The sequence below is a fragment of the Modestobacter sp. URMC 112 genome (assembly GCF_053502575.1).
This window is the reverse complement of sequence record NZ_CP199957.1, coordinates 2,269,223-2,325,214: the sequence shown is the minus strand read 5'-3', so window position 1 is coordinate 2,325,214 and position 55,992 is coordinate 2,269,223. Positions and strand designations below refer to the sequence as shown.

At 75.2% G+C, this 55,992-nt stretch carries 50 protein-coding genes (2 of these 50 only partly in view); 23 read left to right on the top strand and 27 right to left on the bottom strand.

Features of this window, described 5'->3' with window-relative positions:
- Together ACWIX6_RS10885 and ACWIX6_RS10880 are read left to right on the top strand one after the other, a co-directional pair.
- Positions 1-691, top strand: the 3' portion of a protein-coding gene (locus tag ACWIX6_RS10885; protein WP_448616870.1) for a hydroxyacid-oxoacid transhydrogenase. It extends 605 nt beyond the left edge of the window; 691 of the gene's 1,296 nt are visible here — the last part of the coding sequence; the start codon falls outside the window, past its left edge; the stop codon is at positions 689-691.
- Entirely contained in the window at positions 688-3,570 is a 2,883-nt protein-coding gene (locus tag ACWIX6_RS10880) for an FAD-linked oxidase C-terminal domain-containing protein (protein WP_448616869.1), read from the top strand. The genes ACWIX6_RS10885 and ACWIX6_RS10880 overlap by 4 nt, the downstream gene beginning before the upstream one ends.
- Here ACWIX6_RS10880 and kynA read toward each other — a convergent pair.
- Positions 3,540-4,409 carry a tryptophan 2,3-dioxygenase gene (kynA, locus tag ACWIX6_RS10875; protein WP_448616868.1) on the bottom strand — a complete coding sequence of 290 codons (870 nt, stop codon included), beginning with the start codon at positions 4,407-4,409 and terminating at the stop codon, positions 3,540-3,542. The genes ACWIX6_RS10880 and kynA overlap by 31 nt on opposite strands.
- A gap of 170 nt (positions 4,410-4,579) precedes the next feature.
- On the opposite strand from kynA, the gene ACWIX6_RS10870 reads away from it, so the two are divergent.
- Entirely contained in the window at positions 4,580-5,296 is a 717-nt protein-coding gene (locus tag ACWIX6_RS10870; protein ID WP_448616867.1) for a DsbA family oxidoreductase, read from the top strand.
- Positions 5,297-5,382: 86 nt separating this feature from the next.
- On the top strand, positions 5,383-6,231 hold the full coding sequence (locus tag ACWIX6_RS10865; RefSeq protein ID WP_448616866.1) for a maleate cis-trans isomerase family protein: 849 nt from the start codon (positions 5,383-5,385) through the stop codon (positions 6,229-6,231).
- Positions 6,232-6,247: 16 nt separating this feature from the next.
- On the opposite strand, the gene ACWIX6_RS10860 is transcribed toward ACWIX6_RS10865, so the two are convergent.
- The 4 genes from ACWIX6_RS10860 to ACWIX6_RS10845 form a co-directional block, all read right to left on the bottom strand.
- Positions 6,248-7,633, bottom strand: coding sequence for an SLC13 family permease (locus tag ACWIX6_RS10860; RefSeq protein WP_448616865.1), 1,386 nt, complete (start codon positions 7,631-7,633; stop codon positions 6,248-6,250).
- A gap of 39 nt (positions 7,634-7,672) precedes the next feature.
- Positions 7,673-9,628, bottom strand: coding sequence for an aconitate hydratase (locus ACWIX6_RS10855; protein WP_448616864.1), 1,956 nt, complete (start codon positions 9,626-9,628; stop codon positions 7,673-7,675).
- A gap of 52 nt (positions 9,629-9,680) precedes the next feature.
- Positions 9,681-10,877: a CaiB/BaiF CoA transferase family protein gene (locus ACWIX6_RS10850; RefSeq protein WP_448616863.1), complete on the bottom strand. Its 1,197-nt coding sequence runs from the start codon at positions 10,875-10,877 to the stop codon at positions 9,681-9,683.
- A 69-nt stretch (positions 10,878-10,946) separates the two neighbouring features.
- Complete coding sequence (locus ACWIX6_RS10845) at positions 10,947-15,596, bottom strand: HAD-IC family P-type ATPase (RefSeq protein ID WP_448616862.1); 4,650 nt, start codon at positions 15,594-15,596, stop codon at positions 10,947-10,949.
- Between the two features lie 127 nt (positions 15,597-15,723).
- On the opposite strand from ACWIX6_RS10845, the gene ACWIX6_RS10840 reads away from it, so the two are divergent.
- A complete protein-coding gene (locus ACWIX6_RS10840) occupies positions 15,724-16,485 on the top strand; it encodes an esterase/lipase family protein (protein WP_448616861.1) in 762 nt (253 codons plus the stop codon).
- A 269-nt stretch (positions 16,486-16,754) separates the two neighbouring features.
- Positions 16,755-18,350: an acyl-CoA synthetase gene (locus ACWIX6_RS10835; RefSeq protein ID WP_448616860.1), complete on the top strand. Its 1,596-nt coding sequence runs from the start codon at positions 16,755-16,757 to the stop codon at positions 18,348-18,350.
- A 39-nt stretch (positions 18,351-18,389) separates the two neighbouring features.
- Here ACWIX6_RS10835 and ACWIX6_RS10830 read toward each other — a convergent pair whose 3' ends face one another.
- Positions 18,390-18,965: a TIGR03086 family metal-binding protein gene (locus ACWIX6_RS10830; protein ID WP_448616859.1), complete on the bottom strand. Its 576-nt coding sequence runs from the start codon at positions 18,963-18,965 to the stop codon at positions 18,390-18,392.
- 37 nt (positions 18,966-19,002) lie between these two features.
- Here ACWIX6_RS10830 and ACWIX6_RS10825 point away from each other — a divergent pair, with 37 nt between their 5' ends.
- From ACWIX6_RS10825 to ACWIX6_RS10815, 3 genes are read left to right on the top strand one after another with little or no spacing between them, the layout of a single operon-like run.
- On the top strand, positions 19,003-19,848 hold the full coding sequence (locus ACWIX6_RS10825) for a helix-turn-helix domain-containing protein (protein ID WP_448616858.1): 846 nt from the start codon (positions 19,003-19,005) through the stop codon (positions 19,846-19,848).
- A gap of 59 nt (positions 19,849-19,907) precedes the next feature.
- Positions 19,908-20,285, top strand: a complete 378-nt coding sequence (locus ACWIX6_RS10820; RefSeq protein ID WP_448616857.1) for a DUF1622 domain-containing protein — start codon at positions 19,908-19,910, stop codon at positions 20,283-20,285.
- Positions 20,282-20,620 (top strand): hypothetical protein, encoded by a 339-nt coding sequence (locus ACWIX6_RS10815; RefSeq protein ID WP_448616856.1) that lies wholly within the window; start codon positions 20,282-20,284, stop codon positions 20,618-20,620. Before ACWIX6_RS10820 ends, ACWIX6_RS10815 begins: the two co-directional genes overlap by 4 nt.
- A 24-nt stretch (positions 20,621-20,644) precedes the next feature.
- Here ACWIX6_RS10815 and ACWIX6_RS10810 read toward each other — a convergent pair whose 3' ends face one another.
- The 5 genes from ACWIX6_RS10810 to ACWIX6_RS10790 all read right to left on the bottom strand — a co-directional run bounded on the left by ACWIX6_RS10810 (position 20,645) and on the right by ACWIX6_RS10790 (position 26,838).
- Positions 20,645-21,529 carry a glycerophosphodiester phosphodiesterase gene (locus tag ACWIX6_RS10810; RefSeq protein WP_448616855.1) on the bottom strand — a complete coding sequence of 295 codons (885 nt, stop codon included), beginning with the start codon at positions 21,527-21,529 and terminating at the stop codon, positions 20,645-20,647.
- 177 nt (positions 21,530-21,706) lie between these two features.
- Entirely contained in the window at positions 21,707-22,483 is a 777-nt protein-coding gene (locus tag ACWIX6_RS10805; protein WP_448616854.1) for a polyphosphate kinase 2 family protein, read from the bottom strand.
- 44 nt (positions 22,484-22,527) lie between these two features.
- Positions 22,528-24,402 (bottom strand): helix-turn-helix domain-containing protein, encoded by a 1,875-nt coding sequence (locus tag ACWIX6_RS10800; protein ID WP_448616853.1) that lies wholly within the window; start codon positions 24,400-24,402, stop codon positions 22,528-22,530.
- Positions 24,403-24,467: 65 nt separating this feature from the next.
- Complete coding sequence (locus ACWIX6_RS10795) at positions 24,468-25,223, bottom strand: 3-hydroxybutyrate dehydrogenase (protein ID WP_448616852.1); 756 nt, start codon at positions 25,221-25,223, stop codon at positions 24,468-24,470.
- Positions 25,224-25,338: 115 nt separating this feature from the next.
- Positions 25,339-26,838: a helix-turn-helix domain-containing protein gene (locus ACWIX6_RS10790; protein ID WP_448616851.1), complete on the bottom strand. Its 1,500-nt coding sequence runs from the start codon at positions 26,836-26,838 to the stop codon at positions 25,339-25,341.
- Between the two features lie 181 nt (positions 26,839-27,019).
- Between ACWIX6_RS10790 and ACWIX6_RS10785 the strand changes: the two genes are divergently transcribed.
- The 4 genes from ACWIX6_RS10785 to ACWIX6_RS10770 all read left to right on the top strand — a co-directional run bounded on the left by ACWIX6_RS10785 (position 27,020) and on the right by ACWIX6_RS10770 (position 30,487).
- A complete protein-coding gene (locus tag ACWIX6_RS10785) occupies positions 27,020-28,063 on the top strand; it encodes an amidohydrolase family protein (protein ID WP_448616850.1) in 1,044 nt (347 codons plus the stop codon).
- Positions 28,063-28,827, top strand: coding sequence for an iron-sulfur cluster assembly protein (locus ACWIX6_RS10780; protein WP_448616849.1), 765 nt, complete (start codon positions 28,063-28,065; stop codon positions 28,825-28,827). Before ACWIX6_RS10785 ends, ACWIX6_RS10780 begins: the two co-directional genes overlap by 1 nt.
- A complete protein-coding gene (locus ACWIX6_RS10775) occupies positions 28,824-29,849 on the top strand; it encodes an NAD(P)-dependent alcohol dehydrogenase (RefSeq protein WP_448616848.1) in 1,026 nt (341 codons plus the stop codon). Before ACWIX6_RS10780 ends, ACWIX6_RS10775 begins: the two co-directional genes overlap by 4 nt.
- A 131-nt stretch (positions 29,850-29,980) precedes the next feature.
- A complete protein-coding gene (locus tag ACWIX6_RS10770; protein WP_448616847.1) occupies positions 29,981-30,487 on the top strand; it encodes a SixA phosphatase family protein in 507 nt (168 codons plus the stop codon).
- Positions 30,488-30,517: 30 nt separating this feature from the next.
- Here the strand turns inward: ACWIX6_RS10770 and ACWIX6_RS10765 are convergent, their stop codons facing one another.
- The 5 genes from ACWIX6_RS10765 to ACWIX6_RS10745 form a co-directional block, all read right to left on the bottom strand.
- Positions 30,518-31,729 (bottom strand): DUF222 domain-containing protein, encoded by a 1,212-nt coding sequence (locus tag ACWIX6_RS10765; RefSeq protein ID WP_448616846.1) that lies wholly within the window; start codon positions 31,727-31,729, stop codon positions 30,518-30,520.
- A 136-nt stretch (positions 31,730-31,865) separates the two neighbouring features.
- Positions 31,866-32,954: an isocitrate/isopropylmalate dehydrogenase family protein gene (locus tag ACWIX6_RS10760; RefSeq protein ID WP_448616845.1), complete on the bottom strand. Its 1,089-nt coding sequence runs from the start codon at positions 32,952-32,954 to the stop codon at positions 31,866-31,868.
- Between the two features lie 25 nt (positions 32,955-32,979).
- Complete coding sequence (locus ACWIX6_RS10755) at positions 32,980-34,392, bottom strand: NAD-dependent succinate-semialdehyde dehydrogenase (RefSeq protein ID WP_448616844.1); 1,413 nt, start codon at positions 34,390-34,392, stop codon at positions 32,980-32,982.
- Positions 34,389-34,844, bottom strand: a complete 456-nt coding sequence (locus ACWIX6_RS10750) for a cupin domain-containing protein (RefSeq protein WP_448616843.1) — start codon at positions 34,842-34,844, stop codon at positions 34,389-34,391. The genes ACWIX6_RS10755 and ACWIX6_RS10750 overlap by 4 nt, the downstream gene beginning before the upstream one ends.
- Positions 34,841-35,158, bottom strand: a complete 318-nt coding sequence (locus ACWIX6_RS10745) for a putative quinol monooxygenase (RefSeq protein ID WP_448616842.1) — start codon at positions 35,156-35,158, stop codon at positions 34,841-34,843. Before ACWIX6_RS10745 ends, ACWIX6_RS10750 begins: the two co-directional genes overlap by 4 nt.
- Before the next feature lie 50 nt (positions 35,159-35,208).
- On the opposite strand from ACWIX6_RS10745, the gene ACWIX6_RS10740 reads away from it, so the two are divergent.
- Positions 35,209-36,291: an Ldh family oxidoreductase gene (locus ACWIX6_RS10740; protein ID WP_448616841.1), complete on the top strand. Its 1,083-nt coding sequence runs from the start codon at positions 35,209-35,211 to the stop codon at positions 36,289-36,291.
- Entirely contained in the window at positions 36,288-37,001 is a 714-nt protein-coding gene (locus ACWIX6_RS10735; protein WP_448616840.1) for a GntR family transcriptional regulator, read from the top strand. Before ACWIX6_RS10740 ends, ACWIX6_RS10735 begins: the two co-directional genes overlap by 4 nt.
- 60 nt (positions 37,002-37,061) lie before the next feature.
- Here the strand turns inward: ACWIX6_RS10735 and ACWIX6_RS10730 are convergent, their stop codons facing one another.
- From ACWIX6_RS10730 to ACWIX6_RS10720, 3 genes are all read right to left on the bottom strand, one after another.
- A complete protein-coding gene (locus tag ACWIX6_RS10730; RefSeq protein ID WP_448616839.1) occupies positions 37,062-37,454 on the bottom strand; it encodes a universal stress protein in 393 nt (130 codons plus the stop codon).
- Between the two features lie 70 nt (positions 37,455-37,524).
- Positions 37,525-38,226, bottom strand: coding sequence for a response regulator (locus tag ACWIX6_RS10725; protein ID WP_448616838.1), 702 nt, complete (start codon positions 38,224-38,226; stop codon positions 37,525-37,527).
- Positions 38,223-39,866, bottom strand: coding sequence for an ATP-binding protein (locus ACWIX6_RS10720; protein WP_448616837.1), 1,644 nt, complete (start codon positions 39,864-39,866; stop codon positions 38,223-38,225). Before ACWIX6_RS10720 ends, ACWIX6_RS10725 begins: the two co-directional genes overlap by 4 nt.
- 139 nt (positions 39,867-40,005) lie before the next feature.
- Here ACWIX6_RS10720 and ACWIX6_RS10715 point away from each other — a divergent pair, with 139 nt between their 5' ends.
- The 6 genes from ACWIX6_RS10715 (at position 40,006) to ACWIX6_RS10690 (ending at position 46,189) form a co-directional block, all read left to right on the top strand.
- Complete coding sequence (locus tag ACWIX6_RS10715) at positions 40,006-41,013, top strand: Bug family tripartite tricarboxylate transporter substrate binding protein (protein ID WP_448616836.1); 1,008 nt, start codon at positions 40,006-40,008, stop codon at positions 41,011-41,013.
- Entirely contained in the window at positions 41,010-41,525 is a 516-nt protein-coding gene (locus tag ACWIX6_RS10710; protein WP_448616835.1) for a tripartite tricarboxylate transporter TctB family protein, read from the top strand. The genes ACWIX6_RS10715 and ACWIX6_RS10710 overlap by 4 nt, the downstream gene beginning before the upstream one ends.
- Complete coding sequence (locus ACWIX6_RS10705; protein WP_448616834.1) at positions 41,525-43,126, top strand: tripartite tricarboxylate transporter permease; 1,602 nt, start codon at positions 41,525-41,527, stop codon at positions 43,124-43,126. Before ACWIX6_RS10710 ends, ACWIX6_RS10705 begins: the two co-directional genes overlap by 1 nt.
- Positions 43,127-43,270: 144 nt before the next feature.
- Complete coding sequence (locus tag ACWIX6_RS10700; RefSeq protein WP_448616833.1) at positions 43,271-44,515, top strand: MFS transporter; 1,245 nt, start codon at positions 43,271-43,273, stop codon at positions 44,513-44,515.
- On the top strand, positions 44,512-44,982 hold the full coding sequence (gene rraA / locus ACWIX6_RS10695; protein WP_448616832.1) for a ribonuclease E activity regulator RraA: 471 nt from the start codon (positions 44,512-44,514) through the stop codon (positions 44,980-44,982). Before ACWIX6_RS10700 ends, rraA begins: the two co-directional genes overlap by 4 nt.
- A gap of 40 nt (positions 44,983-45,022) precedes the next feature.
- The gene (locus tag ACWIX6_RS10690; RefSeq protein WP_448616831.1) at positions 45,023-46,189 is read left to right on the top strand and encodes an MFS transporter; all 1,167 of its coding nucleotides are present in this window, start codon (positions 45,023-45,025) and stop codon (positions 46,187-46,189) included.
- 21 nt (positions 46,190-46,210) lie between these two features.
- Here the strand turns inward: ACWIX6_RS10690 and ACWIX6_RS10685 are convergent, their stop codons facing one another.
- Both ACWIX6_RS10685 and ACWIX6_RS10680 read right to left on the bottom strand, forming a co-directional pair.
- Positions 46,211-47,047, bottom strand: coding sequence for an ABC transporter permease (locus tag ACWIX6_RS10685; protein WP_448616830.1), 837 nt, complete (start codon positions 47,045-47,047; stop codon positions 46,211-46,213).
- Positions 47,044-48,018 (bottom strand): ATP-binding cassette domain-containing protein, encoded by a 975-nt coding sequence (locus ACWIX6_RS10680; protein ID WP_448616829.1) that lies wholly within the window; start codon positions 48,016-48,018, stop codon positions 47,044-47,046. Before ACWIX6_RS10680 ends, ACWIX6_RS10685 begins: the two co-directional genes overlap by 4 nt.
- 486 nt (positions 48,019-48,504) lie before the next feature.
- On the opposite strand from ACWIX6_RS10680, the gene ACWIX6_RS10675 reads away from it, so the two are divergent.
- On the top strand, positions 48,505-49,260 hold the full coding sequence (locus ACWIX6_RS10675; RefSeq protein ID WP_448616828.1) for a CDP-alcohol phosphatidyltransferase family protein: 756 nt from the start codon (positions 48,505-48,507) through the stop codon (positions 49,258-49,260).
- A gap of 98 nt (positions 49,261-49,358) precedes the next feature.
- Here the strand turns inward: ACWIX6_RS10675 and ACWIX6_RS10670 are convergent, their stop codons facing one another.
- The 4 genes from ACWIX6_RS10670 to ACWIX6_RS10655 form a co-directional block, all read right to left on the bottom strand.
- Complete coding sequence (locus tag ACWIX6_RS10670) at positions 49,359-49,481, bottom strand: hypothetical protein (protein WP_448616827.1); 123 nt, start codon at positions 49,479-49,481, stop codon at positions 49,359-49,361.
- Between the two features lie 306 nt (positions 49,482-49,787).
- Positions 49,788-51,437 (bottom strand): alpha/beta hydrolase, encoded by a 1,650-nt coding sequence (locus tag ACWIX6_RS10665; RefSeq protein ID WP_448616826.1) that lies wholly within the window; start codon positions 51,435-51,437, stop codon positions 49,788-49,790.
- 169 nt (positions 51,438-51,606) lie between these two features.
- A complete protein-coding gene (locus ACWIX6_RS10660; RefSeq protein WP_448616825.1) occupies positions 51,607-52,338 on the bottom strand; it encodes an HpcH/HpaI aldolase family protein in 732 nt (243 codons plus the stop codon).
- 38 nt (positions 52,339-52,376) lie between these two features.
- Entirely contained in the window at positions 52,377-53,300 is a 924-nt protein-coding gene (locus tag ACWIX6_RS10655) for an ATP-grasp fold amidoligase family protein (RefSeq protein WP_448616824.1), read from the bottom strand.
- 155 nt (positions 53,301-53,455) lie between these two features.
- Between ACWIX6_RS10655 and ACWIX6_RS10650 the strand changes: the two genes are divergently transcribed.
- Positions 53,456-54,532: a hypothetical protein gene (locus ACWIX6_RS10650; protein WP_448616823.1), complete on the top strand. Its 1,077-nt coding sequence runs from the start codon at positions 53,456-53,458 to the stop codon at positions 54,530-54,532.
- 11 nt (positions 54,533-54,543) lie between these two features.
- Here ACWIX6_RS10650 and ACWIX6_RS10645 read toward each other — a convergent pair whose 3' ends face one another.
- Together ACWIX6_RS10645 and ACWIX6_RS10640 are read right to left on the bottom strand one after the other, a co-directional pair.
- Complete coding sequence (locus ACWIX6_RS10645) at positions 54,544-55,308, bottom strand: DivIVA domain-containing protein (RefSeq protein ID WP_448616822.1); 765 nt, start codon at positions 55,306-55,308, stop codon at positions 54,544-54,546.
- Positions 55,305-55,992, bottom strand: partial view of a globin domain-containing protein gene (locus ACWIX6_RS10640; protein ID WP_448616821.1) — the 3' portion only. It continues 449 nt past the right edge of the window; 688 of the gene's 1,137 nt are visible here — the last part of the coding sequence; the start codon falls outside the window, past its right edge; it ends in the stop codon at positions 55,305-55,307. Before ACWIX6_RS10640 ends, ACWIX6_RS10645 begins: the two co-directional genes overlap by 4 nt.

Below are 55,992 nucleotides of genomic sequence, written 5' to 3'. Positions count from 1 at the left end.
CGGGGTGACCGCGGCGGCGGGCATGGACATCCTCTGCCACGCCCTGGAGAGCTACACGGCGCGGCCGTTCACCAGCTACGAGCGCAAGAAGCCCGAGGAGCGGGTGCCCTACTGCGGCGCCAACCCGATCGCCGACATGTGGGCGGAGAAGTCGCTGAGCCTGCTGGCCGAGTCCTTCCGCCCCGCCGTCCGCGACGGCGACGAGGACGCCCGGGGGAAGATGGCCATGGCCGCCACCTTCGCCGGGATGGGGTTCGGCAACGCCGGGGTGCACATCCCTCACGCCAACGCCTATCCGATCGCCGGCCGGGTCAAGGACTTCCACCCCGCGGACTACCCGGCCGACCACCCGATGATCCCGCACGGCATGTCGGTGGCCCTGACCGCGCCGGAGGCGTTCCGGTTCACCTTCGACGCCTCCCCGGACCGGCACCGCCGGGCGGCCCAGCTGCTCGACCCGCGGGCCGACGAGCCCAACGACCCCGCCGCCTTCCTGCCGACCGTGCTGGCCGCGCTGATGCGCGACATCGGGATCCCCGGCGGCATCGGCCCGGTGGGCTACGACGAGGGCGACATCGGCGACCTGGTCCAGGGCACGCTCAAGCAGCAGCGGCTGCTGGCCACCGCGCCCAAGGACGTGACGGAGGACGACCTGGAGGGCATCTTCCGCCGGTCGCTGCACCTGTGGTGACGTCCGCCTCCACGGCGCTGGCCACCGACGCCGACCTGCTCGCCGCCCTCGGCGGGGCCGGGGTCGCCGACGTGGACGGCTCGGGCCTGGCCCGGGCGCTGTACTCGACCGACGCCTCGCTGTACCGGGTGCTGCCCCGGGTGGTGGTCCGGCCCCGGCACGCCGACGAGGTCGTCGCGACGCTGGCGGTGTGCCGGGAACTCGGCGTCCCGCTGACCGCCCGCGGCGCCGGGACGTCGATCGCCGGCAACGCGGTCGGCCCCGGGGTCGTCATCGACACCAGCCGGCACCTGTCCCGGGTGCGGTCGGTGGACCCGCAGACCCGGACGGCGGTGGTCGACCCCGGGGTCGTCCAGTCCGCGCTGCAGGCCGCCGCCCGGCCGCACGGGCTCCGCTTCGGGCCCGACCCGAGCACCTCCAACCGCTGCACCATCGGCGGGATGATCGGCAACAACGCCTGCGGGTCCCGGGCGCTGGGCTACGGGCGCACCTCGGACAACGTGACCGCCCTCGACGTCGTCACCGGTGCCGGCGACCGCCTGCGGCTGACCAGCGGCGCCGCGCCGGCGGCCCTCCCCCGCGAGCTGCAGGCGCTGGTCGACGCCTCTCTCTCCACCATCCGTACCGAGCTCGGCCGGTTCGGCCGGCAGGTGTCCGGCTACGCCCTGGAGCACCTGCTCCCCGAGCGCGGCGGTGACCTGGCCCGGGCGCTGGTGGGCAGCGAGGGCACCCTGGCCCTCACCCTCGGCGCCACCGTGCGGCTGGTGCCCGAGCCCGCGGTGCGGGCACTGGTCGTGCTCGGCTACCCGGGCATGCCGGAGGCGGCCGACGCGACCCCGCCGCTGCTGGAGTTCTCGCCCACCGCCGTCGAGGGCCTGGACTCCCGCATCGTCCAGCGGCTGCGGGACGTCCCCGCCGCCACCATCCCCGACCTGCCCCGCGGCCAGGGCTGGCTGATCGTCGAGCTCACCGGCGAGGACGCCGCGGAGGTGGCCGACCGGGCCCGCCGGCTGGTCGCCGGCACCGGCGCCCTGGACGCCCTGGTGGTCAGCGACCCGGCCGAGGCCGCGGCCATCTGGCGGATCCGGGAGGACGGCGCGGGGCTGGCCGGCCGCACCAGCGACGGGCGCCCGGCGCACGCCGGCTGGGAGGACGCCGCCGTCCCGGTGGAGCAGCTGGGCGGCTACCTGCGCGACTTCGAGGCCCTGCTCGCCGACCACGGGCTGCAGGGCCTGCCCTACGGGCACTTCGGCGACGGCTGCGTGCACGTCCGGATCGACTTCCCGTTCGGCCAGCAGCACGAGGACGGCGGCCGGCCGCGGTACCGCTCGTTCATCACCGACGCCGCGCAGCTGGTGGCCGGCTACGGCGGGTCGGTCTCCGGGGAGCACGGGGACGGAAGGGCCCGCGGCGAGCTGCTGCCCTACATGTACTCCCCCGCCGTCCTGTCGCTGTTCGAGCAGGTGAAGGGCCTGCTGGACCCCGACGACGTGCTGAACCCCGGGGTGCTGGTGCGGCCCGCGCCCTTCGACGCCGACGTGCGGGTGGCCGAGGTCGGTCCCCGCCGGGACCGGCTGGCGCTGGCCTACCGGCACGACGGCGGGGACCTCAACGCCGCGGTCCACCGCTGCACCGGCGTCGGCAAGTGCCGGGCCGACCTGACCGCGACCGGCGGGGTGATGTGCCCGTCCTACCCGGCCACGCTGGCGGAGAAGGACAGCACCCGGGGCCGGGCGCGGGTGCTGCAGGAGATGCTGGCCCCGGGCGGGCCGGTGCGCGACTGGCGCTCCCCCGAGGTGCACGAGGCACTTGACCTGTGCCTGTCCTGCAAGGGCTGCTCCCGCGACTGCCCGACCGGGGTGGACATGGCCGCCTACAAGTCCGAGGTGCTGTACCAGGCCCACCGCCGCCGGGTGCGGCCGCGCTCGCACTACGCGCTCGGGCAGCTGCCCCGCTGGTCCGACCTCGTCGCGCGGGCACCACGGCTGGCCAACGCCGTCCTGCGCTCGCGGGTGGGCGGCGCGCTGGCCAAGTGGGGCGCCGGCGTGGACCAGCGGCGGGACCTGCCGGCGTTCGCACGGCACACCTTCCGGGAGCTCTGGGCGACCCGCCCGGCCGCGGCCGACGACGGCCGGCCCGCGGTGGCGCTGTGGGTCGACTCGTTCACCGACCACTTCGCGCCCGAGGTGGCCGTGGCGATGGTGCAGGTGCTCGAGCGCGCCGGGCACCGGGTCGAGGTGCCGCCGGCGGACACCTGCTGCGCGCTGACCTGGATCACCACCGGCCAGCTGGACGCCGCGAAGCGGATCCTGCGCCGCACGGTGACCACGCTGGCCGGCTACGCCGACGCCGGCATGCCGATCGTGGGCGTCGAGCCCTCGTGCACCGCGGTCCTGCGCGGCGAGGCCGGGGAGCTGCTCGACGACCCGGCCACCGCCCGGGTCGCCGCGGCCACCCGGACGCTGGGCGAGCTGCTGACCGCGACGGAGGGCTGGGAGCCGCCGTCCCTGGCCGGCGTCGAGGTGGTCGCCCAGCCGCACTGCCACCACCACTCGGTGATGGGGTGGAGCACCGACGAGCGGCTGCTGCGCCGCGCCGGGGCGACGGTGACCCGGGTGGGCAGCTGCTGCGGGCTGGCCGGCAACTGGGGCGTCGAGCGCGGGCACCACGACGTCTCGGTGCGGATCGCCGAGCACTCCCTGCTGCCGGCCGTCCGGGCGGCCGGGCCGGACGCCGTCGTCCTGGCCGACGGCTTCTCCTGCCGCACCCAGCTGGACCAGCTGGAGGGTCGACCGGCGCTGCACCTGGCCCAGCTGCTCGCGCAGCGGGGTGAGGGCGGGGCGGTCCCTCAGGTGCCGATCTCGGTGCGGACGGCGTAGAGCTCCGGGAAGAACGTGAGGTCCAGCGCCCGGCGCAGGAACCCCACCCCGGACGAGCCGCCGGTGCCGGTCTTGAAGCCGATGGTGCGCTGCACGGTCAGCAGGTGCCGGAACCGCCACAGCTGGAAGGCGTCCTCGACGTCGACCAAGCTCTCGCAGGCCTCGTAGACGCCCCACGGCGTGTCCGTCGACTCGTAGACCTGCCGGAACACCGGGACCAGCGCCGGCACCAGGGTCCACGGCTGCCGGACGTCCCGGGTGAGCACCTCGGCGGGCACCGCGAACCCGCCGCGGGCCAGGAAACGGAGGAACTCGTCGTAGAGGGTCGGGGCCTCCAGCAGCTCGAGCAGCAGCCGGTGCGCGTCGGGGTCGTCGTCGAACACCGGCAGCACGGCGGCGTTCTTGTTGCCCAGGATGAACTCGACCGCCCGGTACTGGTGCGACTGGAAGCCCGACGCGTTGCCCAGCGACCCGCGGAACTGCGCGTACTCGCGCGGCGTGAGGGTGGCCAGGACCGACCACTGCTCGGTCAGCGTCCGCTGGATGTTCTTCACCCGGGCCAGGCACTTCAGCGCCGGCGCCACCTCGTCCTCGGCGAGGAACCGGCGCGCGGCCCGGAGCTCGTGCAGGACCAGCTTGAGCCAGAGCTCGCTGGTCTGGTGCTGGACGATGAACAGCAGCTCGTCGTGGTGCTCCGGGCTGCTGCGCGGGTGCTGCGCGCCGAGCAGCCGGTGCAGGTCCAGGTAGTCGCCGTAGCTCATCGCACCGCGCAGGTCGGTGCGCACGGAGCTCTCCACCGGGCGGACCGACCGGTCCGGCTCTTCCTCGGCTGCTGCCACGGCCCGGACCCTAGCCCCGACCCCTGCGTGCTCGAGCCCGAAAGAGCACGCGGGCTCGGGCCCGAAGGAGCTCGCGGGCTTGAGCCCGAAGGAGCACGCGGGCTTGAGCCCGAAAAGGCATGGAGGGGCGGGCGGGAAGAGCGGCGCGGTCCCCGGCTGTTGCGCCGGACATGAAGGTCGAAATCTGGTCCGACGTCGTCTGTCCGTGGTGCCACATCGGCAAGCGCCGCTTCGAGTCCGCCCTCGCCCGGTTCCCGCACCGGGACCAGGTGGAGGTGGAGTGGAAGAGCTTCGAGCTGGACCCGCACGCCGACTCCGCGCCCGCCGGCCGGCCCGCCGGCGCGTCCGAGTACGCCGAGCGGCTGGCCGCCAAGTACGGCACCGACCTCCCCGCCGCCCAGCAGATGATCGACACGATGACCGCGCAGGCCGCCGCCGAGGGCCTGGACTTCCGCTTCGACCGGGCCGTGCGGGCCAACACCTTCGACGCCCACCAGGTCGTCCACCTGGCCGGGCTCCGCGGCGTGCAGGACGCCGTCAAGGAGCGGCTGCTGCGCGCCTACTTCGCCGAGGGCGAGGCGGTCGGCGACCGGGAGACCCTGGTGCGGCTGGCCGCCGAGGCCGGGCTGGACGCCGGAGAGGTCCGCGAGGCCCTCGACGACCAGCGGTACGCCGGTGCGGTCCGCGCCGACGAGGCCGAGGCGGCGGCGATCGGCATCCGCGGGGTGCCGTTCTTCGTCATCGACCGCACGTACGGGGTGAACGGCGCGCAGCCGGCCGACGTCCTGCTGGAGGTGCTGGAGCGGGCGTGGCCCGACCGGTCCCCGCTGGTGTCCGTCGACGGCGGTGCCGCCGGCGCGTGCGGGCCGGACGGCTGCGCCGTCTGAGCGCGGGCGCCGTCTGAGCCGGCCGCCGGCTGGGTAGGGCGCGGAGGTGGGGACGCCCCCCACCTCCGCGCCCCTCAGGAGGAACCGTGAGCGACTCCCGGATCGGCATGATCGTGCCGAGCTCGAACCTGACCATGGAGACCGAGCTGCCGCGGATGCTGCGTGACCGCGAGCAGGTGTTCCCCGACGAGCGGTTCACCTTCCACTCCAGCCGGATGCGGATGAAGCACGTCACGCCGGAGGAGCTCCAGCGGATGAACGCGCAGACCGAGCGCGCCACGCTGGAGCTGGCCGACGCCCGCCCCGACGTCGTGGCCTCGGCCTGCCTGGTGGCCATCATGGCCCAGGGCCCGGGCTACCACTGCTCCGCGGAGGCGCAGATCAGCGGCGTGCTGCAGGGCGAGGGGCTCGACGTCCCGGTGGTGTCCAGCGCCGGCGCGCTGCTCCGCGCGCTGGAGGCGATGGGGGCCAAGCGGATCGCGATGGTGACCCCGTACATGAAGCCGCTGACCCGGCTGGTGGCCGACTACGTCGAGGACGCCGGGGTCGAGGTGTGCGACGCGCTGAGCCTGGAGGTGTCGGACAACCTGGCGGTCGCCCGGCTGGACCCGGCGGACCTGCGCGAGCACTGGCGCCGGGTCGACGTCGGCGACGCCGACGCGCTGGTGCTCTCGGCGTGCGTGCAGATGCCGTCGCTGTCGGCGATCCAGCCCGTCGAGGACGCCGCCGGCCTGCCCGTGCTGTCGGCCGCGACCGCGACGGTGTTCACCGTCCTCTCCGAGCTCGGCCTGGAGCCCCGGGTGCCGGACGCCGGGCGGCTGCTCAGCGGCGAGGTCCGGATGGCCCCCGCGCCGCGGCCCACGCCGCAGCCGGGCGGCGCGGACGGCCCCACGGCCGCGGACCTGCCCGAGGCCTACCCCGCGGCCGCCCAGTAGCGGCGGGGACCGCCCCTCACAGCCAGCCGGGGAGCACGAACACCGCCCAGGCCAGCAGCGGCCCCAGCACCACGACGACGCCGGCGTAGGCCAGCAGCTGGCGGTAGAAGCGGTCCCGGTCGATGTCCTGGGCGTTGGCCAGGACCAGGGCGCCGTTGGTGGAGAACGGGCTGACGTCCACCACCGTGGTGGCGATGGCGAGCGCCACGATGAACCCGACGGCCCCGATCCCGCCCTGCTGCAGGAAGGGGATGGCCAGCGGGATCATCACGCCGAGGATCGCGACCGACGACGCGAACGCCGAGGCGACCCCGCCGAGATAGCAGATGAGCAACGCCGCGAGCAGCGGGGCGCCGAGCCCGGCGATGCCCGCGCTGATCCACTCGATGGTGCCGGCCGCCTCCAGCACGCTGACGTAGGTGAGCACACCGGCGATGAGCAGCACCGTCGACCAGGCGATCTTGTCGACGGCCCCCTTGGTGGCTTTGGGGCTGATCAGCGCCAGGAGCACACCGATCAGGATCGACGTGAAGCCGACGTCCAACGCGAACGCGCTGGTCAGCACGGCGAAGACCAGCAGGCCGACGATGGTGGCGACCTGCTCGAACCGGACCGGCTCGCGGGTGTCCGCCTCCTCCCGGGCGCGCACCTCCGGGGCGGGGTCCTCGGGCGAGGCCGCCGCCTGGACACCGTGTCCCCTCGCCGTCGCGGTGCCCCCGCTCCCCGGCCCGCCGCTGGTGACCGGGCTGGCGGCGACGGCCTCACGGGCGGCCGACTCGTCCTCCTGGTGGTGGGTCCGGGCGGAGAGCAGCTGCCGTCCGCCCAGCACGACGAAGAGCAGCGCGCCGATGGCGGCGTTGAAGGCAAGCGGCGCCACCGTCAGCATGAGCGGGCTGTTGTCCAGGCCGCTGTCGCCGACCAGGCCGTTGACGAAGCTGCCGTAGACGCTGATCGGGGTGAAGGCGCCGCCGAGGGCGCCGTGCACCACCATCATGCCCATCAGCAGCGGGTTGATCTTGTGGCGGAAGGCGAAGCGCAGCGCGATGGGGGCGACGATCGCCACCGCGAACAGCGCACCGATGCCCACCAGCAGCGCCGTGACGGCGAACATGATCCACGGGATGGCCGGGATCCGGCCTCCGACCGCCCGGATGGCGCCGCGGATCAGCAGGTCGACCGTCCCGTTGATCTGCGCGATCCCGAACAGGTAGGTGATGCCGGCGAGGGTCAGGAACAGGCCGGCCGGGAAGCCGGCCAGGATCTCGTCGACGGACAGGCCGAGGACCAGCGTGCCGAGCAGGAACGCCGCGGCGAAGCCGAGCGCCCCCATGTTGATCGGCAGCACCGTGGCGATGACCAGGATGACCAGCAGGATGAGCAGCGACACGACTTCGGGCGACACGGTCGTCCTTCCGCTGGGACCGGGCGGGAGTGGGCGGGATCAGTGCGTGCGGGCGGGGACCCGGGGGCGGTGCCCGTTCCGGGTGTGCGCGAGCAGGCCGCCGGCCAGGAGCACCGCGCGCTCGGCCGGGGAGAGCTGCAGCGCCACCGTCAGCGGCGGCTGCCCGTCCACCTCGACCGGGAGCTCCTCCCGGCCGTCCTCGACGGCGGCCCGCAGGCCCGGGACCCGCCAGCTGTCCCCCACCGACGCCGTCCCGGCGGCCTCTTCCGAGACCAGCGGGACGATGCCCTGGGAGATGAGGTTGCTGCGGTGGATGCGGGCGAAGCTCGCCGCCACGACGGCCCGGATCCCGAGGAAGCGCGGGTTCAGCGCGGCGTGCTCCCGGGAGGAGCCCTGCCCGTAGTTGTGGCCGGCCACGATGACGCCGCCGCCCCAGGAGGTCACCCGGTCGTGGAAGCCGGGGTCGTTGCGCTGGAACATGAACCTCGCGCAGGCGGTGATGTCCGACCAGATGGACATCGCGATCGCGCCGTCGGGGGCCATGTCGCCGGTGGAGATGTCGTCGCCCAGGACGATCACCACCCGTCCCGACACCTCGTCGGGCAGCGGCCCGATGTCCGGCGGCGGCTGCTGGTTGGGCCCGCGCCAGATCTCCACCCGCCGCCGTTCCTCCGGCGGCAGGACGGCGGTGATGAACCGGGCGTCGACCAGCGGGTCGTTGTCCGCCGGTGGCAGCTCCGGCGGGTCGCCCAGGGTGCGGGGGTCGGTGATCACCCCCGCCAGCGCGCTCGCGGCGGCGGTGGACGGGGAGCAGAGCCACACGCTGTCGCCCGCGGTGCCGCTGCGGCCGGGGAAGTTGCGGTTGAAGGTGCGCAACGACGGTTCGCCCTTCGTCGGCGCGTACCCGATCCCCACGCACGGGCCGCAGATCGGTTCGAGGACCCGGGCCCCGGCGTGCAGCAGGTCGCCGTAGACCCCGGAGCGGGTGATGGTGTCCAGGATCTGCCGGGAGCCGGGGTTCACGGTGACCTGCAGGCCGGGGTGGACCTGGTGCCCGCGCAGCACGCCGGCGACCGTGGCGAGGTTCTCGTAGGAGCTGTTCACCGAGGACCCGACGCAGACCTGGACGATCGCGGTGCCGGCGACCTCCCGCACCGGGACGACGTTGTCCGGTGAGTGCGGCATCGCCACCAGCGGCTCCAGCGCGCCGAGGTCGATGCGGACGACGTCGTCGTACCCGGCTCCCGGGTCGGCGGCCAGCGGCCGGAAGTCCTCCTCTCGGCCCTGCGAGCGCAGCCAGGCCCGGGTCTGGTCGTCGGAGGGGAAGACCGCCGTCGTCGCCCCGGTCTCGACGATCATGTTGGCGATGGTGGCCCGCTCGGTGACCGGCAGGGCCGCGACCCCGTCGCCGAGGAACTCGAAGACGGTGCCGAGCCCGCCGCGGACGGTTGTGCGGCGCAGCAGCTCGAGGACCACGTCCTTGCCCTCGACCCAGTCCGGCAGCCGGCCGGTCAGCTCGACGCCGACGACGCGCGGGCAGGCGAGGTCGTAGCCGTGCCCGGCCATCGCCACGGCCACGTCCAGGCCCCCCGCCCCCACGGCGAACATGCCCACCGCACCGGAGGAGGTGGTGTGCGAGTCGGCCCCGATCAGCAGCTCGCCGGGGCGGGCGAAGTGCTCGAGGTGGACGTAGTGGGAGATGCCGTTGCCGGCCGGGGAGTAGCGGATGCCGTGGCGGCGGCAGAAGCTCTCCAGGTACTTGTGGTCCTGGAGGTTCTTGTCGTCGATCTGCAGCACGTTGTGGTCCACGTACTGGACGGCGAGCGGGACGGCGACCCCGTCCACGTCGAGCATCTCGAACTGCATCGCGGTCATGGTGCCGGTGGCGTCCTCGATGAGGACCTGGTCCACGGCGAGGGTCAGGGTGGCACCCGGTCGGAGCTCCCCGGCGACGAGGTGGTCGCGCAGGAGCGTGCGGGTCAGATTGTCCGGCATGCGGAGCGACTCCGTCGTCGCGGCGGGCAGGGCGGGCGTGCGGGAGGTGGGGTCAGACCACCCCTCCCGAGCGCAGGTCGGCGATCTCCTCGGCGCTCAGTCCCAGCAGCTCGGTGAGGACGGCGTCGGTGTGCTCCCCGAGCCGCGGGGCGCGTTCGCGGACCGAGCCCGGGGTGTCGCTCAGCCGCGGCACCACCGCCGGCATCGCGACCTCCCCGAACTCCTCGTCGGGCACCCGGACGATCGAGCCGCGGGCCCGGAAGTGCGGGTCCCCGAGCATGTCCCCCGGCTCGTACACCAGCCCGGCCGGGACACCCGCCCGGTGCAGCACCTCCAGCGTCTCGGCCGCGGTCCGGGCCCGCGTCCACCCGGCGATGACCGCGTCCAGTTCGGCCTGCCGCTCGCCCCGGGCGCGGTGGTCGGCGTAGCGCGGGTCGTCGGCCAGCTCCGGCATGCCCATCGCCGCGGCGAGCCGCCGGAACACCGAGTCCTGGTTGGCCGCGATCAGCACCGAGCCGCCCTCGGTGGGGTAGACGTTGCTCGGCGCGATGCCGGGCAGGGTGGCGCCGGTCCGTTCCCGCCTCAGCTCGGCGACCTGCCACTCCGGGACGAGCGACTCGGTCATCGCGAGCACCGACTCGAAGATGGAGGCGTCCACGACCTGGCCCCGGCCCGTCCGGCGGCGTGCCTCGAGGGCCGCGACGGCGCCGAGCGCGGCCATCGTGCCGGCCAGCGAGTCACCGATGGACAGGCCCACCCGGGTGGGCGGGCGGTCCGGGTACCCGGTCAGCGCCCGGAGGCCGCCCATGGCCTCGCCGATCGCCGCGTACCCGGCCCGCTGCGCGTACGGCCCGGTCTGGCCGAAGCCGCTCACCCGCACCATGACCAGCCGCTCGTTGACCCCGGAGAGCTCCTCCCAGCCCAGTCCCCACCGCTCCATGGTCCCGGGGCGGAAGTTCTCCAGCAGCACGTCCGCCCGGCCGGCCAGCCGTCGGACCAGCTCCTGCCCCTCGGGCCGGCGCAGGTCCACGGTGACGCTGCGCTTGTTCCGTCCGGTGACCCGCCACCACAGCGAGTCCCCGTCGTCGCCGTGCACCCGCCCCCACTGCCGCAGCACGTCCCCGACCCCGGGGGGCTCGACCTTGACGACGTCGGCGCCCAGGTCGCCGAGCAGCTGTCCGCAGAACGGGCCGGCGATGACCTGGCCGAGCTCGACGACCCGGATGCCGGTCAGTGCGCCCTCGTCCACGGCTCGGCCTCCGTCCCGGCGGCGACCCGACGGTCGCGGGCACACTGTGGCAACGGTCACAGGTGACCGCTACTCCACACCTGGTACACGGCCCGGACCGCCCTGCCACCGGCCCACGAGGGCCGGCACCAGCTCCGCGCCGGCGGTCCCGGCCGCCGCGGAGCCGAGCACGACCAACCAGGACAGCGGGTCCAGCGGCGTGCAGCCGAAGAACCGACTGACGCCGGGGACCTGGACGACGGCGACCAGGACGGCGAGCGACCCGGCGGCGGTGGCCAGGACCAGCGGGCTGCGCCGGCCGGCCCAGGCGGTCTGGCCGAGCTGGGTGGTGATCAGTGCCGCCAGCCCCATGGTGCCGGCCCGGCCGCGGAGCCCGGTGACCCGGCCGACCGCCCACGCCCCGGTCGCCCCGGCGGTGGTCGCCGCGCCGCGGACCAGCACCATCCGGCGCACCTCCCGGGCGAAGCCGCGCTGTGGCCCGGCCACCAGCACGGCCTCCAGCGGGTGGCCGGCCAGCGGGCCGCCCGACCCGTCGGCGGCCGTGGCCCGCGGGGCGGAGACGGCCACCGCCAGGGCCGGGAACATGTCGGTGAGCAGGTTGACCAGCAGCAGCTGCCGGGTCCCCAGCGGAGCACGCCCGCCGAACGCCGTCCCGAGCACGGTGAAGGCGACCTCGCCGGCGTTGCCGCCCACCAGCACGGACACCGCGTCGCGCACCCGCGACCACATGGCCCGGCCCTCGGCGATCGCGTCCACCAGCCGGGTCAGGTCGACGTCGGTGAGCACCAGGTCCGCGGCGCTGCGCGCGGCGGGCGACTCGGCGCCGGCGACGCCCACGCCGACGTCGGCCAGCCGGATGGCCGCGGCGTCGTTCACGCCGTCGCCGGTCATCGCCAGCGTCGCGCCCGACCGCCGCAGCGCCGCCACCAGGGACACCTTCTGCTCCGGGGAGAGCCGGGCGAAGACGGCGGTCTCGCGGACCATCCGGGTGCGCTCGGCGTCCGACGCCCGGGCGAACTGGGCGCCGGTCACCACCCGGTCGGCGTCCGGGACGCCGGCCTGCGCGGCGATGGCCGCGGCCGTCTCCGGGTGGTCGCCGGTGGCGATGAGCACGCGCACGCCGGCGGCGCGCAGCTGCTGCACGGCCAGAGCAGAGGACTCCCGCACCGTGTCGGCCAGGGCCACCAGCCCGCGCAGGGTCAGCGACCGGGCCGCCTCGTCCAGGTCGTCGGGCCGCCCGTCGACGACGCGGTCGGCGACCGCGAGCACACGCAGCCCGTCGCAGGCCAGCTGCCGCACCCGCTCCCGGGCGTCGCCGACGTCGGCGCAGCGGCCGAGGACCACCTCGGGCGCGCCCTTGACCACCAGCCTGCCCTCCCGCAGCGCCGCCGCGAACCCGCGTCCGGCGGCGAACGGCAGCCCCGCCTCGCACTCCTCCGGAGCCGCGACCCCGCGCTCGGCGGCCGCCTCGGCGACGGCCCGGTCGGTCTCGTGCGCCGCGGAGTCGCCGTCGGCCATGGCCGCCGCCGCCAGCCCGAGGAGCTCGTCCTCGGTCAGGCCGGCGCCGTCCCCGAGGGGCACCAGCCGGGCGACCCGCAGCCGGTTCTCGGTCAGGGTGCCGGTCTTGTCGAAGCAGACGGTGTCCACCCGGCCCAGCGCCTCCAGCACCCGAGCGCTGCGCACCACGGCGCCCCGCCGGGACAGCCGGCGGGCGGCGGACTGCTGGGCCACGGTCGCCACCAGCGGCAGCCCCTCGGGCACCGCGGCCACCGCCACGGCGACCCCGGAGCGGACCGCCTCGCGCAGCGGCCGTCCCCACAGCACCCCGAGGAGGGTGACCGCGCCACCGCCGGCGAGGGTCAGCGGCAGCACCGACCGGGTCAGCTCACCGAGCCTGGCCTGCACGCCGGCCGGCGGCGCGGCACCGCCCGCGGCGCGCGCGGCCCGGCCCGCCTGGGTGGCGCTGCCGACGGCGACCACGACCGCGCGGCCGGAGCCGGCGACGACGGTGGTGCCGTCGAAGAGCATGCAGGTCCGGTCGGCGACGTCGGCACCGGGCCGGGCCGGCACCGACTTGGCCACCGACAGGGACTCCCCCGTCAGGTTCGACTCGTCGACCTCCAGGTCGGTCGCCGACAGCAGCCGGGCGTCGGCGGCCAGCACGTCGCCGGACTCGACGAGCACGACGTCGCCGACGTGCAGCGCGCTTCCGGGCACCTCCTCCCGGCCCCCGTCGACCTCGCGGGAGACGGTGACGTCCTGCTCCAGCAGCAGGGACTCCAGCGCCGTCTCCGCCCGCAGCCGCTGGAACCCGCTGAGCAGCGCGTTCGCCACCGTGACGCTCCCCACCAGGACGGCGTCGGTCGACTCGCCGAGCATCGCGGTCGCCGCGGCTCCGGTGGCCAGGACCGGGGTGAGCGGGTCGGCGAGCTCGGCCGCAACGGTGCGCGCGAACCGCACCGGCCCGCGGACCACGGGGGTCGCCGCCACGCGGCGGACCGGCCGGAGCACCCGGCGACCCCGCGGTCCCGGCTCCGACGGCAGGTCGGCGAGCCGCCGCTGCACCTCCTCGGCGTCCAGCGCGTGCCACGGCGTGTGCACCGAGGGCGGCGGCGCGGGCCGGGCGGCGGCCCGGACCGCCGACCCCGTGCCGTCCAGCAGGGTGCCGACGGTGGCCGTCTTGCCGGGGGTGGTGGCCTTCCGCTGCCCGTACCGGGCGCTGCCCACCGCGGCGAGCAGCCCGCCCAGCACGTTGCCGGTGACCGCCGCCTGCACCGACCGCCGGCTCACCGCGCGCGCGGCCGCCGTCGCCGCGACCAGGCGGCAGGCGTCGGCGAGGTCGGGCCCGGTGACCAGGTCCGCACCCCACGCCGGGGCACGCCCGGCGCGGGTCGGGGCCACGGCGACGTCGGCGGCGAGCAGCGCGGGCCCGCCGACGGCGGAGACGAGCAGCACGCCGTGCCCCTCGGCCTGCACCCGCCGCACGGTCTCCAGCAGGTCCTCGCCGGCCGGCGCGACCTCGTCGGCGGCGGAGGCGATCTCCGCGGCGCCGACGTGCGCGGTGAGCACCAGCCGCAGCCCGGCCTCGCCGGCGGTGGTGAGCAGCGCCTCGGCGTGCGGGTCGAGCTCGGCCGCGACCGTCACCACCCCGACCCGACGGCGGCCCGCCAGCAGGGTGCGCAGCTCGCCGCCGGGCACGTCGGGTGCGGTGCGGGGCGGCCCGAGGCGGAGGACGGGGCCCCCGTCGGAGCGGTCGCCGCCGGCGTCCACCCCGGTGTCCCTGGCGTCGGCTCCGCCGCCCCCGGCCTCGGCTCCGGGACCGCCGAGCAGCCGGGTGGCCGCCGTCCAGACCTCGCCGTCCGTCCAGCCCTCGGCGTCCGCCCGCGCGTCGGTGACCACCGGCGGGCCGGTGCACAGCGTGGCGCCGTCGACCACCACGGCGTCGACGCGGTCGAACCGGCGGTAGGCCGACCCGTCCATCGGCAGCACGCCCGCGCGGCACATCAGCAGGTCCAGCGCCGCGGCGAACGCCTCCCGGCCGGAGGTGGCGGCCCGGGGGGTGAGCGCCTTCAGCATGTCCGCCGACCGGCCCGGCCGGCGGGTCAGCGGGAGCAGGGCGAGCGCGGCCCCGAGCTCGGTGGGGCCCAGCCGGGACAGGTAGGCCTCGATCGGTCCCGGGGGCAGCGGCGCCGGCCGCGGCCCGGGCGCCGCCAGCGGCTCGTCCGCGTCGTCGTCCGGTGCCGGGCGGCACAGCTCGGCCTCGCGGCGTCGCCACACCTGGCGGCGGGCGCGCACCTCGGCGACCCGCTGGAGGGCGACGGCGGCGTGCAGGGCCGGCACGGTGGGGCTCTGGGTGAGGGCGTGCAGGAACGCGCTGGTGCCGGTGAACACCAGGCCGGTCCCGATCGGCCCGATCCGGTCCTCCAGCCCGCGCTCGAGCCACCCCTGGGAGTCCAGCAGCGCGGTCAGCAGGGTGGCGTGCCGGGTGAGGCCGGGCACCGGGAGCGCCTTGGCGACGGCGGCCACCCCGACCGCCGCGGTGTCGATCGCCGCGGTCAGCACCGCGGCCAGGAACGGCTCCAGGTCGGCCGGGTGGTCCTCCCGGAGCGGGAAGACGTGCTCCCCGCCGCGGGCCTGCTCGACCGCGGCCACCACGCCGACGACGTCCTCGACGCTCACCCGCCGGCCGTCGACGGCGACCAGCACCCGGCCGACGACGTCGTTGACCGTCGCCCACTCCACGCCCTCGAGCCGCTCCAGCTGCCGGCGGAGCGCCCGGCGCACCTCCGGCTGCTCCTCGGCCGGCGGTGCGGCGACCTCGACCTGCACGTGCCCCGAGTCGGCCCACACCCGGCGGGTGTGCCGAGCCGCCGGCGGCTCCACCATGCCGCGGGCGACGTCGACCAGCCCGCGCAGCGAACCGTCGGGGAGGGGGTCGGCTCCGGTCAGCACGGTGCCGACGGCGCGGGTGCCGGCGACGGCGGCCGACCGGGCGAGGTCGACCGAACCGGCCGCCACGGAACCCGCCACCGAACCCGCCACGGAACCGGCGGCCCCCGCGGCGGACCGGACGGCACGGGCGGTGACCCTGCTGGTCTCGCCCAGCAGCCCGGCGGTCATCGCCGCGGGGACGGCGGCCAGCGCCACGCCGGCCGCGGTGAGGCGGGCTGCCGTCCCCACCGCGTCGCGGGCGGACTCGATGCGTCGCAGCAGTGCCATCGGCGCCCCTCGGGACAACGGTCGTGCAGGCACGCTACGCCGACCGGCGCCCCGCGTCCCCCCGTCGCCGCGCCGTCCCACCCGGCCTCCCGCGCGGCCCGGGACGGGCGGCTGGGACCCTGGTCCGGTGACCTCCGGCCGACGTGCTCCTTCCCGCGCCCTGCTCGTCTCCGAGCTGCCGCGGGCCGGGCTGGACCTGGCCGCACTGGGAGCCACCTGGCCCGTGCTGGCCGCCGCGCCCCGGGGGGACGGCCATCCCGTCCTGGTCATCCCGGGGCTGCTCACCGGCGACCCCGCGACCGTGCTGCTGCGCTCGGTCCTGCGGGCGCTCGGGCACGACGTCTCCGGCTGGAGCCTGGGCACCAACCGGGGACCGACCGGCCGCGTGGTCGAGCAGCTGCGCGCCCGGCTGGCAGCACTGCACCGGGACTCCGGGCGGCGGGTCAGCCTGGTGGGCTGGAGCCTGGGCGGGCTGTACGCGCTGGAACTGGCCCGGGCCGCTCCGGCCAGCGTGCGCGGGGTGGTCACCCTGGGCAGCCCGGTGGCCCGCCGGGCCGGCTGGGCGACGAGCGTGTCGCGGCTGGTCGACCTCGCCGCGCAGCTGCCGCCCGCCGCGGCCCTCCCCCGGCCGTGGGCGGAGTCCGGCTCCCTCCGCGTCCCCGCGACGTCGGTGTACAGCCGCAGCGACGGGATCGTGGACTGGGCGGCCTGCCGGCACCCGGCCGCGCCGCACCGGGAGGCCGTCGAGGTCCGCGGCAGCCACCTCGGGCTGGCCCACAACCCGGCGGTGCTCTGGCTGATCGCCGACCGGCTCGCCCAGCGCGAGGGACGGTGGCGGCCGTTCCGCCCGCCACTCCCTCTGCGCCCGCTCTACCCGCGCGGACGCTGACCCCGGGCGGGACGGTCCGGCTCCGCGGCGGGCAGCTGGTCGTTGCTGTCCTGCGCCGGGAGCATCACGGCCGGCCGGCTCCCCCGGGGCGCCCCGGGCTCGGCCTGGCGTGGACCGGGTCCGCGCTCAGGGGCTCCGCGCTCAGCAGCGCGAGGGCGGAGCGGCCGGTCTCCGGCTGACCGCACGGGCCCGTCGTGGTGCGACCCGCAGGCGGGCTGGCATGATCCCCCTCCCGCCCGGCGGCACCGCATCGAGAGGCTGACCACGGCATGGACGGCACGTTCGGTCCGGCGACCACCGCGGCGGTCACCCGCGCCCGGCAGCACTCGGTCGGTGACCTGCTGCACCGCACCGCCCAGCGGTACCCCGACAAGACCGCCGTGGTCTCCGGGGACCGCCGGATGACCTACGCCGAGTTCGACGCGACGGTCAACCGGGTCGCGCACGCGCTGGCCGACCGTGGTGTCGGCAAGGGCGACCGGCTGGCGCTGCTGTCGCACAACTCGTGGCAGTACGGGGTGCTGGCCTTCGCCACCGCCAAGCTGGGCGTGGTGCTGGTGCCGGTGAACTTCATGCTCGGCCCCGACGAGATCGGCTACGTGCTCCGGCACTCCGGCGCGAGCGGCATCGTGGCCGAGGACGCCCTGGCGCCCACCGCCGAGCAGGCGCTGGCGGCCGCCGGCGTGACCGGCGGGGTGCGCGGCTGGATCGGGCTGTCCGGCGCGCCCCCGGCGGAGGGGTGGGAGGACGTCGACCGGTGGTGTGCCGGCGGACCGGACACCGCACCCGAGGTGCCGGTCGCCGACGACGACCCGCTGCGGCTGATGTACACCTCGGGCACCGAGTCCCGGCCCAAGGGCGTGATGCTGTCCAGCCGTTCACTGGTCAGCCAGTACGTGAGCTGCGCGATCGACGGCGGGATGAGCGCGGACGACGTCGAGCTGCACTCCCTGCCGATGTACCACTGCGCCCAGCTGGACTGCTTCTTCAGCGTCGACGTCTACCTGGGCGCGACCAGCGTCGTCCTGCCCGGTCCCGACCCGGCCCGAGTGCTCGCCACGATCGCCCGGGAGCGGGTCAGCAAGCTGTTCTGCCCGCCGACGGTGTGGATCTCCCTGCTGCGGCACCCGGACTTCGACCGCACCGACCTGTCCAGCCTGCGCAAGGGCTACTACGGCGCCTCCGCGATGCCGGTGGAGGTGCTGCGGGAGATGCAGCGCCGGCTGCCCGACGTGGCGCTGTGGAACTTCTACGGCCAGACCGAGATGTCGCCGCTGGCCACCATCCTGCGCCCGGACGAGCAGCTGTCCCGGGCCGGCTCGGCCGGCCGGGCGGCGCTCAACGTCGAGACGACGCTGGTGGACGACGACGGCAACCCCGTCGCCCCGGGCGAGGTCGGCGAGATCGTGCACCGCAGCCCGCACGCCGCGCTGGGCTACCACGCCGACGAGGAGAAGACGGCCGAGGCCTTCCGCGGCGGCTGGTTCCACTCCGGCGACCTCGGGGTGATGACCGAGGACGGGTACCTCTCCGTGGTCGACCGCAAGAAGGACATGATCAAGACCGGCGGGGAGAACGTCGCCAGCCGTGAGGTCGAGGAGGCGATCTACTCCCTGGACGGCGTCGCCGAGGTGGCGGTGTTCGGCATCAGCCACCCGCACTGGATCGAGGCCGTCACCGCGGTCGTCGTCCCGCGGGCCGGCGCCTCGCTGACCGTCGAGGACGTGCACGCCCACGCCGCGGCGCGGCTGGCGGGGTTCAAGCGGCCCAAGTACGTGGTGCTGGCCGACGCGCTGCCGAAGAACCCGAGCGGCAAGATCCTCAAGCGCGACCTGCGGGCGCGGCACGCCGGCCTGGCCGGCTGAGCCGGCGGTCACCGCCCGGTCGGCTCAGCCCCGCCCGGGTCAGGCCCGGCGGCCGAGCCGGGCCAGCACGCGGGCCTCCCGGCCGGCGTCCGCCGGCACCTGGACGTCGCCCCGGCAGATGCCGTCCATGTACAGCGCCTCGCCGAAGGCGTCGGCGCCGCGGTCGACCCGGTCCAGCTCCTCGTCGGTGAGCCCGGCGTCCAGGCCGGCCGCGCGGGCGACGTCCCAGCGGTGCACCACCATGTCCCAGACGTAGAACTGCTCGAGGGTGGCGCCGACCGTCGTGGGCCCGAAGTGGCCGTCGTACCCCCGGCCGGCGACGTCCGGGTCGGAGAGGGCGGCGAGGACCTGCCGGGCGTGCTCCTGCCAGCCGGCAGCCGGGTCGGCGTCGAGGTCGGGCGCCTGCCCGAGGTCGACGCCCTGGCCGGTGAGGAAGTCGCGCTGGGTGTCGACCATGTGCCGGACGACGTCGCGGGCGGCCCAGTCGGAGCACGGCGACGGGGCGGTCCAGCGGTCCCGCGGCACGGCGGTGAGGACCGCGGTGAGGGGCCGGTCGGCCGCCTCGAAGGCAGCGGTGGTCGGGGCGGCGGACGTGCTGGCGGCGGTGTCGGTCATGGGCGCGACGCTAGGGAGTGCGGCACCCTCGGTCTTGATGAAACCCGACAGCGACCCCAGGGCCGGTGCCCCGCGGCCGGACCCGATCGAGCGGGCACACCTCAAGGACCCGCGCGACGTCTCCCACGTGATGTCCCGCTACCCGGCGGACCCCGAGTTCGCCGGCCTGCTGCAGCGGTTCTGGATCCCGGTGTGGTCCGTGCCGACCGGGCAGGAGGCGCCGCAGCAGGTGCTGCAGTACCCGGTCGCGCTGATCGTGGTGTCCCCGGAGTACGCCCGCTTCTACGGCGTCGTCTCCGGGTTGTCGACGACCACCCTGGCCGGCACGGGGTGGGCCGTCGGGGTGATGTGCGAGCCGGCCGCGGGTGCGCTGGTCGCCGGGGGGTCGATGGCGGGGTACACCGACCGGTACGTCGACGTCGGCGACGTCCTGGGTGCCGCGGGGGCGCGGCTGACCGAGCGGGTGCGGGCCGCGATGGCGCCCGACCCGGCGGACCCCGGCGGCCACGCCGCCGCGATCGGGGCCTTCGGCGAGGCGCTGCGCCCGTTCCTCCCGGTGGACGACGAGGGTGAGCTGGTCAACCGGCTGGTCGCCTTCGTCGAGTCCCGCAGCGACGTCACCCGGGTGGCGCAGGTGTGCGCCGAGTTCGGCCTGTCCGAGCGGGCCCTGCAGCGGCTGGTGCAGCGCCGGCTGGGGCTCACCCCGAAGTGGCTCGTCCAGCGGCGCCGGCTGCAGGAGGCGGCGGAGCGCCTGCGCACCGGCGGCACCCCGCTGGGCGAGGTGGCCGCCGACCTCGGCTACGCCGACCAGCCGCACTTCATCCGCGACTTCGCGAAGGTCACGTCCATGACCCCCGGGGAGTTCGCCGCCCGGTACCGCTGACCGGCGCGGCTCCCCCGGGACGGCGGCGTGCCCACGGTGGCCCCGGGTAGGGCGGCGGGGTGGAAGAACTGCTCTCGGACGTCGTCGGCGTGCTCGTCACCATCGTGGAGGCCTGCGGGGCGGCGGTGATCACCACCGGCGCCGTCTGGGCCTTCGCCCGCTTCCTGTGGGTGGGGCTCCGCCGCGGCGACACCGCCGCCTTCACGCCGGTCCGGCTCACCCTGGGCCGGTTCCTCGCCCTGGGCCTGGAGTTCCAGCTGGCCAGTGACGTGCTGCGGACGGCTGTCGCGCCCAGCTTCCGCGAGCTGGGGCAGCTGGCCGCCGTGGCGGCCATCCGGACGGCGCTGAACTGGTTCCTCGGCAAGGAGATCGCCGAGGAGCGGCGCCAGGTGGCCGAGGAGCGGGCGGACGGTGCCCCCGGCGGCCCGCGCTCGTGAGCGGCACCCTCGCCGCCGTCACCGCGGTCGTGGCCCCGCTGGTGACCGCCGCCGCGCTGGCCGCCGGGCTGCTCACCCTGGCCGTGACCCGGCGCCCACCGCTGGCCCTGTCGGTGTTCCTCGACCTGCTGGTCGCCGCCGGCCTGCTGCGGCTGGCCGGGGACCCCGGCTGGCCGGCCATCGCCACCGCGGCGGCCCTCGTGGCACTGCGCCGGCTCATCGGCTTCGGCCTGCGGGTCGGTGGCCGCAGCTGGACGTCGGCGCTCCCCAGCGGCCGGGGCACGGCGGGGACCGCGGTCGTGGCGCGGCTGGTCCGGCCGGCCTGGCACCGGTGACCGGCCGGCCGGCCGGCCGTCCGGTCAGGCGCTGGGCCGGGACAGCCCTGCCGGGGGCTCGTCCTGCTCCGGGCCGGCCCGGCCGAGCCGGCGGAGCAGCTCCATCGGGCGGTCGGTGATCACCGCGTCCACGCCCAGCTCCACCATCAGGTCCATGTCGCGCTCGTCGTTGACGGTGAAGACGTGCACCTCCAGCCCGGCCGCGTGCAGCCGGGAGACGTAGCCCGGGTAGAGCCGGAGCAGGCCCACCGGGGCCCCCACGGCGGTGATCCCGGGCGCCAGCGCGCCACCACCGCGGGGCAGCGGCCAGCGCACCAGGTGCACCGTCGGCAGCCCGGGCGCGAGGACGCGCAGCCGGCGCAGCGCGACCGGCGAGAAGCTCATCACCCGGACCGCCGGACGTCCCGACCACTCGACCGGGCGGTCCCCCACCAGCAGCCCGAAGCGGCGCAGCGTCTCCACCAGCGCGACCTCGACGCGGCGGCCGTGCCGGGTGGGGTGCTTGGTCTCGATGGCCAGGCTCACCTCGCCGGGCGTGCTGGTGACGTAGTCGAGCAGCCGGTCGACGGTGAGCACCCGGCCGGTCTCCTCGTCGACCTCCGCGTCCTCCGCGTCGTCCTCGTCGGCGTCCGCGTCGTCGTCCTGGTCCGCGGCCCGGCCGCGCACGGGCCAGCGCCGGGCGGCCCGCACCCCGAACTCCAGGCCCTCCAGGTCGGTGAGCGGCAGCGCCGAGACCACCCCGCTGCCGGACGACGTCGCGTCGATGCGACGGTCGTGCACGCAGACGAGCCGGCCGTCGCGGGTCATCCGGACGTCGCACTCCAGCGCGTCGACCCGGGAGGCGATCGCCTTGCGGTAGGCGGCCAGCGAGTGCTCCGGGGCCTCCGCGGACCCGCCACGGTGTGCCACGACCTCGATCGAGCTGCTGACCGGGACCACTCCCTTGCCGACCCGACGTGCCGTGCCGCGCCGACCGGTGGTGGCCGGCGGCGTGCATCCGACCACACTGCCGCCGGACACTCTGCCCCGGCTCGCCGAGCGGGGCCAGCCGGGTCGGCCCCGGCCGGGGGGAGAGCCCGCGGGAGGTCAGTCCCGGGGCGCCGGCAGCACGTCGTCCGGGTCGACGCCGCGGGCCCGCAGCGCCGCCTCGACGGCGTCGCAGACGGTCCGGACCACCGCCACCCGCGCCCACCGCTTGTCCTCCGCCGCGACCAGGTGCCACGGGGCCGCGGGGGCGTCGGTGCGCTCGAGCATCTCCTCGACCGCCGCCTCGTACTCGCCCCGCTTGTCCCGGTTGCGCCAGTCCTCGTCGGTCAGCTTCCACGCCCGGTAGGGGTCGTCCCGGCGCGACTCGAACCGGCGCAGCTGCTCCTGCTCGGACAGGTGCATCCAGAACTTCACGACGATCGTGCCCTCGGCGGCCAGGCTGGACTCCAGCTCGGCGATCTCGCCGTACCCCCGCCGCCAGGCCTCCTCGGACGCGAAGCCCTCCACCCGCTCGACCAGCACCCGCCCGTACCAGGTGCGGTCCAGCACGGCCATGCCGCCCCAGCCGGGCAGCACCGGCCAGAACCGCCACAGGAAGTGGTGCCGCTTCTCGTCGTAGGTGGGCGCGGCGAACTGGGCCACCCGCACGTGCCGCGGGTCGAGGTGGTCGACCAGCCGCTTGATGGCGCCGCCCTTGCCCGAGGCGTCCCAGCCCTCGAACAGCACCAGCAGCGGCGGCCCGATCTGCTGCTCGCCGATCTGCCCGCCGAGGAGCAGGCGCAGGGCGGCCAGCCGCTTCTGCGCCGCCACGAGCTGCTTCTTGCTGTCGGACTTGGACAGTCGCAGCGTGAGGTCCACCTCGTCCAGTCGGCTCATGCCGTGCACCCTGCCAGGATCCGGCGCCGCCGCACCCCGGGAGTTCAGCCGGCCGCGAGCGGGTGCAGCCGCAGGGCGAGCTGGACCTCCAGCGCCCGGTCCGGCGCCGACCAGTCCCGGCCCAGCAGCCGGCCCACCCGGTCCAGCCTCTGGGTGACCGTGTTGACGTGCACGCCGAGCGTCTCGGCGGCCCGCGCGGGGCTCCCGCCGCCGTCGAACCAGGCGCGCAGGGTGGCCGCGAGGTCGGTGCCGCGCCGGGCGTCGTAGTCCAGCACCGGGCCCAGCGCGCCGGTCACGAAACCGGCGACGTCGCGCCCCTCCCCCACCAGCAGCCCGAAGAAGCCGAGCTCCTCGACGGCGGCGGCCTGCCCGGCCCGGCCCAGCGCGACGAGCGTGGCGGCGCACCGGTCCGCGTCGGCGTGCGCGGCGGCCAGCGCGTCGGGCCCGGCGGCCGGCCCGGCCGCGCCCACGGTGACCTGGCCGGCGCCGGTCAGCCCGCGCCGCACCGTGGCGGCGGCCTCGGCCGGTGCCAGCTCCGGCAGGATCAGCACCACCCGGCCGGCGTGCACGCCGGCCAGGCCGCCGCGGGTGGCGGCCAGGTGGCCGGCGGCGGCCGACGCCCGGGTCCGGCAGCGGTCCTCGACCCGGACGACGACGACCGCGCTGCTGGCGTCCAGGTCGGCGCCGAGGCGGCGGGCCCGCTCGCGCAGCGCGTCGGAGTCGCGGCCCGGCGAGGTGAGCAGCTCGTCGAGCAGCTCCCCGCGGACCCGGCCCTCGGCCTCGGCCGCGGACCGGCGGATGAGCAGCAGCAGCGCGGTGACCAGCGCCGCCCGCTCCAGGATCCGCTGGTCGGCGTCGGAGAGCTCCGCCTCCCGGTGCAGCACCAGCCCGCCGAGCAGCTCGGTGTGCACGGTGACCGCGGCGGTCCACCACTCGCCGTCCCGGACGGTCCGCCCGGTGGCCGAGGCCTGCGCCAGCGCGCCGGCCGGGTCGGGGGGCAGCCAGCCGGTGCCGCGCTCGGACACCACCCGGGCGTCGGCGTCCACGACCGTGACCGCGCCCCCGAGGGCCTCGGTGACCGCGGCGGCGACGTCCTCGACCCCGCCGCCGCGCAGCACCAGGTCGATGAACCGGTCGTGCGCGCCGGCGGCCCGCTCCACCGACTCGGTGTGCGCCCGCAGCTCCCGGCCGGCGGTGGACAGCTCCTCCAGCGCGGCCCGGGTCTCCTCCAGCAGCCGGGCGTTGTCCAGCGCGATCGCCGCGTGCGCGGCCAGCGACCCGAGCAGCGCGACCTCGGACCGCTCGAAGGACCGGACGGCGCGGTCCGCGGCGTACAGCACGCCGATGACCTGCGAGCCGCGGATCAGCGGCACCCCGAGGATGGCCACCAGTCCCTCGTCGGCGACGCCGCCGTTGATCTCGACGGTGTGCCGGAATCGGGCGTCGGCGAAGTAGTCGTCGGTGGCGTAGGGCGCGGCCGTCTGCGCGACGAGACCGCCGAGCCCGGCGCCCATCGGCAGCCGGAGCGCCTGGAACCGGGCGGACACCGTCCCGTCGGTGACCCGCATGTACGTGTGCCCGCGGGCGTCGTCGTTGAGGGTGAGGTAGGCGGTGTCGGTGCCCAGCAGCTGGCGGGCCCGCCGCACGATCGCGGTCAGCACCTGGTCCACCCCGTTGAGGGAGGCCAGGTCGTTGGCCGTGTCGAACAGCGCCGAGAGCTCGGACTCCCGCCGGCGGCGCGCGGCGAAGGCGGCCCGCACCTGCAGCGCGAGCAGCTTGACCTCCTCCAGCGCGGCGAGCTCGTCGGCCCCGGCACCGGCGACCCGGGCGCGGACGACGGGTCGCTCGAACTCGATGGCGGCCGCCTCCCCGAGCAGCAGCTCGAAGAACTCTCGTGCCCCGCCCAGCTGGGCGGCCACCGGAGCTGGCCCCCTGCAGGGGCCCGCCGCGAGCTCGCGAGCGGTGGGGGGCAGGGGGTCCTTCATCAGTGGGCGCTCCACCCGCCGTCCATGACGAGCGAGGTGCCGGTGACCGAGATGGCGGCCGGCGAGCAGAGCCAGGCCACGGCGTCGGCGATCTCGGCCGGTTCCAGCATCCGCTTCAGCGCGGCCGACGAGAGCATCACCTGGGAGACCACGTCCTCCTCGCTCAGCCCGTGCGCCTTCGCCTGGTCGGCGATCTGGTTCTGCACCAGCGGCGTCCGGACGTAGCCGGGGTTGACGCAGTTCGACGTCACCCCGTGCTCGGCGCCCTCCAGCGCGATGACCTTGGACAGCCCCTCGAGGCCGTGCTTGGCGCTGACGTAGGCCGACTTGTACGCCGAGGCACGGATGCCGTGCACCGAGCTGACGTTGACCACCCGCCCCCAGCCCTGCTCGTACATGTGCGGCAGCGCCCCGCGGACCAGCCGGAACGGCGCCTCCAGCATCAGCCGCAGGATGAGCGAGAAGCGGTCCACGGGGAACTCGTGCACCGGTGCGACGTGCTGCATGCCGGCGTTGTTGACCAGCACGTCCACCGCGAGGTCGAGCGCGTCGACGGCGTCCAGGTCGGACAGGTCGACGGCCACGGCGGTGCCCCCGACCTGCGCGGCCACGGCCTCCGCCGCCCCGGCGTCCCGGTCGACCACGACCACGTCCGCGCCGTCGGCGGCCAGCCGCTCCACGCAGGCCCGGCCGATCCCGGACGCCCCACCGGTCACCATCGCCCGGCGGCCCGCCAGGTGTCCTCCCACAGTCATGCCGAGAGGTTAGGCGGCCCGGGTGGGGCACCCCACGGCGGTCCGGCACACAACCGGCGAGGCCCAGGTGGTGGCAGCGCACACGCCCGGTCGACCGGTGCCTCGAACGGCCGGGTCACCCGCCGGCCGCGCTGCCCCTCCCGGGGACCTTGATCCCGTACTGGGCGATCTTGCGGTACAGCGTGGCCCGGGACAGCCCGAGCTCGGTGGCGGCCTGCACCGCCGTCGCACCCGGCAGGGTCAGGCAGCGGATGATCTCGTCCCGCTCCAGCTGCTCGAGCCGGGTCAGCGACCGCGGGCCGGAGCTGAGCACCGACGGCGGCAGGTGCTGCAGGTCGACGACGTCGGTGCGGGCCACGGCCTCCCGGACGACGGTGCGCAGCTCCCGCACGTTCTCCGGCCAGGAGTGTGCGGCCAGCGCCCGCAGCGCCCGCGGGGTGAACTCCACGTCGCGGTGGCGGCGCTCGCGGGCGAAGGACCGGGCCAGCGGCTCGACGTCCTCGGTGCGGTGCCGCAGCGCCGGCACCTCGACGACGGCGTCGACCAGCGCGGCCAGCGGCTCGGGCAGCCGGGCGTAGGACGGCGCGGTCACCGTCATCGGCCGGACCGGCCCGGGCGGCGCCTGCGACATCACCGCCGCCAGCTCGTCCGCGGCCCAGGCCGGGATCGCGTCGGCGGCGGTGACGACGACGCAGGTGTCCGGGGCGGTCAGCTCCGGTGACCACAGCGCCAGCCAGGCGTCGACGCCGGCGGCCTCCGGGGGCCGGGCCAGCAGCACCCGCTCCCGGCGCCGTCCGGCGTGCCGGGCCAGGGTGGCGACGGCGGCCTTGCCGGCGCCCGGCTCACCCACCACGGCCACCAGCCGGCCGGCGGCGACCGCGTCGCGGGCGGCGGTGACCGTGTCCCGCCAGGCCCGGGACGGGCACGGGTCGGGCCCGGCACCGGGGAGCCGGTCGGCGACGACGTGGAACACCTCGCCGCGCGGCAGCGGCCGGGCGGGGTGCCCGCCGGCCCGCACGTGCATCAGCGCGCTGGTGTTGCCGGCCGCGGACTGGGCGAGGGCCAGCAGCAGGTCGGAGGAGGCGTCGGACCAGGTGGTCATGTTGATGCTGCCGACCAGGGCACCGTCGCGCGGGTCGAGCACCGGCACCGCCGCGCAGGTGTAGCGGCGCAGCGGGGCGACGTAGTGCTCCCCGCCGCGGACCAGCGCGGGCACCCGGTCGGCCAGGGCGAGCGCCAGGCCGTTGGTGCCGGCGATCCGCTCACCGAAGTAGAACCCCGGCGCCAGGTGCACCCGGTCCAGCGAGCGGGTGATGTCCCGGTCGTTGGACCAGCGGCCGAGCACCAGGCCCTCCGCGTCGGTGATCATCAGCCCGACCGGTTCGTCGGCCAGGGTCCCGTGCAGCCGGTCGAGCACCTCGGCCCCGCACCGGTAGAACAGCGAGTCGGTCAGCGGGGCGCCGCTGAACACCGGCGCGACCTCCTCCGGGGAGACGCCGTACCGCTCGCTGCGCACCCAGGAGGCCTGCACCCGGGGCCCCGGCGTCCGCGCCACCGGCCCGCCGGTCGCGGGCCGGGCGATGCCGGACGTCGTCCGCTCCGAGCCGTGGGACATGACCACCTCCCCCAGACGCGCCGTCGCGCCGGCTGCCGGTGCCGCCGGCGGACGACCCGGCGTGCGGGGTGTCTCAAAATGAGACAGCTGGACCCCTGGTGGGCCTGGTCCCCGCGCCTAGCGTGCTGGCCAGTGTGACCCCGGTCGCACCAGTCGAGCCACACCCGGTCGAGGAGGACCTGTGTACAGCAAGGACGGCGAGAACTACTTCATCGTGGACGCGCACATCGCGCTCTGGGACGCGCGCCCGGAGAACCAGCTGAACGTGCACGGCAAGCAGTTCATCGACTGCTTCTACGACTACCACCGCAACCTCAGCCCGGAGCAGGTGGTGTGGCCGTACGAGGAGTACCTGTACCAGGGCGGCGAGCGGCTGATGAAGGACCTGTTCACCGACGGGTACGTGGACCACGCCATCTTCCAGCCCGCCCGGCTCAAGGAGTTCTACGCCCGCGGCTTCGGCCAGACCGACGAGGCGTCGGCGCTGGCCGCGGCGCACCCGGACAAGCTGACCTACAACCACTACTGGGACCCGCGCGACGGCGAGAACGGCCTGGACCAGCTCCGCGCGGACGCCGAACGGTTCCACCTCAAGGGCGTGAAGCTCTACACCGCCGACTGGCACGGCGACTCCCGCGGCTGGAAGCTCACCGACCCGATGGCCTACCGCTACTTCGAGCTGTGCCGCGAGCTGGGCATCACGAACATCCACGTGCACAAGGGCCCGACGATCCGCCCCCTGGACCGGGACGCCTTCGACGTGGCCGACGTCGACCAGGTGGCCACCGACTTCACCGACCTCGACTTCGTGGTAGAGCACTGCGGGCTGCCCCGGCTGGAGGACTTCTGCTGGATCGCCACCCAGGAGCCCAACGTGCACGCCGGGCTGGCGGTGGCCATGCCGTTCATCCACACCCGGCCGCGGTACTTCGCCCAGATCATCGGCGAGCTCATGTACTGGATCGGCGAGGACCGGATCCAGTTCTCCAGCGACTACGCGCTGTGGACCCCCCGCTGGCTGGTCGAGAGCTTCGTGGACTTCCAGATCCCCGAGGACATGACCGAGTACGGGCCGCTGACCACCGCCCAGAAGAAGAAGGTGCTCGGGCTCAACGCGGCCAAGATGTACGACATCCCGGTGCCGGCCGAGCTGCAGCTGCCCGACGCCGACGAGACGCAGACGGGCCCCCGCCAGCCCGAGAGCGCCGACCTGGCGCTGGCCTGATGACGGCGACGCTTCCCCAGGAGCTGACCGAGTCCCGGGTCCGCGAGGCCCTGGGCACCGTCGTCGACCCGGAGCTGGACGAGCCGATCACCGACCTGGGGTTCGTCCGGTCGATTGCCGTCGACGGCTCGGCGGTGGAGGTCCACCTGCGGCTGCCGACGTCGTTCTGCGCGCCGAACTTCGCCTGGCTGATGGTGTCCGACGCCCGGGACGCCGTGGTCGGCGTCCCGGGGGTCGGGCGGGTCGTGGTGGAGCTCGACGACCATCACGACTCGGATCTGATCAACGCCGGGCTGGCGGCGGACGCCGGGTACCGCGGCACGTTCGGGCACGAGGCCGAGGACTCGCTGGACGAGCTGCGGGCGACGTTCCAGCGGAAGGCGCACACCGCCGCGATGGAGCGGGCGCTCACGGCGCTGCTGCGCGCCGACCCGGCGCGGACGGAGGCCGACCTGGGCGACGTCGTCCTGGCCGATCTGCCGCCCGGCCCGACGACCGAGGCGCTGCTGCGCCGCCGGGAGACCCTCGGCCTGCCCGTGGACGGCGGGGCGCCGGTGCTGGTGGACGCCGACGGGCGCCGTCCCGAGCCCTCCGCCGTCCCGCTGGCGGTGCGGAAGGCACGGTCGGTGCGCATCTCGATCGACGGCAACGCGCACTTCTGCCGTGGCCTGCTGGCCACCCGCTACCCCGGTGCCGAGGACGACCAGGTCCCCCGGCCCGACGCCGACTCCCGCGCCCTGCTCCCCCTGGAGGTCCTGTCATGAGAGCCGTCCGCGTGCACGAGTACCACGCCGATCCCTCGATCGACGACATCCCCGAGCCGACGATCCAGGGTCCCCTCGACGTCGTCGTCAAGATCGGCGGCGCCGGCGTCTGTCGGACCGACCTGCACATCCTCGAGGGCCAGTGGGCCGATCTGCAGAACCCGGACCTGCCCTACGTGATCGGGCACGAGAACGCCGGGTGGGTGCACGAGGTCGGGGAGGGGGTCACCAACGTCGCCGTGGGTGACACGGTGATCCTGCACCCGCAGCCGAGCTGCGGTCTGTGCCTGGCCTGTCGCGCCGGCCGGGACATGCAGTGCCAGAACGCGTTCTTCCCCGGGTTGTCGAACAACGACGGCGGCATGGCCGAGTACCTGCGCACCACGGCCCGCGCCTGCGTGAAGCTGGACCCGTCGACCAACCCGGCCGACGTGGCCGCGCTCGCCGACGCCGGCATCACCGCCTACCACGCCGTCCGCAAGGCCCTGCCCCTGTTGCACCCGGGGACGACGGCGGTCGTGCAGGGCGCCGGCGGTCTCGGCCACATCGGCGTCCAGTGCCTGGCCGCGCTGTCGGGCACCCGGATCGTCGTCGTCGACCGCAACCCCGACGCCCTGGAGCTCGCCCGGCAGATCGGGGCCGACGAGACCGTGGTCGCCGACGGCAACCAGGTGCAGGCGGTGCAGGACCTGACCGGCGGGGGCGCGGACGTCGTCTTCGACTTCGTCGCCGAGCAGGGCGCCGAGATGGACGGCTGGCACATGACCGGCCAGGCCGGTTCGTACTACGTCATCGGGTACGGCGGCGAGCTGCGGATCCCGACGCTGGACTTCGTCGCCGGCGAGAAGAACATCGTCGGCAACATCGTCGGCACCTACACCGACCTGGCCGAGCTGATGGTGCTCGCGCAGGCCGGCAAGGTCACCCTGCACACCCAGCAGTACCCGCTGGACCGGGCCGTGGACGCGCTCCGCGACCTCGACGCCGGCAAGGTCCGCGGCCGCGCGATCCTCGTCCCCTGACCACAGCGGGGTGCCCCGCCCGGCCGGGTGGGGCACCCCGCTGCCGGTCGCGACGTCGACCTTTCGACACGGCGACCCGTCGACACGGCGACGCCGCGGTCCCGGCTGCGCACCGGTGACAGGATCCGTGGGTGGAACCGCGCCGGCTCGTGCTCGTCCGTCACGCCCAGGCCGCCGACGCCCCCGTCGACGCGGACCGGCCGCTGACCGGTCTCGGGTCCCGGCGCGCCGCGGCGATCGGCACGTGGCTCGAGCAGTCGGGGCTGGTGCCCGACCACGTCGTCGTCTCCCCGGCCCGGCGCGCCGGACAGACCTGGGAGCAGGCGAGCCGCGAGCTCCCGCAGAGCCCGCAGCCGACCGTCGACGGACGCGTCTACGACAACACCGTCGAGGCGGTGCTCGCAGCCGTCCACGACGTCCCCGACGAGGTGGGGACACTGGTGGTCGTCGGCCACAACCCGTCGATCGGGGAGCTGGCCATGGCCCTGGACGACGGTTCCGGCGACCCGGTCGCCCGGCGCGAGGTGGGAGCCGGGTTCCCCACCGGCGGCGTGGCGGTCTTCACCCTCAGCACGCCTTTCGACGCCGCCGAGCCGGCCACGGCACGGCTGGACCAATTCACGGTGCCGGGCGCCTGACTTCCCGCCGGGCACGGCACAGCTCGGTGGTCAGAGCCGTGGGCCGATGACGATCTGCGTGCCGTCGGGGCGGTAGGTGCGCCATCGGCTGCCTGGTGGTGCGGTGTCGTCGCGTTGGACGCGGAAGCCGTGGTGGACCTTGGTGTGGTGGCGTTCGCAGAGCAGGGCTGAGTTGTCGAGGCTGGTCTCGCCCTGGTCGGCGACCCATTCGCGGAGATGGTGGACGTCGCACCAGTGGGTGGGGGCTGAGCAGCCGGCGAAGACGCAGTGCCGGTCCCGGCGTTCGACCGCCCGGCGGATGTGCGGTGGGACGACCCGCTTCTCCCGTCCCACGTCCAGCGGCAGCCCGTCGGGGCTCATCACCATCCGGGAGATCGTGGCGTCGCAGGCCAGCCAGCGGGCGCGAGCGGCGGAGAGGGTGGCGCCGAAGCCGGTGGTCGCCGCCCCGGGCCCGGTGGCGGGGTCGACCAGGTCCTCGAGCGGGATGGTGACGATCACCTGCGGCTTCACCGTCCGCAAGAAGGGCAGCTTCCCGGACGCCAGCTGGTTGTCGCACAGCTGGACCAGGGCGTCGGCCTGCTGCTGGGCGCGGGTGCGGGTGTCGCCGTCGGGGCGGTTGGCCTGCACGATCGACTCGAGCGCGGCCTGCAGCTTCTCCCCACCTATGACGTCGAGGTCGAAGCGGCCGGAAACGCCGTCGGCGTGCTTGGCGATGCTCAGCCGCCGTCCCTCGGTGGGGTCAGGCTCGGGTCCGTCGGGGTCCAGCGCGGCCAGGTAGGTCTTGACCATCCCCTGCAGCTCGTCGTGCGACGCCACGGCGGCGACCTCAGCGAGGTCGGCTTCGATGGCCGCGACGTCCACCCCGCTGTCGGCGGCCGCGGCCAGCCGGTCGGGGGTGACGATGGGAGCGATCACCGCCACTGCCTCGGCGGTCACCTCCCCCGCGGCGAACGCAGTAGCCACGGCGGGCAGGTGCTCCAGCGCCCGCCCGCAGCGCACGATCCGCGACGCCGCCGGCTGTGACAGCCGCCCGTGCCCGCGCAGCCAGGACAGCATCGTCTTCAGCCCGTCGTGCTCCGGTGCCTGGGTGAGCTCGCACTCCCGGACGGCACGGGCCACCTCCGCTGCCAACTTGTTCTGGGCGATCAGCAGCTCACCGAGCCGGTCCAGCAACTGAGGACCGAACATCGGCTTCAGGTCGTCAGCGGCCAGGGAGTCCAGGATCGAGGTCAACTCGCCCATGACACCTCCCACAGCGCTTCGAACGGGTGTTCGAAGTCTACCGCTGCGAGCGACTCAGGACAACCTGAAAGCCCAGCTCAGGCCCGGTATGGCCTGCATCGCCGGCGGCCCCGCGGACCGGTCGCGGCCCCACCACTCAGGAGGCGGCCTCGGTGACGTGCCGCACCACCGCATCGGTGAACTCGGTCGTGGACGCGGAGCCGCCCAGGTCCCGGGTGCTGACGCCGCCGCGCACGGCTGCACGCACCCCGGCCTCCAGGCGGACCGCGGCGTCGGCAGCCCGCGCGTCGCCGTGCCGCGTGCCGAGCCAGTCGAGCAGCATGCCCGCCGAGAGCATCATCGCTACCGGGTTCGCCAGGTCCTTGCCGGCGATGTCCGGAGCGGACCCGTGGGAGGCCTGCGCCATGCACCGGTCGTCCGAGGCGTTGATCGACGGGGCGATGCCCAGCGAGCCGGCCAGTTCGCCGGCCATGTCGGACAGGATGTCGCCGAACATGTTCTCGGCGACGACGACGTCGAAGTCCGCCGCCCGGCGGAGCAGGTGCACGGTCATCGCGTCGATGTGGAGGTCGTCCACCTGCACGTCCGGGTACCCCTCGGCGACCTCGAGGCAGACCCGCTTGAACAGCCCGGAACTCAGCTGCAGCACGTTCGCCTTGTGCACGATCGTCACCCGGTTCCGCCGCCGGCGGGCCAGGTCGAACGCGGTCCGCGCGATCCGCTCGACCGCGGGCCGGGTGAACACGCCCAGGCAGATCGCCACGTCGGCCGACGGCATGAACTCACCCGTGCCGGCGAAGGTGTTGCGGTCGGCGTAGAAGCCCTCGGTGTTCTCCCGGGCGATCACCAGGTCGGTGTCCGGCGCGATCGCCGTGCCGCCCTCGAAGCCCCGCGCGGGCCGGATGTTCGCGTACAGGTCGAAGTGCTTGCGGATGGCGCCGCTCGGGTTGAGCTGCGACCGGAACGGCTCGGGGTAACCGGCGCTGTCGTGCGGGCCGAGCAGCCAGCCGTCGAGCCCGCCGAGCGCCTCCAGCGTGGCCGGCGGGATGGCGCTGCCGTGCTCCTCGATGGCCGAGGCGCCGAGCGGCAGCTCGCTCCACTCCAACGGCGCGCCGCCGGCGGCGGCGAGGGCGGCGTCGACGACGCGCACGGAGGCGGGGACGATCTCGGGTCCGATGCCGTCGCCCAGCATCACGCCCAGGCGGTAGGGACGGTCGGGGTTCATGGAGTCCTCCTCGGGTGTCGTGCGACTACTCGGACGCGGGGGCGGTGACGGCGGGGGCGTCCTGGACCCACCAGGTGCGGACGTCGACGAACTCGCGGATGCCGGCGGCGGCCAGCTCCCGGCCGTAGCCGCTGGCGCGGGTGCCGCCGAAGGGCATGCGGACGTCGGAGGCGACGACGGCGTTGACGAACACCGCCCCTGAGCGGATCCGCCGCGCGACGGCCACCCCGCGGTCGGGGTCGGTCGTCCAGACGCTCGCGCCGAGGCCGAACCGGCTGTCGTTGGCGATGCGGACCGCGTCGTCGTCCCCGTCGGCCACGATCACCGTGGCCACCGGGCCGAAGACCTCCTCGCCGTAGGCGGCCTGACCGGGGGTGACGTCGGTGAGGACGGTGGGGGCGTAGTAGCTGCCCGGGCCCTCGAGGCGCCGTCCTCCGGTCACCAACCGGGCGCCCGCAGCGACCGACGCCTCGACCTGCCGGTGCACGCCGTCCAGCAGGTCCGCGCGGGCCATCGGGCCGACGTCGGTGCCGGGCGCCTCGGGGTCCCCGACGGTCAGCGCCTCGACCTCGGCGACCAGCAGCCGGGTGAACTCCTCGGCGATGGAGGCGTCGACGACGAACCGCTTCGGCGAGATGCAGCTCTGCCCCGCGTTCAGGAAGCGTCCGCGCGCTGCCATGGTTGCCACCCGGGGCAGGTCGGCGTCGGAGAGCACGACGAACGGGTCGGAGCCGCCCAGCTCGAGCACCGACTTCTTGATGGCCTCGCCCGCAGCCGAGCCGACGGCCTTCCCGGCCCGCTCGCTGCCGGTGACGGTGACCGCTCCGATGCGCGGGTCGGCGATCAGCCGTCGGGTCACCGCGGGGACGTCGTCCTCGGCGACCACCAGGGCGGCGAACAACCCGGGCGGCGCTCCGGCGGCGGCCAGGATGCGCTCCACCGCCAGCCCGCACCCGGTGGTGTTCGGCGAGTGCTTGAGCAGTGCGGCGTTGCCCGCCATGAGCGCCGGGGCGGCGAACCGGAGGACCTGCCACAGCGGGAAGTTCCACGGCATGACGGCCAGGACGACGCCGACCGGTTCGTAGCCGATCCAGCTGCGGTCCGCGGACGTCGCGACCGGTTCGTCCATCAGGAAGGCGGCGGCGTGCTCGGCGTAGAAGTCGCAGGCCGTGGCGCACTTCTCCACCTCGGCGCGGGACTCCGCGAGCGGCTTGCCCATCTCGCGGGTGACCAGCAGGGCCAGGGCCTCGACCTCCGCCCGGAGGACCTCCGCGGCCCGGCGCAGGACCTCGGACCGCCGGTCGTGGGACAGGGCCGCCCAGCCGGCCTGAGCGGCGGCCGCCCGGTCGAGGACGGCGTCGACGTCGGCGTCGGAGAGCGCCGGGTACTCGGCGAGGCGCTCCCCGGTCGCCGGGTTGACGGTCACGACGGTGCTCATGCCGGGGTCGCCCCGCGGTCGCTGTCCGACAGGTGCTCGAACGTCTCGCCGGTCGCGGTGATGGTGCGGGTGACGTCGCGGCCGCCGTAGACCCAGTAGATGGTCATCGGACCCGCCCCGCGGTTGCGGAAGCAGTGCGGGACGCCCGCGGGGACCCAGGTCGCCTGGCCGGCCACCAGGTCGAACTCGTCGTCCCCCACGACTGCGGTGGCCTCGCCCTCGTGGACGAGGACGGACTCCTCGACGTTGTGCGAGTGCAGCGGGATGCCGGTGCCGGGCGAGAACACGGTCATCCCGGTGGTGACCTGGTTGCTCGCGCAGTTCCACCTGCCGACGAACGGGATGGTGACGACGCCGTTCCCGCGGTCGAAGGGCTCGATCTCCGCTGGGCGCAGCACCATGGACGGAGCGACGGGCTGCCCCGCCGTACGGGAGGTGGGGTCGGTGCTCATGCCGTCTCCTCGGCGGTGTGGGTGACCAGCAGCTCGCCGGCCGTGTTGACCTGGCTGCCGGGGACGAGCACGCGCTCGGCGATCTCCCGCCACCGCGCGAAGTGCGCAGACGCCTTGTGTGCGGCGAAGGCGTCGGCGTCGGCGTACAGCTCGTAGAGGACGAAGCGGTTCTCCTCGCCGTCCACCGAGCAGACGTCGAACCGGAGGCAGCCGGGCTCGTCACGCACCGACGCCTCCGCGTTTGCGGCCATGCCGGCGAGGAAGTCCTCGCGGCGGCCGGGCCGGACCTCCATCTGGACCATCAGGCTGAACATCGACTGGGCTCCCGTTCCGTCGGCGGCTTGTACGCGTTACTGTATACAGCATGGGACACAATGCCATGCACGACCGCACGGGCAGGATCGCGCCGGAGGCCCTCCGCCAGTTCGGGACACGCGTTCTCGTCTCGCTCGGCGTCCCGGCCGCCGACGGTGCGCTGGTGGCCGACAGCCTGGTGCAGGCCGACCTCTGGGGTCACCAGTCGCACGGGTTCCTCCGCCTGCCGTGGTACGCCGCCCGGCTGCGGTCCGGCGCCATGCGCGCGGTCACCGATCCGGCGGTGCTCGCCGACACCGGGCCCCTCGCGCTGCTCGACGGGCGCGACGGCATCGGCCAGGTGCTCACCGAGCGGGCCCGCCGGCTGGCCGTCGAGCGGGCCCGGACCCACGGGGTCGGCGTCGTCGGGGTGCGCAACTCCAACCACTTCGGCACGGCCATGTACTTCACCCGCCGCGCCGCCCGGGACGGGTGCGTCGCGGTGCTCACGACGAACGCGAGTCCCGCGATGGCCCCCTGGGGCGGGCGGGAGAAGCGGCTCGGCACCAACCCCTGGTCGATCGCGGCCCCCGGGCCGGACGGCCGGGTCGTCGCGGTCGACATCGCCAACACGGCGGTGGCCCGGGGCAAGATCTACCTCGCGGAGAACCGCGGGGAGCAGATCCCCGACACCTGGGCGCTGACCGCGGACGGTGCGCCGACGACCGACCCGGCAGAGGGGGTGCTCGGCGTGGTCCTGCCGATGGCCGGCCACAAGGGCTACGCCATCACCTTCCTGATGGACGTCCTCTCCGGCGCCCTGACCGGCAGCGCCGTCGGCACCGGGGTGCACGGGCCGTACGAGGCCGACCGCCGCAGCGGCGCCGGGCACCTCTTCCTGGCCATCGACCCCGGGGCATTCGGTGACCGCACCGGCTACGAGTCCCGGGTGCGGCAGCTGATCGACGAGGTGAAGACGGTCCCGCTCGCCCAGGGCTTCGACGAGGTCTACTACCCCGGCGAGGTCGAGGACCGCGCCGAGGCGGCGAACCTGGCGGCCGGTGGCGTCGTCCTCGCCGAGCAGTCGTTGTCGGACCTGCGCTCACTGGGCGCGGACACCGGGGTCCCGTTCCCCGCGGAGGAGACCTCGTGACGACCGGGCCGGACGCCGCGGAGCCCGACGTCAGCAAGGCGGACCTGGTCCACCGCCGGCTGAGGGAGGAGATCGAGCTCGGCGAGCTCGCCCCCGGGACGCCGCTGTCGGAGCTCTCGCTGGTCGAGCGCACGGGGGCGTCCCGCACCCCCGTCCGTGAGGCCCTGCGCCGGCTCGCGGCCGAGGGTCTGGTGGACCTGGTGCCGCGGCAGGGGGCGCGGGTCTCGCGGGTCTCCCTGCAGAGCGTCCGGGACCTGTTCGACTTCCGGTCGCTGCTCGAGCCCGCCGCGGCCCGGCAGGCGACCGAGGCCGCGGCGGCCGACCCGGCGCTCCGCCGCACGTTCGCCGCGCTGCGCACCGAGTTCTCCCGGATCGAGCGCCGGGCCCCCTCACAGGCCCGGTCCCGCGCGTTCTACGAGGTGGCCGACCGGTTCGACTGGGCGATCATCGGGGCGACCCGCAACGAGCACCTCCGGCGGACCATCGCCGAGCTCCGGCCGCACACCGCGCGACTGCGCAACCTGTCGCACATCGACCCCCGGCGGGTGGAGGTCTCCGTCGCCGAGCACCTGCGGATGTGCGACGCGCTGCTCGCCGGGGACGCCGACGGAGCCGCCGCGGCGATCGCCGAGCACCTGGCGCAGAGCCTCCGGACCATCTTCCGCAACCTCGCCGAGGGTCCCGGGGACGGGCTGGACGTCCTCACCTGACGGCCCCCTGCAGGGTCCCGCCGCGAGCGTGCGAGTGGCGGGGGGCAGGGGGTCCTTCTCCTACTGGGCCTTCACCGCCAGCACCGGGCACGTGGCGTCCAGCAGGATCCGCTGCGCCTGGCTGCCGGTGAGGAGCTTGCCGGTCGGCGTGCGCCGGCGCAGACCGATGACGATCAGGCTGGCCCGGACGCGCTCGGCGAGGTCGACGAGCTCCTCGGACGCCTCGTGGCCTCCCACGTGCTGGTCGAGCTCGTACACCACCCCGGACTCGTCCAGTCGAGCCCGGACCGCGGCCAGCGCGTCGTCCGAGGCGAAGCGGGTGTCGACCAGGGAGTCGCCGCGCGAGGTGTTGACGACGTGCAGTGGCTCCTGGCGCAGCCGCGCCTCGCTGATCGCGGCGGCCAGCGCCGCCTCGCCCTCGGGGGTGGGGACGTAGCCCACGACGATCGTCATGCCGGCAGCGTGGCGCACCTCCCGGCCGCCGTCAGCATTGCGGCGCTAACGGACGTTCCGGTCATTGCGGTCAGGGAGACGGTCGGCGCGGTCCGCGCAGCGAGAAGCGCCGCTCCGGCCGTCCCGCGGTCCCGTAGCGCTGCCGGACGTCGGCCTCGCCGTCAGTGACCAACTGCTCGAGGTACCGCCGGGCACTCACCCGGGCCAGGCCGGTCCGCTCGCTGCACTCGGTGGCGGACAGCCCTGCCTCGCCCGCCGCGGCCAGCGTCTCCCGGACGAGCGCGAGCGTCTCGGCTGCGATCCCCTTGGGTGTGCTGACCGGCTGCCTGGGCGCGCTCCCCCGCGCCGCGCCGAAGAGGCGGTCGACGTCGCCCTGCCCCGCCTCGCCCAGCTCGGCCAGCTCGCTGCGCAGCGCCGCGAAGTCACGCAGCCGCGACTCGAAGGTGCGCCGGTCGAAGGGCTTGACCAGGTAGTGCAGGACGCCTCCGTGCAGGGCGTCGCGGATGCTGTCGACGTCGCGGGCGGCACTGATGACGATCACGTCCGTGCGGGACCCCTGGGCGCGGAGCCGGCGCAGCACCTCGAGCCCGGTGGTGTCCGGCAGGTAGACGTCGAGCAGCACGAGGTCGGGTCGCAAGCGCTGGACCGCCTCGATCGCCGCCGCGCCGGTGGACGCGGTCCCGACCACCTCGAAGCCGTCCAGCGCGGCGACGAAGCCGGCGTGCACCTTGGCCACCATGAAGTCGTCGTCGACGATCAGCACGCCGATCATGCGTCCACCAGCTCCCCGGCCGCGGTCTCCGCGTCGAACGGCAGCCGGGCGGTGAACACCGACCCGCCGTCGGAGGACGCCATGGCCTCACCGCCCCTGCGGGTGCAGAGCAGGAGGACCAGGGACAGGCCGATGCCGCGCTCCCCCGAGCCGCCCACCTTGGTGGAGACACCCCGGCGGAACACCTCCTTCTCCATCCCCACCGGCACTCCCGGCCCGGAGTCCCGCACGACGACCTCCACCTCGCCGTCCACCAGACCGAGGGTGACCTCGACCCAGCGCTCGGGGGCCGTCGCGGCCGCGTCGAGGGCGTTGTCGACCAGGTTGCCGACGACGGTGGTCACGTCACCGCTGAGCTCCTCGGGCAGCACGGGCAGTGAGGAGTCCGTCGCGATCCGCAGGTCGACACCGAGCTCGGCAGCCTGACTGGCCTTGGCGATGAGCAGCGCGGCGACCGACGGGTCGCGGACCGCCGAGGTCACCGTGGCGCTGAACTCCGAGCGGCTCGAGGTCACCCGGTGCACGAACCGGACCGCCTCCTCGGGCTCGCCGATCTCGATGAGCCCCGCGATCGTGTGCAGCCGGTTGTCGAACTCGTGTGCCTGTGCCCGCAGGGTGTCGGTGATGTGCAGGGTCCGGTCGAGCTCCCGGCGGAGCTCCAGGAGCTCGGTCCGGTCCCGGAGCGTGGTGACCGAGCCGATCGGCCGCCCACGGCTGGCGATGGGCAACCGGTTGAGCACGAGCACGCGCCCGCCGCTGGCCACGGCGCGGTCGCGCTCCACGTCGGAGGACAGCAGCGCGTCGCGCAGCTCCTCCCCGATGCCGAGGTCGGCCAGGGTGCGGCCCAGGGCGTCCCCGGGCGTGCGCAGCAGCCGGATGGCCTCGTCGTTGATCAGCGTCACCCGCCCGCGCAGGTCCAGCCCGACCACCCCCTCCCGGATGCCGTGCAGCATGGCGTCCCGGTGCTCCACCAGCCCGGCGATCTCCGGGGGCTCCAGGCCCAGCGTCTGCCGCTTCACCCGGCGGGCGACCAGCAACGACCCGCCGATCCCGAACACGCTGGCCAGCCCCAGGTAGGTCAGCAGGTTGGGGGTGGCGGCGGCGAGCCCGTCCAGGAGCGACGGGTACAGCCGCTGCACCGCCACGAAGCCGAGGACCTCGCCGTCGATGCTGTAGACCGGGGCCATCGCCCCCGCGGCCCGGTCGCCGTCGAGGGAACGCTCCCCCGTCCACGAGCGGCCGGAGAGCACCGGGCTGTCCCCGACGTCGAAGCGTGCGCCGAGCTCCTCCGGGTCCGCGGTCGCGAGGACGGTCCGGTCGGCGCCGGCCACCACGACCGACGCGGAGCCGGAGTTGCTGCGCGCGACCTCGGCGGCGACCCGCAGGTACCGGATCTCGCCGGCCGCCATCGCCTCCCGGGTGGCCTGCGCGTTGGCGAGCGTCTCCGCCACGGCCAGCGCGCGGCGTCCCTCGATCTCCTGTGCCCCCCTGGTCGACTGGGCCACGGTGACGGCGACGACCCCGATGAGGACGACGCAGATGATGACCACCTGCAGCGCCAGCAGTTGGCCGGCCAGCGACAGCCGCCGGGTCACGTGCACCTCCCGACGTAGGGCCTCGATGGTGGGCCGGTCCAGCATGACGTCCACCGCGACCGGTGGGAGGGGTGGACACAACGACCACAAAGCTCATTGCGCACGCAAGGGTGACACGGCGCACAGCCGCCGCCATCTTTCCTTCAACCGGCGGGAACCCGCCGGACACACAGGAGGAACCCAGATGCGCACTGCTTCCCTGCGGAGGCTGACCGTCGGCGCCGTCGCCGCCGGCCTCGTGCTCACCGGCTGCGGCACCACGGCTGAGGGCGGCTCCGCCGCCGGCGGTGGGACCGAGGAAGGTCCGATCAGCGGCCTGCGGGTGATGGTCCCGAACTCCCCCGGCAGCGGTTACGACACCACCGCGCGGGCCTGGGCCCAGGTGCTCGAGGACGAGGGTCTCGCCGAGTCGCTGGAGGTGTTCAACATGGAGGGCGCCGGCGGGACCGTCGGCCTGCAGCGCCTGGTCAACGAGAAGGGGAACGCCGAGCTGCTCATGCAGATGGGCCTCGGCGTGGTCGGCGCCCAGTACAGCAACGAGTCCGAGGCGACGCTGGACCAGACCACCCCGATCGCGAAGCTGATCGAGGAGGCGGAGGCGATCGTCGTGCCTGCGGCCTCGCCGTTCCAGAGCATGGACGACCTGGTCACCGCGTGGAAGGCCGACCCCGGCGGCACGCCCGTGGGCGGCGCCTCCAACCCGGGCGGGCCCGACCACCTGACCCCGATGCTGCTGGCCGAGGAGGTCGGCGTCACCCCGGCCGACGTCAACTACGTGCCCTACGACGGCGGTGGCGAGCTGCTCGCCGGCATCCTCGGCGGGGACATCGCCTTCGCCGCGACCGGCGTCGGCGAGGTCACCGAGTCGGCCGCGTCCGGGGACGTCCGCATCCTCGCGGTGACCACCGAGCAGGCCGTCGAGGGCGTCGACGCCCCGACCCTGACCGACGAGGGCATCGACCTGGTCTTCTCGAACTGGCGGGGCATCGTGGCCGCCCCCGACATCACCGACGACGAGCGGCAGCGCTTCGTCGACGTGATCACCGAGATGCACGGCAGCGACGCGTGGCAGAAGGTCCTCACCGACCAGGGCTGGACCGACTCCTTCCAGACCGGCGACGAGTTCGGCGGGTTCCTGGACGAGGAGAGCAAGCGCGTCGAGTCCGTCCTGAGCGGGTTGGGGCTGGCGTGACCTCTGCCCCCGAGGGCAGCAGCACCGTGGAGCAGGGCCGCTCCGAGTACGGAGTGGCCCTGTTCCTCGGGGCGGTCGGCCTCCTCGTCGTCGTCTCGGCGCTGCTGCTCCCCGCGAGCCGGATCGCCCGCGGACCGGTCGGTCCGGCGTCGGTGCCCATCGTCGTGGGCGCGCTGCTGGTGATCGTGAGCGTCTTCCTGGCCCTGGACGTGCGGCGCGGCGGCCGCGGTGAGCCCGAGGGTGGCGAGGACATCGAACTGGGCGGCGGCACCGACTGGCGCACCGTGGGACTCCTCGCGGTCGCCTTCCTCTCGAACGCGTTCCTGATCGAGCCCCTCGGTTGGCCGATCTCCGGGGCCATCCTGTTCTGGGGATGCGCCTTCGCCCTCGGCAGCCGGCACCACGTCCGGGACATCGCCATCGCCGTCGTCCTCGGCGTGGGCTCCTGGTACCTGTTCGTCCTCGGCCTGGGCATCAGCCTGCCGGTCGGCGTGCTTGAGGGGATCCTCTGATGGACGCGTTCTCCAGCCTCATCGGCGGCTTCGGCACCGCCCTGACGCCGACCAACCTCATGTTCGCCCTGCTCGGCGTCCTGCTGGGCACCGCGATCGGCGTGCTCCCCGGCATCGGCCCGGCCATGACCCTCGCCCTGCTCCTCCCCCTCACCCGGGGACTGGACGTGACCACCGCGTTGATCATGTTCGCCGGCATCTACTACGGGGGCATGTACGGCGGCTCGACGACGTCGATCCTGCTCAACACCCCCGGGGAGAGCGCCTCGGTCGTGACCGCGATCGAGGGCAACAAGATGGCCCGCGCCGGCCGGGCGGCCCAGGCACTGGCCACGGCCGCGATCGGCTCGTTCGTGGCCGGCACCCTCGCGACCCTCGCCCTGGCGCTGGTGGCGCCCACCGTCGCCGAGCTCGCGGTCGAGATCTCCCCGGCCGACCGGTTCGCCGTCATGGTGCTCGCGTTCATCGCGGTGACGTCGGTGCTCGGCAGCTCGCGGGTCCGCGGTCTGGCAGCTCTGGGGCTCGGCCTGACCATCGGGCTCATCGGGATCGACGCCACGTCCGGACAGCAGCGGCTGACCTTCGGCATCGCGGAGCTCGCCGACGGCATCGACGTGGTCGTCGTGGCGGTCGGCCTGTTCGCCGTGGGTGAGGCGCTGTGGACGGCGGCGCACCTGCGCCGGCGTCCGATCGACGTCATCCCGGTCGGGAACCCGCGGATGAGCCGGTCGGACTGGAGCCGGTCGTGGAAGCCGTGGCTGCGGGGCACCGCCATCGGCTTCCCGTTCGGGGCGATCCCCGCCGGCGGGGCGGAGATCCCGACCTTCCTCTCCTACGTCACCGAGAAGAAGCTGTCCAAGCACCCGGAGGAGTTCGGCAAGGGCGCCATCGAGGGCGTCGCCGGGCCGGAGGCGACCAACAACGCCTCGGCCGCCGGTGGCCTGGTCCCGCTGCTCACCCTGGGCATCCCGACGACGGCCACCGCTGCGGTCATGCTGGCGGCGATCTCCAGCTACGGCATCCAGCCGGGCCCCCGGCTCTTCGACACCGAGCCGGAGCTGGTCTGGGGCCTCATCGCCAGCCTGTTCATCGGCAACACCGCGCTGCTGGTGCTCAACCTGCCGCTGGCCCCGCTGTGGGCGAAGCTGCTGCGGATTCCGCGCACCTACCTGTACGCGGGCATCCTGTTCTTCGCCAGCCTCGGCGCCTACGCGGCCAACGCCAACCCCTTCGACCTGTTCCTGCTGCTGGTCATCGGGGCGCTGGGCTTCATGATGCGGCGGTACGGGCTCCCGCTCCTGCCGGCCATCATCGGCGTGATCCTCGGGCCCTACGCCGAGGAGGAGCTGCGCCAGGCGCTGCAGATCAGCAACGGCGACGTCGGCGGCCTCTTCGAGCCGATCGCCGTGGTGGTCTACGTCATCGTCGCGCTGGTCCTGCTGTGGCCGGTGGCCCGGCGACTGCTGCCCCGCAAGGCCGTCCCGGTGCTGTCGGAGGCGGTGCACGAGATCGAGGAGGCCCATCACCACCACGGGCTGACCACCGCCGTGTCGGTCGAACGGCGTCCGTCCCCCGAGGACAGGCCGCGGGACGGCGAGTGAGGCATCGTGCGGCGGGGCGGCGGAGGCCGCCCCGCCGCCACGACGAGCGGGACGTGCGGCCAGCGCAGACTGGCACGTGGACGACGGAGGAGGCGGTGTGACCGTGCGGTCGGCAGACTGCGCCGGGGGCCGGGGCACCGGCGCGTGACCCGGACCCGCACCCCGGCGTCGAGGACCGGACGACGACTGCTCGCCCTGCTCCTGGTCCAGTCCGCGCTCACCCAGGTCGTCACCTTCGTGCTGCGGCCGGCGGCCACCTACCGGGCCATCGAGCTGGACGTGCCGGCGGCCTGGCTGGGGGCGCTCACCGCCTGCTTCGCCGTCGTCCCGCTGTTCCTGGCGGTCCCCGCGGGACAGGCCACCGACCGGTTCGGCGAGCGCCGCGTCATGGTCACCGGCTCGCTGCTGCTCCTCGCCGCCGGTGCCGTCTTCGCCACCGCCGCGACCGGCCCCGTGGGTCTGGTCGTGGGCATCGCCGTGCTGGGCACCGGTCACCTGCTGTGCGTCGTCGGCCAGCAGGCCGCGGTGGCCAACTCCGCCGGCCCGGGGACCTTCGACGCCGCCTTCGGCTACTACACCTTCGCGGCCTCCCTCGGCCAGGCCGTCGGGCCGGGGCTCATCATCGTCGCCGGCGGCAGTCAGGCCATCCCGGACACCGGCACGCTGTTCCTGGTGGCGACCGTGCTCGCCGGCGTCCTGCTCGCCTGCACCGTCCCGCTGCGCGTCCCGCGCGGGGACCGCGCGACCGGCGCCGCGGAGACCGGCGGGATGGGCACCCTGCTGCGCATCCCCGGGCTCACCCGGGCCCTGGTGATCAGCTGCGTCGTGCTGGCCGCCGTGGACATCACCCTGGTCTACCTCCCCGCCCTGGGCGCGGACCGGGACCTCGCCGCCGGCTTCATCGGCCTGCTGCTGACGCTGCGGGCGCTGGCCTCCATGACGTCCCGGTTGCTGCTCGGCCGGCTGGCCCGGTGGCTGGGCCGCCGCCGGCTGATGATCGGCAGCGTCACCCTGTCCGCGGTGTCCATGGCCGCGGTCGGCGCTCCCCTCCCACCGTGGGCGACCGCCGTCGTCGTCGTCCTGCTGGGCCTCGGGCTCGGCGTGGGCCAGCCGCTCACCATGTCCTGGCTCGCCGAGACGGCGCCGCCGGGCCTGCGCGGGCGGGCGATGTCCCTGCGGCTGACCGGCAACCGGCTCGGCCAGGTCGTGCTGCCCAGCGCGGTGGGCCTGGTGGCCGCCGGCGCGGGCGCCGCGGGCGTGCTGGGCGCCACCGCCGCGGCCCTCGCCGCGGTCGCCGTGGCCGCCCGCGGTCTGCGGACCGACCGTGCCGAGCCACCTCCCGACTCCACCGCAACGCCGACCCCCGAACACGAGGAGCACCGACGATGACCTGGTCCACCGCAGACCTCTACGACGAGCACGAGGAGGCCCTCGGGTCGGTCGACCTGCCGCTGCGCCAGTACGGCGGGCACCGGGCGTTCACCGGCCGGGTGACCACGGTCCGCTGCCACCAGGACAACGCCCTGCTCAAGTCGATCCTGTCCGGCCCGGGCGACGGCGGCGTCCTCGTCGTCGACGGCGGCGGGTCGCTGCACACCGCCCTGGTCGGCGACGTCATCGCCCAGCTCGCCATCGACAACGGCTGGGCCGGCGTCGTCGTCCACGGCGCGGTGCGCGACACCGCCATGCTGGCCGGCATGCCGCTCGGGGTGAAGGCGCTGGGCTCCAACCCGCGCAAGGGCACCAAGACCGGCGCCGGCGAGCGGGACGTCGAGGTCACCTTCGGCGGCGCGACCTTCCGGCCCGGGGACCAGGTCTGGTCCGACGACGACGGCGTGGTGGTCCTCCCGGGCTGAGCCTCGCCGGCCAGCACCGGACCGGGGCTACGGTCGGCCGGTGCCGAGGGCCTGCTCCGGACGGGTGCCGCCCATCCGGCTGCTGCAGGCCAACGCGTTCGTCAGCGTCGTCGACCGGTTCGCGATGCCGCCGATGCTGGTGGCGATCGCCGCCGACCTCGACGTCCCGCTGTCCACGGTCGTGCAGGCCGCCGGCGCCTACTTCCTCGCCTACGGCCTGTCCCAGCCGGTCTGGGGACTCGTGTCGGACTCCCTCGGCCTGGTCCGCACCATCCGGGTCGCCGTGCTGGTCGCCGGGCTGGCCGCGCTGGCCGCCGCCTCCGCCGGGACGCCACTGCTGCTCGGGGTCGCCCGCGGGGTGGGCGGCGCCTTCTTCGGGGCCGCCTACCCGTCCGGGATGGTCTACGTGGGCGACACCGTGGACGCCGCCGGGCGGCAGCGGGAGCTCACCCGGCTGATGGTGGGCGTCGCCGCCGGGACGGCGGTCGCCTCCGTCGGCGCCGGTGTGGTGGCCCAGCTGTGGACCTGGCGCGCGGTGTTCGTGGCCACCGGCCTGGTCGCGCTGGTGTTGTCGGTCGCGCTGCGACTGCTGGCCGAGCCGCCGCGCACCCGGTCGCACCGCAGCTTCCTCGCGCCGCTGGGCACCGTCGCGCGGTCCCGCGGGGCGCTGTTCGTGCTCGGCCTGGCCTTCCTGGAGGGCGGGGTGGTGATCGGCGTGCTCACCCTGCTGCCTCCCGCGGTGGAGGCGGCCGGCGCCAGCACGGCCGTGGCCGGCGGGGTCATGGCCGTCTACGGCGTCGCCGTCCTGGTCTTCGCGACCGTGGTGGGCCGGTTGTCCGCCCGGACCCACCCGGCCCGGCTGATGGCGCTGGGCGCGACGGCGGCGCTGGCCGCCTGCCTGCTGCTGGCCGCGTCCCGGTCGGTCGGGCCGGCGGTCGTGGTCACGCTGCTGCTGGGGCTGGCCTGGGCCGCCCTGCACTCCTCGCTGCAGACCTGGGCCACCGAGGTGCTGCCGGCGGCGCGGGCCACCGTCGTGTCCCTGTTCGCCGGCGCCCTGTTCTGCGGCAGCGCGCTCACCGCGGTGGCCGTTGCGGGGCTGGCCGACGCCGGCCGGTACCGGACGGTCTTCACCCTCGCCGCCCTGCTCGCCGTCCCGCTGGGGGTGGCCGCGGTCTGGGGCCGGGCCCGCTGGCACCGGGCCACCTGACCGCCCGGGCCGGCCGCCGCCTCAACGGCTGCGGTAGAGGCGGGTGGTGAGCGGCAGGAACACCACCGCGAGCAGCACGGCCACGGCCAGGGACACCGTGATCGCGGTGCCGTCGGGCTCCCCCCGCATCAGCGAGCGCGACGCGGTGGCCAGGACGGAGATCGGGTTGACGTCGACGAACGCCCGCAGCGGTCCGGGCAGCGTGGCCGGGTCGACGAACACGTTGGACACGAAGGTCAGCGGGAAGATCGCCATGAACCCGGAGTTCATCACCGCGTTCGGCGAGCGCAGCAGCAGCCCGAGCACGGAGAACACCCAGGACAGCCCGAAGGAGAACACGACCACCAGGGCCAGTGCCGCCACCGCGCCCAGCGGGCCGCCCTCCGGCCGGTACCCCAGGACGACGCCGAGCACGAGGATGACGGTGCCGGCCAGCACGTAACGGACGCTGTCCCCGAGCAGGGCCCCCAGCAGCGGCGCGGGCCGCCAGATCGGCAGCGACCGGAACCGGTCCACGACGCCCTTGGTCAGGTCGGTGTTGAGCGCGACGCCGGAGTAGACGGTGGTGAAGAGCACCGACATCACCAGCATCCCCGGGAGGATGTACTGCAGGTAGGCGGCGGTCGAGCCGGCGATCGCCCCGCCGAACAGGTAGGTGAACATCAGCACGAACATCACCGGGGTCACCGTGACGTCCAGCAGCTGCTCGGGCACGTGCTTGACCTTGAGCATGCCGCGCCAGCCGAAGGTCAGCGCGGCGGACAGCGGCCCCGGCCGCGGCGGCCGCGCGGTGGTCGCGATGGCCCGCCGCACGGCGAGGGTGTCGGCGGTCCCGGTGGCCGGGGTGACGGTGCTCATGACGGCTGCTCCTCGGCGGTCGGGGTGTCGGCGACGTGGCCGGTGAGGGCCAGGAAGACCTCGTCCAGGCTGGGCTGGGCGAGGGAGAACTCGGCGATGCCGATGCCGGCGCGGGCCAGCTCGGCGACCCCGGTGGCCGCGCGGCCGGCGTCCGAGCAGACCGCCGAGAGCGCGGCCGGGTCCGGCGCCGGCGTCACCGGCCCGACCGCGCCGGTCAGCACCCGTGCCGCGTCGGGACGGCGCGCTGGGTCCAGCAACCGGACCTGCAGCGCGCCGGTGCCCACCGAGGCCTTGAGCTGGCCGGGCGTGCCCTCGGCGATCACCCGCCCCCGGTCGATGACCGCGAGGCCGTCGGCCAGCTGGTCGGCCTCCTCCAGGTACTGGGTGCAGAGCAGGATCGTCGTCCCCTCTGCGGCCAGGGCCCGGGCGATCTCCCAGACCTGGTTGCGGGACCGCGGGTCCAGGCCGGTGGTCGGCTCGTCGAGGAACATCAACCGCGGCGTGACCACGATGCTCGCCGCGATGTCCAGCCGCCGGCGCATGCCCCCCGACCAGTGCTTGACCAGCCGGCCGGCGGCCTCGTCGACCCCGAACGCGGCGAGCAGCTCGTCGGCCCGGGCCCGTGCCGCGGCCCAGCGCAGGCCGAGCAGCCGGCCGAGCAGGACCAGGTTCTCCCGGCCGGTGAGCTCCTCGTCGACCGAGGCGAGCTGCCCGGTGAGGCTGACCAGGGCGCGGACGGCGTCGGCCTCGGCCACCACGTCGTGGCCCAGCACCCGGGCGGAGCCGGAGTCCGGCGCGATCAGGGTGGCCAGCATCCGGATGGTGGTGGTCTTCCCCGCCCCGTTGGGCCCCAGGACGCCGTAGATGGCGCCGGCCGGGACGGCGAGGTCGATGCCGGCGACCGCGGTCGTCGACCCGAAGGACCGGGTCAGGCCGGTCGCCTCGATCGCGAGTGGTGCGGACGTGGTCATGGGACTCCTCGGGTCGGCTCGCCGGCAGAGCATCTCTCCACCCTCAGACGGTCCCGGGGCGCGGAAGTCATCGCCGGCGGCCGGTCCCCCTCCCGGGACCGGTGACGGCCGTCCGCATCGCCTGCTCCGGCGATCGGAGGGCAGGCACGGGCGATGACGTCAGGCCGCTCACCATCCAGGTGCTCGCCCGGTTGCTCCGCGCAGTCGCCCGTCAGGGGGCAAGATGCCCATGGTCGCGTTTACCGGTCCGCCGGCCGGCGGTCCGCCCGGCGGCCCGGAGAGGAGGTCCCGGTGCGGAGAAGCACGTGGCTCACCCGGTCACCGGTTCGGCGTCGCCGCCGGGGCCGCGCCCGACTGACCGGGCCCGACGGGTCGCCCCACTCGCCCGCCGGCGGTGTGGGAGAGTTCTCGCCGCGGGATGACACGGCCCCTGCGGTGGGCCACCGGGTACCCGGGACGACGGACGACGGAGGCGGGCGGGCGCACGTGTTCCCCCTGAGTGGACGCCTGGCCGGTGCAGCCGTCCACGTCTACACCGCCAGCGGCTCCGTGCTCGGACTGCTCATCGTCCTGGCCGCGTTCGACGGCAACGCCGTCGCTGCCCTGTGGATCGGCCTGGCCGCCCTGGTCGTCGACGGGACCGACGGGATGCTGGCCCGCCGGTTCCGGGTCAAGGAGACGATCCCCTGGTTCGACGGTGCCCGGCTGGACGACATCGTCGACTACCTCACCTACGTCTTCGCCCCCGTGGTGCTGCTGTGGACGACCGGGGCGCTGCCGGACGGGCCGCCGGGGTGGGTGCTCGCCGCGCTGCCGCTGCTGGCCTCGAGCTACCAGTTCTGCCGGGTGGACGCGAAGACCGACGACCACACCTTCCTGGGCTTCCCGAGCTACTGGAACGTGCTGGCGTTCTACGTCGTCGTGCTGGACCTGGGCCGGCCGGTGACCGCCGCGCTGCTGGTCGTGTGCTCGGCGCTGGTGTTCGTGCCGGTGCGGTACCTGTACCCGTCGCGGACCCAGCTGCTGCGCACGCTGAGCCTGGTGCTCACCGCCGTGTGGATCGGCACGTACGCCTTGTTGCTGGTGCAGTACCCCGACCCCCACCCGCTGGTGGTGGCGCTCTCGCTCGGCTACGTCGGCTACTACGTGGCGGTCAGCCTGCACCTGACCCAGCGGGCCGCCCGGCGCCGTCGCGAGGCCGACCGGGTGGCGTCCCCCGCCGGCGTCGCGCCGGACGCCTGAGCCCCTGTCCCGGCGGGGACGTCGGATCAGCCCGGTCGCGGACCGCCTCTGGGAACTCGGGACCCGGTGGAGTCGTCCCGGCCGTGGGTGAGCCAGGCTCAGCCGCGCTCGCGGCCGGCCTCCATGACCTGCGGGCACCGGGTGCAGACGTCGGAGTCCAGCGGCACGGTGGCCGGGACGCCGTGCCGGTCCGGGCCCTCGATCAGCCGCCAGGTCCCCATCCGGGGCCCGTGGTCCCGCCGGCCGTGGTCGAGCGGGTCGGGGGCCAGGCCCGCGGTCTCCGAAGATGCTCGGGGACGGCTCGTCGACCTGGTGGTGGTCGACGTCCAGACCGAGGTGCTACGCCACCCGCGCGCCCCTCGGCCAGACGACCGGTGGCCGCTCGGGTGTGGGGCTGTAGGGACAGAGCTCGTCGTCCGTCCGCTTCCCGTCCTGTCCCGGCAGCCGCCGGACCCGCCGGCGCGGTGCGGCCGGTCCCTTCCCGTGCTCCCGGCGGCCGGCCGACCGGCCGGCCGCCGGGTCGGGACTCAGCGGCGGCTGCCCATCAGCGCGCCGACCACGGTGCCCGTGGACACCTCGGGCGCCGGCTCCGGCTCCGGCGCGGGCTCCGGCTCCGGTGCGGGCTCCGGCTCCACCGGCGCAGGCGCCTCGAAGGGCACCTGCTGCTCGCAGACGGTCCCCTCCACCGGCAGCACCACCTCGATCAGGTAGGCCTCGGTGGCGCTGTCGATGCAGGCCGAGTTGCCGCCGTAGGCGGTGTGCCCGTCACCTTCCATCGTCAGCAGCCGGGCGTTGCCCAGGTCGGCGGTCAGTCGCACGGCACCCGCGTACGGCGTCGCCGGGTCGTACGTGGTGCCGATGACCAGCGCGGCGGGCGCCCCCGGGTCGACGGCGAACGGGCCGGCGAAGGCGTCCTCGTCGCGTGCCGGCCACAGCGCGTAGGCGATCTCGGCGTAGCCGCTGTTGGACCAGAAGTGCGGGAACGACGCCCAGGACTCCGAGCCGCGGTCCAGGTAGACCTGCAGGTCCTGCGGGTACCGCTGCTCGCTCGCGCCGATGGTGAAGTACCGGTCGGTGGACGGCGAGAAGGTGCCGTCCTCCTCGCGCCCGGTGAAGTTGTCGAAGACCGCGCGGATGGTCGACCCGTCACCGGCGGCCGCCTCGGCCAGCGCCGCACCGAGGAAGGGCCACAGCTGCTTGGCGTACAACAGCGAGAGGGTGGCCAGCCGGATCTCGTCGGCCCCGACCGCCCGCGGGTCAGGGGTGAAGCCCTCGGCCGGGATCGGGGCGGCCTCGGCGGCGGCGATGAGCTGGTCGTAGGCCAGGTAGGGGTCCGTCCCGCCGAAGCCCGAGCACGCCTCCTGGTCGACCGCGCAGGCCTCGGTGAACCGGGCCAGCGCGAGCTCGAAACCGGCCGTCTGCGAGGCGATGTTGCTGATCGGGTCGTTGATGTACTCGTCGGCGTCCAAGGCGCCGTCCAGCACCAGTGCGCGGAAGCGGTCCGGGAACAGGCTGGCGTAGGTGGCGCCGAGGAAGGTGCCGTAGGAGAAGCCCAGGTAGCTGAGCTGCTCGTCGCCGACCGCGGCGCGCAGCGCGTCCATGTCCCGGGCGACGTTCGCCGTCGACACGTGCTCCAGGATCTCGCCGTTGTTCTCCAGGCAGCTGTCCACGTAGGCCTGGGTCTTGGCGACGTAGGCGTCCACGTCGATGTCCAGCGGCGTGGGCACCGGGACCGAGTAGATGCCCTGCGTCTCCTGGTCGGCCCGGCAGTCGATGGCCGGGGTGCTCTGGCCGACGCCGCGCGGGTCGAAGCCGACGATGTCGAAGCGCTGGTTGAGGGTGCCGAAGACCCCCGCGCCGGCCGCCTGGAGGTAGTCCACGGCCGGGCCACCGGGCCCGCCGAAGTTGAAGAACAGCGAACCGATCCGCTGCTCGGGGTCGGCCGCCGGCACCTTCGCGACGGCGATCTGGACCTGCTCGCCACCGGGCTCGTCGTAGTCCATCGGCAGCTCGGCGGTGGCGCACTGGACCCCGTCCGCGGTGGCCTCGGGGCTGGCGCCGCAGTCGGCCCAGGCCAGCTCGACGGCCGGGCCCGGCAGCGGTGCCGGCACGGTCTCCGGCGCGGCCGAGGCGACCGAGGTGCCGGCCCCCACCAGCACGGTGACCGCGACGCTCACGACGGCAGTACGGCACGACCTCATCCGGGACCCCCCGCTCGACGCGGGACGGCTCCGTGCGCTCCCGCTGGCTGGTTGCAGCCAACACCCGTCCGGTGTCACCCACAAGGGTGCACTTCCGGTACCACACCCGCCGCCGGTCCGGCCGACCCCCCGGCAGCCCGGCGGCTCAGCCCCCGCGGGCGGCCCGCAGGTGGTCGGTCAGCGCCGCCCCGAGCGCGGTCGTGTCCATGGTCGCGGTGACGATGGTGGCGCCCGCGGCGGCGTACGCCGCCGCCTGCAGACCGGCCATCGCGTGCACGCCCACCGGGACGCCGGCGGCGACCGCCCGGGCGACGACCGAGGAGATGACCTCACCCAGCCGGTCCCGGCCCTCCTCGCCGGCCAGCCCCAGCGACAGTGACAGGTCCAGCGGACCGACGTAGACGCCGTCCAGCCCGTCCAGGCCGAGGATCGCGTCCAGGTCCGCGAGCGCGCCCGCCGTCTCGACCATCACGACGACCAGCGGCTCGGCGGACCCGCCGGACAGCCGCCCGGCCGACCGGGTGCCCAGCGGGGCGTACCGGCAGGCGTCGACCACGGCGCGGGCGGAGTCGGCTCCCAGCACGCTGGGGACGATCACCCCGTGCGCCCCGAGGTCCAGCGGCCGGCCGAGGTCGGCGGGGTGGGGGCTGCGGGTGCGGACCAGCGGGACCGACCCCGCGGCCACGACGGCGGCGGCCACGCCGGGCAGGTCGGTCTCGGCGAGCCCGCCGTGCTGCAGGTCCAGGACGACGTAGTCCGCGCCGGTCCCGGCCAGCAGCTCGGCGGTCACCACCCCGGGCAGCTGGCTCCACAGGCCGTGGGCGGGCCGGCCGGCCGCCCAGCGGGCGCGCAGCGAGGACGAGGGGTCGGGTGACATCGGGTACCTCCGGGGTCGGACGGGGCGGGGGCGGGTGGTCAGCGGGGCCGCGCGCGGACGGCGTCCAGCGGGGGCAGCTGCCAGGCCGCACCCAGCTGCCGGTCCAGGACGGGGTCGAACGGGTCGAGCCCGCCGCCCGGGTACGGGGTGAGCTCGCCGAACCAGATCTCGCCGCCGACGTCGTAGAGGTCCACCCGGACGAAGTCGAACTCCCGCCCCAGCGTCTCGGCCACCGCGGTCAGAGCCGGCAGCGTGGCCGGCGCGGGCTCCACCGGGCCGGGCGGGACCGCCTCGACGACCGACAGCGGAGTCCAGTCCCGGGTGTAGAGCCGGCGCCGGTGCTCGCCGCCCAGGCGTGCGGTGTCGACCTGCACGACCCGGACCCGCCCGCCGGCGACGAGGAACTTGGAGTCGACCGGCAGCCGGCCCGGCGAGCCCAGGAACTCCTCGACCAGCAGCAGCCGCCGGGCCTGGCTGTACACCCACTCGCCACGGGAGGCGTACAGCGGCTCGTCCAGCCAGCCCGCGGTCAGCCGGCGCAGCTCCCCGACGTCGGGGCGGCCTGAGCCGACGTGCACGCGCATCGTCCCGTGGTTGGGCTTGAGCACCCAGGAGGCCGGCAGCGCGACGCCGGCCAGCTCGCCGACGTCCGTCCCCGCCCACAGCACCCGGGGCACCCGCACACCGGGGCACACCCGGGCCGCGTAGGCCTTCATCGCGAGCTTGTCGCCCAGCTGACCGATCAGCGGCCGCCGGTCGTTGACCACCCGCCAGTTGACCTTCTCGGTGAAGGTCCGCGGACGGCGGACGTGCGGCCGCCGGCCGTGCGCCTGCCAGAACAGCACGGCGCGCTTCTGCCGGTCCGGGAGGCGGTGGACCAGCGCGGCCGGGAGCAGCGTCGGCCGGCGCAGCCACCGGGTGGCCGACCCCAGCGGGCCGACCGGTCCCCCGTTCCGCATCATGGTGCGCAGTCTGGTCCGCGCGGGCTCGTCACCGGGACGAGGGGTGGGCCGGCGACCGCAGGAGGACACCGCTGGAGCTCACCCCCGGCCCGACGCCGGCCGGCGTCGGGTTCCTCGCCAAGGACCCCTGGCACCCGGCCGTCCGCCGCGAGCAGATGATCGCCCGCGAGCTGGTGCGCCGCGGGGTCCCGGTGCGCTTCGTCCAGGCCCCGGCCGACGTGCGGCGGGTGCGCACCGACCCGGCCAACTGGTGGCGGCACCTGCGGCGGGCGCGCTACCAGGAGGCCGCCCCGGGGGTCTCGGTCACCGAGCGCTCCACCGTGCTGCCCGGGCACCGCCACGGCCCGGCCGAGCGGCTGGACTCCGCGCTGCTGGGGTCCTTCCTGCGCCGGTCCGGCTGGGCCGAGGACCTCACCGTGTGCATGCTGCCGTGGGAGTGGCGGGCCACCCGGGCCGTCGGCGGCCGGCGGGTCTTCGACTGCACCGACGACTGGGCCCGGCTGCTGCCGCGAGCCCGCGGACTCCCGGACCAGCTGCGGCGCATCGCCGACGAGGCCGACGCGATCGTGGTGGTGAACCGGGTGCTCGCCGACCTCTTCCCGGGCCGCTCTCCCGCGGTGGTCCCCAACGGCACCGACCCGGACCTGCTGACGGCAGCGCGGGGAGCCCGGCGGCGGCCCCGGCACGCCGTGTACGTGGGCAGCATCGGCGAGCGGTTCGACGTCGACCTGGTCCGGGCGGTGCTCACCGCGCTCCCCGACTGGACGCTGACCGTCCACGGCCCGCTGGTCTTCCCGCTGCACCAGCGGGCGTCCGCCGAGCGGTTCCTGGCGCTGCGGGAGGAGACCGGCGGGCGGTTCCGCTACGACGGCCCGCTGGACCGGGCCCGGCTGCCCGGGGTGCTGGACGCCGCCACGGTGGGGCTGCTGCCCGACGTGGCCGACCGGGCCCTGGGCCAGTCGTCGATGAAGACCTACGACTACTGCGCGCGGGGGGTCCCGGTGGTCGCGACGGCCGGGCACCTGGAGCACTCCAGCGACGTGCCGCCGCACACCGCCGTGGTGGCCGGTGCGGCGGCCATGGCGGCGGCGATGCGGGCGGCCGCCGAGGAGCCGGCGCACCTCGCGGCCGAGCGGGTGGCCTGGGCGGCCGAGCGCACCTGGGACCGCCGCACCCACCAGTGGCTCCGTGCGGTGCTGCTGCCGCGCCGGACGGACGCCGCCCGGCCCTGAGGGCCGGCCGGTCAGGACGAGGGGCCGGCCACCTGCCGGACGACGTTGGGCTCGTGCGCGTCCTGGTCCCCGCCGGCCCCCGCGGGCGCCTCCACGGCCGGGTGCGCCGGCGGCTGGGGGACCCGGATCGGGGCCGGCACCGGCACCTGCGCCGCGCCCGCGGGCAGCCCGCCGGGGTCCGCGCGCCCCCACTCGGCCTCCACGTCGGCGAGCAGCGCCTCCAGGTAGGAGCGCAGCTGCACCCGGCACGCCTGGCCGAAGGCCTGCAGGTACACGACCTGCCGCTGCACCGCCTCGGCGTCCGGGTGCCCGGTCCCGGCGGGCCGGGCCTCGACGTCGGCGGCGACCGCGTCCTGCGCGGCCTCCTGCGCCGCCTGGATGATCGCGCCGGCCTTCTCCCGGGCCTGCCGCAGCTGGTCCTCGTACTGCTCCCGCGCCTCGCTGGTCATCACCCGGCTGAACGCCTCGGCCTCGGCGACGTACTGGTCGGCGGTCTGCTGCGCCGCCGCCAGGATCCCCACCGCCTGCTCGCTGGGCCCCGGCCGGGACTCCGCGGCGTGCAGTCGCTGCGCCAGGTCGGCCAGCTGTCCCTGCAGCTCGGCGTTCTCCGCCTGCAGCCGGGACAGCTCCGCGCCGACCCGGTCCAGGAACCGGTCGACCTCGCCCTCGCTGTAGCCGGGGTGCAGCATCGTGGACCGCGGGAAGGTCACCTGCTGCACGTCGGCCGGGGTCAGCCGGACCTCCGGGCCTCCCGCCTCCTGCTGCTCGATGCTCATGAGGTCACCTCTCCGTCGACGGTCGGGCTGGGGCGGCTGGGGGCGAAGACCTCGGTGCGGATGCGCTGCCGCGGCACGCCGTGCCGCTCGAGCCGGGCGACGGTGTCGTCCACCATCGGCGCCGGTCCGACGGCGTAGACGTCCCGGCTGGTCCACGGGCCCCGGCGCATCACCACCTCGCCGATGTCGCCGTGCTCCAGGGCGGACCAGGGGTCGCCGGAGACGGCGTGCACGACGGTCAGCCAGGAGTGCTCGTCGGCGAGCCGGTCGAGCTCCTCCCGGTCGTAGAGGTGCTCCTCGGTCCGCGCGCCGACGAACAGGTCGACCCGCCGCACCGGGCCCATCCGGACGACGTGGTCGAGGATCGACTTCACCGCCGCCAGCCCGGTGCCCCCGGCCACCAGCAGCAGGTCGCGGTCGGAGTCGGCGTCGAAGGACAGGTGCCCGACCGGCGGCCCGAGGCGCAGCATCTCCCCCACCCCGACCTGGCGGACCAGGGCGCTGCTGACCGGCCCGCCGTCGTGCGCCTTGACGTGCAGCTCCAGCTGCCCGCCGGGACGGACGGCGGTGGCCGGCGAGTAGTAGCGCCACAGCCGCGGGCAGCGTTCGGTCTCCAGCGAGATCGACTCCCCCGGCGCGTGCTCCAGGGGCTCCTTGGGCTGCACCCGGAGGACGGCGATGTCG

Excerpts from the sequence above, each read along its gene's own strand:
- ACWIX6_RS10870 (WP_448616867.1), top strand. The coding sequence starts at position 4,580 with ATGAAGGTCGAAATCTGGTCCGACGTCGTCTGTCCGTGGTGCCACATC.
- ACWIX6_RS10855 (WP_448616864.1), bottom strand. The coding sequence starts at position 9,628 with ATGCCGGACAATCTGACCCGCACGCTCCTGCGCGACCACCTCGTCGCC.
- ACWIX6_RS10845 (WP_448616862.1), bottom strand. The coding sequence starts at position 15,596 with ATGGCACTGCTGCGACGCATCGAGTCCGCCCGCGACGCGGTGGGGACG.
- ACWIX6_RS10835 (WP_448616860.1), top strand. The coding sequence starts at position 16,755 with ATGGACGGCACGTTCGGTCCGGCGACCACCGCGGCGGTCACCCGCGCC.
- ACWIX6_RS10830 (WP_448616859.1), bottom strand. The coding sequence starts at position 18,965 with ATGACCGACACCGCCGCCAGCACGTCCGCCGCCCCGACCACCGCTGCC.
- ACWIX6_RS10825 (WP_448616858.1), top strand. The coding sequence starts at position 19,003 with ATGAAACCCGACAGCGACCCCAGGGCCGGTGCCCCGCGGCCGGACCCG.
- ACWIX6_RS10805 (WP_448616854.1), bottom strand. The coding sequence starts at position 22,483 with ATGAGCCGACTGGACGAGGTGGACCTCACGCTGCGACTGTCCAAGTCC.
- ACWIX6_RS10795 (WP_448616852.1), bottom strand. The coding sequence starts at position 25,223 with ATGACTGTGGGAGGACACCTGGCGGGCCGCCGGGCGATGGTGACCGGT.
- ACWIX6_RS10790 (WP_448616851.1), bottom strand. The coding sequence starts at position 26,838 with ATGTCCCACGGCTCGGAGCGGACGACGTCCGGCATCGCCCGGCCCGCG.
- ACWIX6_RS10780 (WP_448616849.1), top strand. The coding sequence starts at position 28,063 with ATGACGGCGACGCTTCCCCAGGAGCTGACCGAGTCCCGGGTCCGCGAG.
- ACWIX6_RS10775 (WP_448616848.1), top strand. The coding sequence starts at position 28,824 with ATGAGAGCCGTCCGCGTGCACGAGTACCACGCCGATCCCTCGATCGAC.
- ACWIX6_RS10765 (WP_448616846.1), bottom strand. The coding sequence starts at position 31,729 with ATGGGCGAGTTGACCTCGATCCTGGACTCCCTGGCCGCTGACGACCTG.
- ACWIX6_RS10760 (WP_448616845.1), bottom strand. The coding sequence starts at position 32,954 with ATGAACCCCGACCGTCCCTACCGCCTGGGCGTGATGCTGGGCGACGGC.
- ACWIX6_RS10755 (WP_448616844.1), bottom strand. The coding sequence starts at position 34,392 with ATGAGCACCGTCGTGACCGTCAACCCGGCGACCGGGGAGCGCCTCGCC.
- ACWIX6_RS10750 (WP_448616843.1), bottom strand. The coding sequence starts at position 34,844 with ATGAGCACCGACCCCACCTCCCGTACGGCGGGGCAGCCCGTCGCTCCG.
- ACWIX6_RS10745 (WP_448616842.1), bottom strand. The coding sequence starts at position 35,158 with ATGTTCAGCCTGATGGTCCAGATGGAGGTCCGGCCCGGCCGCCGCGAG.
- ACWIX6_RS10740 (WP_448616841.1), top strand. The coding sequence starts at position 35,209 with ATGGGACACAATGCCATGCACGACCGCACGGGCAGGATCGCGCCGGAG.
- ACWIX6_RS10730 (WP_448616839.1), bottom strand. The coding sequence starts at position 37,454 with ATGACGATCGTCGTGGGCTACGTCCCCACCCCCGAGGGCGAGGCGGCG.
- ACWIX6_RS10725 (WP_448616838.1), bottom strand. The coding sequence starts at position 38,226 with ATGATCGGCGTGCTGATCGTCGACGACGACTTCATGGTGGCCAAGGTG.
- ACWIX6_RS10720 (WP_448616837.1), bottom strand. The coding sequence starts at position 39,866 with ATGCTGGACCGGCCCACCATCGAGGCCCTACGTCGGGAGGTGCACGTG.
- ACWIX6_RS10715 (WP_448616836.1), top strand. The coding sequence starts at position 40,006 with ATGCGCACTGCTTCCCTGCGGAGGCTGACCGTCGGCGCCGTCGCCGCC.
- ACWIX6_RS10705 (WP_448616834.1), top strand. The coding sequence starts at position 41,525 with ATGGACGCGTTCTCCAGCCTCATCGGCGGCTTCGGCACCGCCCTGACG.
- rraA (WP_448616832.1), top strand. The coding sequence starts at position 44,512 with ATGACCTGGTCCACCGCAGACCTCTACGACGAGCACGAGGAGGCCCTC.
- ACWIX6_RS10685 (WP_448616830.1), bottom strand. The coding sequence starts at position 47,047 with ATGAGCACCGTCACCCCGGCCACCGGGACCGCCGACACCCTCGCCGTG.
- ACWIX6_RS10680 (WP_448616829.1), bottom strand. The coding sequence starts at position 48,018 with ATGACCACGTCCGCACCACTCGCGATCGAGGCGACCGGCCTGACCCGG.
- ACWIX6_RS10670 (WP_448616827.1), bottom strand. The coding sequence starts at position 49,481 with ATGGGGACCTGGCGGCTGATCGAGGGCCCGGACCGGCACGGCGTCCCG.
- ACWIX6_RS10660 (WP_448616825.1), bottom strand. The coding sequence starts at position 52,338 with ATGTCACCCGACCCCTCGTCCTCGCTGCGCGCCCGCTGGGCGGCCGGC.
- ACWIX6_RS10655 (WP_448616824.1), bottom strand. The coding sequence starts at position 53,300 with ATGATGCGGAACGGGGGACCGGTCGGCCCGCTGGGGTCGGCCACCCGG.
- ACWIX6_RS10650 (WP_448616823.1), top strand. The coding sequence starts at position 53,456 with ATGATCGCCCGCGAGCTGGTGCGCCGCGGGGTCCCGGTGCGCTTCGTC.
- ACWIX6_RS10645 (WP_448616822.1), bottom strand. The coding sequence starts at position 55,308 with ATGAGCATCGAGCAGCAGGAGGCGGGAGGCCCGGAGGTCCGGCTGACC.